The 44802-nt window shown below is 69.5% G+C and carries 45 protein-coding genes; 21 read left to right on the forward strand and 24 right to left on the reverse strand.

The annotated features are described in order from the left end of the window. Positions 1 to 35: 35 nt before the first annotated feature. Entirely contained in the window at positions 36 to 764 is a 729-nt protein-coding gene (locus tag GBZ48_RS28890; protein ID WP_174474175.1) for a ChrR family anti-sigma-E factor, read from the reverse strand. Next, complete coding sequence (locus GBZ48_RS28895; RefSeq protein WP_174474176.1) at positions 761 to 1411, reverse strand: sigma-70 family RNA polymerase sigma factor; 651 nt, start codon at positions 1409 to 1411, stop codon at positions 761 to 763. Before GBZ48_RS28895 ends, GBZ48_RS28890 begins: the two co-directional genes overlap by 4 nt. 222 nt (positions 1412 to 1633) lie before the next feature. Here GBZ48_RS28895 and GBZ48_RS28900 point away from each other — a divergent pair, with 222 nt between their 5' ends. Genes GBZ48_RS28900 through GBZ48_RS28915 form a run of 4 tightly spaced genes read left to right on the forward strand, consistent with a single transcriptional unit; the run spans position 1634 to position 5677 of the window. Then, positions 1634 to 3040: an NAD(P)/FAD-dependent oxidoreductase gene (locus GBZ48_RS28900; RefSeq protein WP_174474177.1), complete on the forward strand. Its 1407-nt coding sequence runs from the start codon at positions 1634 to 1636 to the stop codon at positions 3038 to 3040. Further along, entirely contained in the window at positions 3040 to 3873 is an 834-nt protein-coding gene (locus GBZ48_RS28905; RefSeq protein ID WP_174474178.1) for a DUF1365 domain-containing protein, read from the forward strand. The genes GBZ48_RS28900 and GBZ48_RS28905 overlap by 1 nt, the downstream gene beginning before the upstream one ends. Further along, on the forward strand, positions 3870 to 5132 hold the full coding sequence (locus GBZ48_RS28910; RefSeq protein ID WP_174474179.1) for an SAM-dependent methyltransferase: 1263 nt from the start codon (positions 3870 to 3872) through the stop codon (positions 5130 to 5132). The genes GBZ48_RS28905 and GBZ48_RS28910 overlap by 4 nt, the downstream gene beginning before the upstream one ends. Positions 5133 to 5149: 17 nt before the next feature. Further along, positions 5150 to 5677 (forward strand): DUF3833 domain-containing protein, encoded by a 528-nt coding sequence (locus GBZ48_RS28915; RefSeq protein WP_174474180.1) that lies wholly within the window; start codon positions 5150 to 5152, stop codon positions 5675 to 5677. Here the strand turns inward: GBZ48_RS28915 and GBZ48_RS28920 are convergent. The 3 genes from GBZ48_RS28920 to GBZ48_RS28930 form a co-directional block, all read right to left on the reverse strand. Beyond that, a complete protein-coding gene (locus GBZ48_RS28920; RefSeq protein ID WP_174474181.1) occupies positions 5640 to 6086 on the reverse strand; it encodes a nuclear transport factor 2 family protein in 447 nt (148 codons plus the stop codon). The genes GBZ48_RS28915 and GBZ48_RS28920 overlap by 38 nt on opposite strands. Further along, positions 6083 to 6868, reverse strand: coding sequence for an SDR family NAD(P)-dependent oxidoreductase (locus tag GBZ48_RS28925; RefSeq protein WP_174474182.1), 786 nt, complete (start codon positions 6866 to 6868; stop codon positions 6083 to 6085). The genes GBZ48_RS28920 and GBZ48_RS28925 overlap by 4 nt, the downstream gene beginning before the upstream one ends. Before the next feature lie 76 nt (positions 6869 to 6944). Next, complete coding sequence (locus GBZ48_RS28930) at positions 6945 to 7199, reverse strand: hypothetical protein (RefSeq protein ID WP_174474183.1); 255 nt, start codon at positions 7197 to 7199, stop codon at positions 6945 to 6947. A 366-nt stretch (positions 7200 to 7565) separates the two neighbouring features. On the opposite strand from GBZ48_RS28930, the gene exbB reads away from it, so the two are divergent. The 4 genes from exbB to GBZ48_RS28950 are packed head-to-tail and all read left to right on the forward strand — an operon-like array spanning position 7566 to position 11109. After that, positions 7566 to 8498 (forward strand): tonB-system energizer ExbB, encoded by a 933-nt coding sequence (gene exbB, locus GBZ48_RS28935; RefSeq protein ID WP_246307535.1) that lies wholly within the window; start codon positions 7566 to 7568, stop codon positions 8496 to 8498. A gap of 5 nt (positions 8499 to 8503) precedes the next feature. Then, positions 8504 to 8932 carry a TonB system transport protein ExbD gene (gene exbD, locus GBZ48_RS28940; RefSeq protein ID WP_098735982.1) on the forward strand — a complete coding sequence of 143 codons (429 nt, stop codon included), beginning with the start codon at positions 8504 to 8506 and terminating at the stop codon, positions 8930 to 8932. Further along, the gene (locus GBZ48_RS28945) at positions 8929 to 9783 is read left to right on the forward strand and encodes an energy transducer TonB (protein ID WP_174474184.1); all 855 of its coding nucleotides are present in this window, start codon (positions 8929 to 8931) and stop codon (positions 9781 to 9783) included. Before exbD ends, GBZ48_RS28945 begins: the two co-directional genes overlap by 4 nt. Before the next feature lie 42 nt (positions 9784 to 9825). Then, on the forward strand, positions 9826 to 11109 hold the full coding sequence (locus GBZ48_RS28950) for a PepSY-associated TM helix domain-containing protein (RefSeq protein WP_174474185.1): 1284 nt from the start codon (positions 9826 to 9828) through the stop codon (positions 11107 to 11109). 63 nt (positions 11110 to 11172) lie between these two features. Here GBZ48_RS28950 and GBZ48_RS28955 read toward each other — a convergent pair whose 3' ends face one another. The 4 genes from GBZ48_RS28955 to GBZ48_RS28970 all read right to left on the reverse strand — a co-directional run bounded on the left by GBZ48_RS28955 (position 11173) and on the right by GBZ48_RS28970 (position 14499). Then, positions 11173 to 11676, reverse strand: a complete 504-nt coding sequence (locus tag GBZ48_RS28955; RefSeq protein WP_174474186.1) for a hypothetical protein — start codon at positions 11674 to 11676, stop codon at positions 11173 to 11175. Positions 11677 to 11771: 95 nt separating this feature from the next. Next, a complete protein-coding gene (locus tag GBZ48_RS28960) occupies positions 11772 to 12524 on the reverse strand; it encodes a phosphatase PAP2 family protein (protein WP_343049712.1) in 753 nt (250 codons plus the stop codon). A gap of 25 nt (positions 12525 to 12549) precedes the next feature. After that, complete coding sequence (locus tag GBZ48_RS28965) at positions 12550 to 13503, reverse strand: D-2-hydroxyacid dehydrogenase family protein (protein WP_174474187.1); 954 nt, start codon at positions 13501 to 13503, stop codon at positions 12550 to 12552. A 15-nt stretch (positions 13504 to 13518) separates the two neighbouring features. Continuing rightward, positions 13519 to 14499: a phosphoribosylaminoimidazolesuccinocarboxamide synthase gene (locus GBZ48_RS28970; protein ID WP_174474188.1), complete on the reverse strand. Its 981-nt coding sequence runs from the start codon at positions 14497 to 14499 to the stop codon at positions 13519 to 13521. A 103-nt stretch (positions 14500 to 14602) separates the two neighbouring features. On the opposite strand from GBZ48_RS28970, the gene GBZ48_RS28975 reads away from it, so the two are divergent. Further along, positions 14603 to 15379, forward strand: a complete 777-nt coding sequence (locus tag GBZ48_RS28975) for a 4'-phosphopantetheinyl transferase family protein (protein ID WP_246307536.1) — start codon at positions 14603 to 14605, stop codon at positions 15377 to 15379. Between the two features lie 161 nt (positions 15380 to 15540). Here GBZ48_RS28975 and GBZ48_RS28980 read toward each other — a convergent pair whose 3' ends face one another. The 6 genes from GBZ48_RS28980 to GBZ48_RS29005 form a co-directional block, all read right to left on the reverse strand. Beyond that, on the reverse strand, positions 15541 to 16968 hold the full coding sequence (locus GBZ48_RS28980; protein WP_174474189.1) for a S41 family peptidase: 1428 nt from the start codon (positions 16966 to 16968) through the stop codon (positions 15541 to 15543). 295 nt (positions 16969 to 17263) lie between these two features. Beyond that, positions 17264 to 18031 (reverse strand): sugar transferase, encoded by a 768-nt coding sequence (locus tag GBZ48_RS28985; protein WP_425486023.1) that lies wholly within the window; start codon positions 18029 to 18031, stop codon positions 17264 to 17266. A gap of 87 nt (positions 18032 to 18118) precedes the next feature. After that, positions 18119 to 19165, reverse strand: a complete 1047-nt coding sequence (gene hypE / locus GBZ48_RS28990; protein WP_174474190.1) for a hydrogenase expression/formation protein HypE — start codon at positions 19163 to 19165, stop codon at positions 18119 to 18121. A 47-nt stretch (positions 19166 to 19212) separates the two neighbouring features. Beyond that, on the reverse strand, positions 19213 to 19443 hold the full coding sequence (locus tag GBZ48_RS28995) for a HypC/HybG/HupF family hydrogenase formation chaperone (protein WP_174474191.1): 231 nt from the start codon (positions 19441 to 19443) through the stop codon (positions 19213 to 19215). A gap of 16 nt (positions 19444 to 19459) precedes the next feature. Next, positions 19460 to 20500, reverse strand: a complete 1041-nt coding sequence (gene hypB / locus GBZ48_RS29000; RefSeq protein ID WP_174474192.1) for a hydrogenase nickel incorporation protein HypB — start codon at positions 20498 to 20500, stop codon at positions 19460 to 19462. Positions 20501 to 20575: 75 nt separating this feature from the next. Beyond that, positions 20576 to 21772 (reverse strand): nickel-dependent hydrogenase large subunit, encoded by a 1197-nt coding sequence (locus tag GBZ48_RS29005; RefSeq protein WP_246307538.1) that lies wholly within the window; start codon positions 21770 to 21772, stop codon positions 20576 to 20578. Positions 21773 to 22027: 255 nt separating this feature from the next. Between GBZ48_RS29005 and GBZ48_RS29010 the strand changes: the two genes are divergently transcribed. From GBZ48_RS29010 to GBZ48_RS29040, 7 genes are all read left to right on the forward strand, one after another. Further along, positions 22028 to 22627 carry a HupE/UreJ family protein gene (locus GBZ48_RS29010; protein WP_174474194.1) on the forward strand — a complete coding sequence of 200 codons (600 nt, stop codon included), beginning with the start codon at positions 22028 to 22030 and terminating at the stop codon, positions 22625 to 22627. A 199-nt stretch (positions 22628 to 22826) separates the two neighbouring features. After that, on the forward strand, positions 22827 to 23486 hold the full coding sequence (locus GBZ48_RS29015; RefSeq protein ID WP_174474195.1) for a YjbE family putative metal transport protein: 660 nt from the start codon (positions 22827 to 22829) through the stop codon (positions 23484 to 23486). A gap of 97 nt (positions 23487 to 23583) precedes the next feature. After that, the gene (locus GBZ48_RS29020; RefSeq protein ID WP_174474196.1) at positions 23584 to 24411 is read left to right on the forward strand and encodes a DUF3618 domain-containing protein; all 828 of its coding nucleotides are present in this window, start codon (positions 23584 to 23586) and stop codon (positions 24409 to 24411) included. 12 nt (positions 24412 to 24423) lie between these two features. Further along, positions 24424 to 25494, forward strand: coding sequence for a YihY/virulence factor BrkB family protein (locus tag GBZ48_RS29025; RefSeq protein ID WP_174474197.1), 1071 nt, complete (start codon positions 24424 to 24426; stop codon positions 25492 to 25494). Between the two features lie 295 nt (positions 25495 to 25789). Beyond that, entirely contained in the window at positions 25790 to 25966 is a 177-nt protein-coding gene (locus tag GBZ48_RS29030) for a hypothetical protein (RefSeq protein WP_174474198.1), read from the forward strand. Positions 25967 to 26189: 223 nt separating this feature from the next. Beyond that, the gene (locus tag GBZ48_RS29035) at positions 26190 to 26888 is read left to right on the forward strand and encodes a hypothetical protein (protein ID WP_174474199.1); all 699 of its coding nucleotides are present in this window, start codon (positions 26190 to 26192) and stop codon (positions 26886 to 26888) included. Positions 26889 to 26946: 58 nt separating this feature from the next. Then, on the forward strand, positions 26947 to 27546 hold the full coding sequence (locus GBZ48_RS29040; RefSeq protein ID WP_174474200.1) for a HutD/Ves family protein: 600 nt from the start codon (positions 26947 to 26949) through the stop codon (positions 27544 to 27546). Here the strand turns inward: GBZ48_RS29040 and GBZ48_RS29045 are convergent. Both GBZ48_RS29045 and GBZ48_RS29050 read right to left on the reverse strand, forming a co-directional pair. Further along, a complete protein-coding gene (locus GBZ48_RS29045) occupies positions 27543 to 28889 on the reverse strand; it encodes a GH1 family beta-glucosidase (RefSeq protein ID WP_174474201.1) in 1347 nt (448 codons plus the stop codon). The genes GBZ48_RS29040 and GBZ48_RS29045 overlap by 4 nt on opposite strands. A gap of 2 nt (positions 28890 to 28891) precedes the next feature. Beyond that, positions 28892 to 29230, reverse strand: a complete 339-nt coding sequence (locus tag GBZ48_RS29050) for an acyl carrier protein (RefSeq protein WP_098736002.1) — start codon at positions 29228 to 29230, stop codon at positions 28892 to 28894. 270 nt (positions 29231 to 29500) lie between these two features. On the opposite strand from GBZ48_RS29050, the gene GBZ48_RS29055 reads away from it, so the two are divergent. Next, on the forward strand, positions 29501 to 30865 hold the full coding sequence (locus GBZ48_RS29055) for a nucleobase:cation symporter-2 family protein (protein WP_174474202.1): 1365 nt from the start codon (positions 29501 to 29503) through the stop codon (positions 30863 to 30865). On the opposite strand, the gene yddG is transcribed toward GBZ48_RS29055, so the two are convergent. From yddG to GBZ48_RS29075, 4 genes are all read right to left on the reverse strand, one after another. Further along, positions 30862 to 31794: an aromatic amino acid exporter YddG gene (yddG, locus tag GBZ48_RS29060; RefSeq protein WP_174474203.1), complete on the reverse strand. Its 933-nt coding sequence runs from the start codon at positions 31792 to 31794 to the stop codon at positions 30862 to 30864. The two genes, GBZ48_RS29055 and yddG, sit on opposite strands and share 4 nt — an antisense overlap. 101 nt (positions 31795 to 31895) lie before the next feature. Continuing rightward, complete coding sequence (locus GBZ48_RS29065) at positions 31896 to 33974, reverse strand: putative bifunctional diguanylate cyclase/phosphodiesterase (protein WP_174474204.1); 2079 nt, start codon at positions 33972 to 33974, stop codon at positions 31896 to 31898. Between the two features lie 351 nt (positions 33975 to 34325). Continuing rightward, complete coding sequence (locus GBZ48_RS29070; RefSeq protein ID WP_174474205.1) at positions 34326 to 34961, reverse strand: LysE family translocator; 636 nt, start codon at positions 34959 to 34961, stop codon at positions 34326 to 34328. A gap of 138 nt (positions 34962 to 35099) precedes the next feature. Further along, positions 35100 to 37112 (reverse strand): hypothetical protein, encoded by a 2013-nt coding sequence (locus tag GBZ48_RS29075; protein ID WP_246307539.1) that lies wholly within the window; start codon positions 37110 to 37112, stop codon positions 35100 to 35102. Positions 37113 to 37633: 521 nt separating this feature from the next. Here GBZ48_RS29075 and GBZ48_RS29080 point away from each other — a divergent pair. Further along, positions 37634 to 38308: a DUF1194 domain-containing protein gene (locus tag GBZ48_RS29080; RefSeq protein WP_343049713.1), complete on the forward strand. Its 675-nt coding sequence runs from the start codon at positions 37634 to 37636 to the stop codon at positions 38306 to 38308. A 31-nt stretch (positions 38309 to 38339) separates the two neighbouring features. Here the strand turns inward: GBZ48_RS29080 and GBZ48_RS29085 are convergent, their stop codons facing one another. After that, a complete protein-coding gene (locus GBZ48_RS29085) occupies positions 38340 to 38528 on the reverse strand; it encodes a hypothetical protein (protein WP_246307540.1) in 189 nt (62 codons plus the stop codon). A gap of 260 nt (positions 38529 to 38788) precedes the next feature. On the opposite strand from GBZ48_RS29085, the gene GBZ48_RS29090 reads away from it, so the two are divergent. The 3 genes from GBZ48_RS29090 (at position 38789) to eat (ending at position 42418) form a co-directional block, all read left to right on the forward strand. After that, positions 38789 to 40180, forward strand: coding sequence for an ethanolamine ammonia-lyase subunit EutB (locus tag GBZ48_RS29090; RefSeq protein ID WP_174474209.1), 1392 nt, complete (start codon positions 38789 to 38791; stop codon positions 40178 to 40180). Beyond that, positions 40180 to 40944 carry an ethanolamine ammonia-lyase subunit EutC gene (eutC, locus tag GBZ48_RS29095; RefSeq protein WP_174474210.1) on the forward strand — a complete coding sequence of 255 codons (765 nt, stop codon included), beginning with the start codon at positions 40180 to 40182 and terminating at the stop codon, positions 40942 to 40944. The genes GBZ48_RS29090 and eutC overlap by 1 nt, the downstream gene beginning before the upstream one ends. Before the next feature lie 88 nt (positions 40945 to 41032). Next, positions 41033 to 42418 (forward strand): ethanolamine permease, encoded by a 1386-nt coding sequence (gene eat, locus GBZ48_RS29100; protein WP_425486025.1) that lies wholly within the window; start codon positions 41033 to 41035, stop codon positions 42416 to 42418. A gap of 72 nt (positions 42419 to 42490) precedes the next feature. Here eat and GBZ48_RS29105 read toward each other — a convergent pair whose 3' ends face one another. Next, the gene (locus GBZ48_RS29105) at positions 42491 to 43717 is read right to left on the reverse strand and encodes a polyhydroxyalkanoate depolymerase (protein WP_174474212.1); all 1227 of its coding nucleotides are present in this window, start codon (positions 43715 to 43717) and stop codon (positions 42491 to 42493) included. 253 nt (positions 43718 to 43970) lie between these two features. After that, the gene (locus GBZ48_RS29110; protein ID WP_246307541.1) at positions 43971 to 44669 is read right to left on the reverse strand and encodes an endonuclease/exonuclease/phosphatase family protein; all 699 of its coding nucleotides are present in this window, start codon (positions 44667 to 44669) and stop codon (positions 43971 to 43973) included. Between the last annotated feature and the right edge of the window lie 133 nt (positions 44670 to 44802).

Below are 44802 nucleotides of genomic sequence, written 5' to 3' on the forward strand. Positions count from 1 at the left end.
CACCGGCCTGATGGGCCGGCTGATGCAGCCCGCCCCTAAAGCCCGATGAAGGGCTGCATCAGCCGGCCCATCAGGCCGGTGAAGCGCAGCGGCGCGTCGGTCGCGATCAGGCAGATGCAGTCGCGGTGGCTGTCGGCGATGGGCTGGTGGTTGGTGTCGCCATCGACCTCCGCCAGATCGCCGGGGCCGTAGCGGCCCAGCTCGTCGGCGAAATGGCCGCTCAGCACCACGGTCAGCTCCAGCCCGCCATGGCCGTGGTGGGGCAGGGCGGTGCCGGGCGCGATGCGCAGAAGCTGCGCCGCGCCGCCGGACGTCGTGCGCGGTAGCAGTTCCACCCGCCGCACGCCGGGGGCCAGACGCTGCCAGGACAGGCCGTCCAGAGCGGGGACATAGGCTCGCAGCGGACGGGGCAAACCCGTCGCCGGTTGCGGCGCGGACGTGGCTTTCGGCTTGCTCCACTGCGGCTTGAGGCGCAGGGCCTTGCAGGGATTGGCCGGGGCCTCCTCCCGGTCCAACCGGTCCAGGGTGGCGGCCAGCGAGAGGCTTTCCAGCGGGGCCGGCGGCAGATCCTCCAGCAGGGCGCCGCCCAGCGCCTCCACCTCTGCCAGGGCGGCGCGGCAGTCGGGGCAATGGGCGAGATGGACCGCCACGGCCAGCGACAGCCCCTCTCCCAGGCTGCCGGCGCCATAGGCCACCAGCAACGCATCGCTGGGATGGTGGTTCGGCAGGAGGGCCAGGGCGGCATCGGGGTGGGGGGCGGTCATCGGTCGTCGTCTCCCAACGCCTTGCGGATCTTGGCCATGGCCAGACGCAGGCGCGATTTCACTGTGCCCAGCGGCACGTCCAGCCGTTCGGCGATGGCCGGATGGGCAAGGTCGGCGAAGAAGGACAGCCGAACCACCTCCGCCTGTTCCGGCGTCAGCGCCGCCAGCGCGCCGCGCAGGCGGCGGGCACGGCGGTCGCCGTCCAGCAGCTCGTCGGCAGGCGGGCGGTCGTCCTCATGCTCCAGCAGCTCGTCGTCGGACACCTCCGGATGCCGTTCACGGCGCAGCGCGTCGATGCGCAGGTTGCGCGCGATGGTGAAGACCCAGGTGGCCGCCTCCGCCTTCGCCGGATCGTAGAGCCGGGCCTTGCGCCACACCGACAGCATGGTGTCCTGCGCCAGATCCTCCGCCCGCTGCGCCGGCATGCCCAGCTTCAGCATGTACGCCTTCACCCGCGGGGCGAAATGGGCGAACAGCCGGGCGAAGGCCTGACGGTCTCCCGCCGCCACCGCGACCAGATCGGCGGACAGCCGGGCTGCCGCCGGATCGTCGCAGCCGCGCGCCGCCAGCCCGGCTTTTGTCCGGCCCGGCTTGGCCCGGTCCGCTCCGGCGGCGTGCGTCAGAAGAGTGGCGAGTGGGGCGATCATGCTGGAGTTACGCCGACGCCTGTGCTTCGGATCACTGCCACCCCTTGTCTTTTTGTCCATTCGGCCGGGGTGGCGGGAAAGCGCGAGCGTGGCGATGATCCAACTGCGATCCGCCTCCGTATCCCGATCACACGCCGAGCCTACCCAATTCGGATAGAGTGCGGCCCCGGACATCATCGAGACCCCCCGATTACCGCCAAGTCCCCCCAAGAGGGCTGCCCCATGCCGCAATCACCGCCCCATTCACCGCCCAAGACCAGCCCGCCGGCCCCGCTCGACATCGCCGTCATCGGCGCCGGCATCGCCGGACTGTCGGCGGCGTGGCTGCTGTCGAAGTCGCACCGCGTCACCCTGTACGAGAAGGAGGACCGGCCGGGCGGCCACGCCAACACGGTGGAGGCGGACGGTGCCGGTCCGGTCGATACCGGCTTCATCGTCTACAACGAGCCCTGCTATCCCAATCTGGTGGCGCTGTTCGACCATCTGGGCGTGGCGACGCGGGCGACGGACATGAGCTTTTCCGCTTCGCTGGACGGCGGGCGGGTGGAATATGCCGGCAGTTCGCTCGCCACCCTGTTCGCGCAGAAGCGCAACCTGCTGCGGCCGCGCTTCTGGCGGATGCTGTCCGACCTGCTGCGCTTCTACCGCGAGGCGCCGGGGCTGCTGGCAGAGTTGCAGCAGGGTTCGGCGGCGGAGACGCTGACGCTGGGCGAGGTGCTGGACCGCGGCGGCTATTCCGACGCCTTCGTCCGCGACCATCTGCTCCCCATGGCCGCCGCGATCTGGTCGACCCCGGCCGCTGCGATGCGCGACCATCCCGCCGCCGCCTTCATCCGCTTCTGCGACAATCACGGCCTGCTGAAGATCAAGGGCCGGCCCGTCTGGCGCACGGTGGAGGGCGGCAGCCGCAGCTATGTCGAGCGCATCCTGGCCGACATGCCCGGCGCCCTGCGCCTGAACTGTGCGGTGGAGGGCATCGTCCGCGAGGGGGGCCGTGTCCTGGTGCGCGACCGCCGCGGTGCGGTGCGCGCCCACGACCATGCGGTGATCGCCACCCATGCCGATCAGGCGCTGGCCCTGCTGGAGGATGCCGGCGAGGAGGAACGCCGGCTGCTGGGTGCCTTCGGCTATGAGCGCAACCTTGCCATCCTGCACAGCGACGCTTCCCTGATGCCGAAGCGCCGGGCGGTGTGGTCGAGCTGGAATTATCTGGCCGAGCAGCGCGACGACGGTCGGGGGACGGGGCAGGACGCCGTGTGCGTCAGCTACTGGATGAACCGCCTGCAAGGCTTCCTGCCCCGGGAGCGCGACCTGTTCGTCACGCTGAACCCGGTGCGGCCGCCGCGCGAGGGCAGCATCCTGCGCAGCGTCCTTTACGACCATCCCATCTTCGGGATGGAGGCGCTGGCGGCGCAGAAACAGCTGTGGAGCCTGCAAGGGCAGCGGCGGACCTGGTTCGCCGGCTCCTATTTCGGCGCCGGCTTCCACGAGGACGGCGCGCAGGCCGGGCTTGCGGTGGCGGAGGCTCTGGGCGGCCTGCTCCGGCCCTGGACGGTGGCGAACCAGTCCGGCCGCATCCATGTGGGACCGGCGCCGGGCGCCCGTGCCGCCGTGCCGGAGGCGGTGTGATGGAGGTGCGGCCCTTCACCTCCGGCCTCTATGTCGGCAGCGTGATGCACCACCGGGTGAAGCCGGTGCGGCACCGGCTGTCCTACCGGGTGTTCAGCCTGCTGGCCGATCTGGACGAGCTTCCCCGGCTTGACCGCGACCTGCGGCTGTTCGCCCACAATCGCTTCGGACTGCTCGGCTTCCGGGATCGGGATTTCGGGCCGCTGGGCGGGATAGGCATGGACCTCAAGGGCTGGGCCGAAGGCCAGCTTGCCGCCGCCGGGATCGAGGGGGGAGGGCCGGTCCGGCTGCTCTGTTTCCCGCGGGTGCTGGGCTTCGTCTTCAACCCGCTCTGCGTCTGGTTCTGCCACCGCCGCGACGGGACGCTCGCCGCCGTCATCCACGAGGTGTCCAACACGTTCGGGCAGCGCCACGCCTATCTGATCCCGGCCGCGGCCGGACCGGACGGGCTGGTGCGCCAGCGCTGCGACAAGGGCTTCTACGTCTCGCCCTTCATGGACATGGAGACCGCCTATCACTTCCGCATCCGTCCGCCCGGCGGGCTGGCCGGGGAGCCGCTGGCGGTGTCGATCCGCCAGACCGATGCCGAGGGGCCGGTGCTGCACGCCGCGCTGACCGCCCGACGGGTGGAGCTGACCGACGGCGCCATCCTGCGCGCCTGGGCCCGCCATCCGCTGATGACCGCCAAGGTGGTGGCCGGCATCCATTGGGAGGCGCTGCATCTGTGGCGCAAGGGGTTGGCGATCCGCCCGCGCCCGCCGGCCCCGGCCGATCCCGTCACCATCGTCAACAGCGCCACCCTGACCGTTTCCGAGAAGGCTTTCCGTCCATGACCGACATGGCTACCGACATCGCTGCAAGCACGCTCCGACGGCAGCCCCGATGGCTGCGGCTGGTGACCGGAGGGGATTTGTGGACCGCCGCCCTGGCGAGGATGGCCGGCCGCATCCGCCGGGGCGAGCTGACCCTGCGCCTGCCCGACGGGCGGGCGATGTGCGTCGGCGATCCAGCCCAGGGGCCGCGCGCCGACCTGACCCTGCTGGACGGGGCGGCTGCGCGGCGTCTGCTGCTGGGCGGCGGCATCGGCATGGCGGAGGCCTATGGCGACGGGCTGTGGCGCAGCAGCGACCTGCCGGCGCTGATCGAGCTGGCGATCCGCAACGAGGGGGAACTCGGCGGCGCTTCGAAAAGAAATGTGCTGAAGGGCACCCTGGCGGCGGCGCTCGCCAACCGGCTCTTCCACCGCAGCCATGCCAATTCCCGCCGCGGCAGCCGCCGCAACATCGCGTTCCATTACGATTTGGGCAACGACTTCTACCGCCTGTGGCTCGACCCCGGCATGACCTATTCCTCCGCCCTCTACGGGCGGGAGGGCCAGAGCCTGGAGGATGCGCAGGACGCCAAGATCGCCCGCGTCGCCGAACTGCTGCACCTGCGTCCCGGCGACCGGGTGCTGGAGATCGGCTGCGGCTGGGGCGGCATGGCGGAGCATCTGGCCGGGCGCCTCGGCGCCTCGGTCACCGGCCTGACCCTGTCGGCGGAGCAGCTCGCCTTCGCCCGCGGCCGCGTGGAGGGCGCCGGGCTGGTTGACCGGGTCGATCTGCGGCTGATGGACTACCGGGATGCCGGCGGCCGTTTCGACCGCATCGTCTCCATCGAGATGATCGAGGCGGTGGGGGAGGAGCATTGGCCGCGCTACTTCGCCACCCTGCGCGACCGGCTGGTGTCCGGCGGGGCGGCGGTGGTGCAGGCGATCACCATCGACGACGCGCGTTTCCCGTCGTACCGCCGCAACTGCGATTTCATCCAGCGCCACATCTTCCCCGGCGGCCTGCTGCCCTGCCCGTCGGCCCTGCGCTTCGAGGCGGAGCGGGCCGGGCTGGTGGTGGAGCATGTCGAGACCTTCGGGGACTCCTATGCCCGGACCTGCGCGGAGTGGCGGCGGCGCTTCCTGGAGGCCGGGCAGCAGGTGGCGGCGCTGGGCTTCGACGAGCGGTTCCGCCGGCTGTGGGATTACTACCTCGCCTATTGCGAGGCCGGGTTCCGCGCCGGGACCATCGATGTCGGGCTCTGGCGTTTCCGCAAGCCGTGAGCGGGGGGACCCTTGCGATGAAGATCGAGGATTTCGCCGCCAACACGCCCGAACTGCGGATCGAGCGGTATTTCGCCGGGCGAACCCATGCCTGGGGGGTGTTCGAGGACCGTTTCGGCACGCTGCGCCGCAGCTTCACCGTTGCCATCGACGGGCGGTGGGACGGGCGGGAACTGGTGCTGGACGAACGCTTCCTCTATGCCGACGGCGAGACCGAGCGCCGGGTCTGGCGCATCGCCAGGACGGCGGAAGGCCGGTATGAGGGGCTGGCCGACGACGTGATCGGCACGGCGGTGGGGCGGTCGGCCGGCAATGCGCTGAACTGGACCTACGAGATGGCGCTGAAGGTGGGCAACGACCGCTGGCACGTGCGCTTCGACGACTGGATGTGGCTGCAGCCGGGCGATGCGCTGATCAACCGCGCCAACGTCTATCGCTGGGGCCTGTGGATCGGCACGGTCAGCCTGTTCTTCCTGCCCGAGGGCCGGTTGGCGCGGCCCGATGCCGTCAACGCGGCGGAGACACGCCCAGCCGCCGCCGAATGAGGCGCAGCGGCGCGCCCAGCAGCGGCAGGCGCAGATAGACTTGCTCGCCGGAATCCCAATGGTCGATGTGTTCGGCCACCCGCCCGTCGGCGGCCTGCCGCACCTCGCTGGTGCCGATGACGTCCATGCGGCCGATGCCGGTCACCGTCGCCTCGAACCGCCAGCGCAGGATCGCCAGATCGGGGGCGAACAGCCGGTGCGTGACGGTGAAGCGCAGGCCGCGGCAGCCGTTCAGCGTGTGGAGCAGCACAGCGCGCACCGCATCGCGCCCGCGGGCGTCGTTGAAGGGATCGCGGAACCGCACCTCCGGCACCGTCAGCGCGGGAAGCCGGTCGAGCGTGTCGACGCTCAGATGCTCAAAAAAGTCGGCCCAGGCGTCCAGCCCCTGGCGTCTGGCGTCGTCCGTCATGCTCCCGTCGCCTTGCGCACCAGGGGGAAGTAAAGCCGATAGGGCAGGCAGCGCGCCAGCTTCAGCTTGCGGGTGAAGCGCCGGGGAAAGGCGATCTCGAACCGGTCGCCGTCCAGCCCGCGATCCAGCCCGTCGGCCAGTTCGCGGGCCGCATCCTCCACCGGCATCAGGTCCGGCATGCGGAAGCTGTTGCGGGCGGTCAGCGGCGTGTCGACGAAGCCGGGACAGACCAGCTGAAGCCTGATCCCGGCGCGGTCGCAGTCGGGCTTCAGCGATTCGCACAGGTTGATCAGCGCCGCCTTGGTCGGGCCGTAGGCCGCCGCCGTCGGCAGGCCGCGGTAGCCGGCGACCGAGGCCACCACCGCCAGCTGTCCGCGCCCGCGCGCCCGCATCCGCGGCAGCAGCGCCTCCAGCCCATGGACGACGCCCATATAGTTGACTTCCATCAGCCGGCGGGCGGTGTCGGCGGAGAAATCCTCCAGCGACATCGGGCTGTGGGTGCCGGCGTTCAGAACCGCCCGGTCGATGGGCCCCAGCCCGCTTTCGATAGCGGCGACGGTGGCCGCGGTCGCCTTGCGGTCGGTCACGTCGAGCGGGAACATGCGCATCCGGCCGGGCACGATCTGAACGGCGGCGGTCAGATCCTCGACGGTGCGGGCGGACAGCGCCACCCGCGCCCCGGCATTGGCGAGATGGATCGCCAGCGCCCGGCCGATGCCGCTGCCGGCCCCGGTGATCCAAGTGACGACGCCCTGCGGACCGCCGTCCGAGCCCTTGCTCATGTCACCGCCCGTACCGTCCATGGCGCACGCCCCGCACAATCAAACCGTTGCGGTACGCAGCCAAGGCTCCGCCGGATCACCAGATACGGCGGGCCAGCCGGTCGCCACGCTCCGACAGGTCGCGCATCAGGGCGCGGGCCTCGTCCTCTCCGGTCCAATGGGCGACCGACGCCACGCCGTCGGGAGTGTCCGCGGCACCGTCGCGGCCGCCGCCGGAATCGTCCGGCATGCCGAACACCTGTCCCGCCCGCGCCTCCACCACCGCGAAGCGGCCGTCGCTGGCCACCAGACGGAAGCTGCCTTTTTCCTCCACCACCGAAAGCTGGGTCATCGGCCGTCTCCCTGGCATTGTTTCATGGGCGGTTCAACCGGCGGAAGCGCCTGAAGGTTGCGGTGCGTCGAGATTCTGCGCGACAGCAGGCCGAAACGATGGTAGTGAGACTTATTCGCACTTGGCGAAGTGGCGGTTTCTCGATCTTCGATTGTTCGTGACGCCAACAAAGTAGCGATCTGACAGCGTCGAATTCCCACAAAAAACGAATGATTCCGCACTGGGTGCGGTCGATTTTCAGTGCGAGTGCGACTCATTCGCATTATAACCGCGGTGGGGTATCTGCTTCGGCGCATTGCTCCGGAGCACCATCGGGTTTTTTGCAGTGCGCGTGCGGGGCACGCGCCGAGGGGGAGTTGGACCGCCATGCCGACATCGTTTCGCCACCGTCCTGTCCTGGCCGCCGCCCTTGCCGGCGCCGGGGCGCTGATGGCCGGCGCCGTCCAGGCGCAGGAGGCTGCCGCGCCCGCCGCCGCGCCGGCGGCGGGGTCGGCTCAGGGTGTGGTGCAAGGGGCGGCGCAGGGCGCGGCACAGGGCGTGCCGGACGCTGCGGCGGCACTGGCGTCGCTGCCGCATGACCTGTCGCCGTGGGGCATGTTCGTGACGGCCAGCCCGGTGGTGCAGGCGGTGATGGTCGGTCTGGCCCTCGCCTCGGTCGTCACCTGGACCATCGCCATCGCCAAGACCGCGGAAGTTACCTCGGCCAAGCGCAAGGCGCGGGCGGCGCTGGCGATGCTGGAGGAGGCGCGGTCGCTGTCGCAGGCGGCGGAGCGGGTCGGCTTCAGCCAGGGTACGGCCGGCGCGCTGGTCCGCGCGGTGCTGGCGGAGACCCACATGTCGGCCGATGCGCCGTCGCGCGACGGGCTGATGGACCGCGCCGCCTCGCGGTTGGAGCGGATCGAGGCGGCGGCCGGCCGGCGCATGGCGCGCGGCACCGGCATCCTCGCCACCATCGGCTCCACCGGTCCCTTCATCGGCCTGTTCGGCACGGTGTGGGGCATCATGACCAGCTTCATCGGCATCTCCAAGGCGCAGACCACCAACCTCGCCGTCGTCGCGCCGGGCATCGCCGAGGCGCTGCTGGCGACCGCCATCGGCCTCGTCGCCGCCATCCCGGCGGTGGTGGTCTACAACGCCTGCAGCCGCGCCATCGGCGGGCACAAGGCGCAGCTGACCGACGCGTCGGCCGCCGTGTTGCGCCTGCTGAGCCGCGACATTGACCGCCATGCCCTGCCGCGGCCCCATGCCGTGCCGGGACATGCCGTTCAGGGCCACGGCAATTCCCGTGCGGCGGAGTAACGGCGATGGGTGCGCGCCTCGGCTCCGGCAACGAAGACGATCTGACCGAAACCCATGAGATCAACGTCACGCCCTTCATCGACGTCGTCCTCGTCCTGCTGATCATCTTCATGGTCGCAGCACCGCTGGCGACGGTCGATGTGCCGGTCGATCTGCCGGCCTCCACCGCGACGCCGACGCCGCGGCCGGACAAGCCGCTGTTCCTGACCATCCAGGCCGACAAGACGCTGTCGCTGGGCGAAACCGCGACGACGAAGGAAGCGCTGGGTGCGGCGCTGGACGCCGCCACCAACGGCGACAAGACGCAGCGCGTCTTCCTGCGTGCCGACAAGACCGTCGATTACGGCGCCCTGACCGAGGTGATGAACAGCCTGCGCGGTGCCGGTTATTTGAAGATCGGCCTCGTCGGGCTGGAATCGGCGCCCGCCCCATGAGTGCCGCCTTCGACCATGGTTCTGTCGACTGGTCCGCTGGCGATGAGGACCGGCCGGCGCGGGGAGCCTTCCGCTGGGGCGGCAGCCTGATGGTGGCGCTGGGCGTCCATGCCGCGGCCGGTGTCGCGATGGTCGCCTGGCATGTGCCGATCATGCCGTCCGACGCCGAACCGCCGGCCGTTCTGCTGGAACTCGCCCCGCTGCCGGTGGCTCCGCCGGAACCGACGCCGGCCATCGACATCCCCCTGCCGGAACCGATGCCGGAGCCGGTGATCGAACCGCCGCCGCCGGAACCCGAGCCGGAGCCGGTCGTCGAGGAACCGCCCCCACCGCCCGAGCCGCCCCCCGTGGTCGAGCCGGAGGTCGTGCTGCCCAAGCCGCCGCCCGAACCGCCGAAGCCCAAGCCCGAGGTGAAGAAAGAGGCGCCGAAACCCAAACCGGAGAAGCCGAAGCCGCCGCGTCCGGTCGCCCAGCCGGCACAGCCCGCCCCGGTGGCGGCACCGCCTGCACCGACCCAGGCTCCCGCCCCGGCGGCACCGGCGCCGTCGGCCGCGCCCAGCCGGGCGGTGCCGAGCTGGCAGGGCCGGCTGCTGAGCCATCTGGAACGGCACAAGCGCTACCCGCGCGCCGCCCAGGCCCGCCGGCAGGAAGGTGTTGCCCAGGTCCGCTTCACCATCGACCGCGAGGGCAACGTCCTGTCGGTCCAGCTCGACCGCAGTTCCGGCGTCAGTTCGCTGGACGAGGAGACGGTGGAGATGGTCCGCCGCGCCTCCCCCCTGCCGGCCCCGCCGGAGGAGATGGCGAAGGACCGCATCGAGCTGGTGGTTCCGGTCCAGTTCTTCATCCGCTGACCCGCAGCCCGTCCAACCGTCTATTCCGTCAGAGCCCATCCCATGGCCAACGCCAGCAAGCCGCGCAGCCAGCGCCTGTGGTATCGCACGCTTCAGAACATCCATCTGTGGGTCGGCCTGGTCCTCTGCCTGCCTCTGGTCGTCCTCGGCATCACCGGGTCCATCCTGGTGGTGGACGAGGAGCTGCGCAGCCTGACCGGCGACGCGCCTGTCCGGGAAGTGTCTGGGACGCCGGCCGAGGGTCCGATGCAACCGGTGTCCGCCATCCTGGCCGCCGCCCGCGCCGCCGCCCCGGCCGGGACGCAGCCGGGCTTCCTGGTCCTGCCCGAAGAACCGGGCCGTCCGGCCACCGTGCGCCTCGTCGCCGCGCGCGGTAGTGAAAGGGGTGGCGAACGGGGCGGGGAGCGGCCGCAGGGTGCTCCGCAAAGCGCTCCCCAGGGCGCTCCCCAAGGTGCTCCGGCGCCGCAAGGGGGACCGGTCGGCATGCTCAGCATCGATCCGGTGTCGCTGGCGGTGACCGGCGGCGCCAACCCGGCGCAGGCGTCCGGCACCTTCCTGCGCACGGTCCACATGCTGCACGGCAACCTGTTGATCCGTGACCGCAGCGGGCGTGAACTGGTCGGCTGGCTGGGGGTGGCGATGCTGGTGCTGGGCGTCAGCGGCCTCGTTCTGTGGTGGCCGCGGCCGGGCCGCTGGAAGGCCGCCTTCACCGTCAAGGCCGGCGCCCGCGGCATCCGCCTGCACCGCGACCTGCACGGCGCGGTCGGCATCTGGTCGCTGCTGGTCTTTCTGATCGTCAGTTTCTCCGGCGTCTATCTCGCCTTCCCGCAGACGCTGGGGGCCGGCGTGTCGTCGGTTCTGCCGGCCCGCGACCTGCGCGCCGCGGTGACGGTCCAGCCGGTGAAGGGCGCCACCCCCATCGATGTCGACCGCGCCGTCGCCCTGGCGCAGGACGCGATGCCGGGAGCGGCCCTGCGCTCCGTCTCGCCGCCGGCGCGGCCGGATCAGGCGTACCGGATCGGCCTCGCCCCGGCCGGGCAGGCGCATGGCGCCCCCATCGCCACCGTGTTCGTCGATCCCTGGACAGCGCAGGTGGCCGAGGTCCGCGACCCGGCAGGCTACAGTGCCGGCGAAACGCTGATCGCGTGGCAGCGCCCGCTGCATGCCGGCGAGGGGCTGGGGTCGCTCTGGAAATGGGCGGTCTTCCTGTCCGGCATCCTGCCGCCGCTGTTCGCCGTCACCGGCACGCTGATGTGGTGGCTGAAGCGCAAGGCCCGCCGGGCCAAGACCGCGGAGCGCGCGGCAGCGCTGGCGGCTGCGGAGTGAGAGTGGCGGGGGGCGTCGTCGGCTGAAGACGTCTCCTCGATCCCGCCCCTCAATCCCCCTGCCTCAATCGAGAGTCGGTTCCATCCGCTTGCCCACCCGCCGCTGGGAGTCGACGGCGGCGCGCAGACGGTCGCGGGCGGCACCGCGGCTGCCGGCGGTGGCGGCCGGACGCAGGCCGTTCAGGGCCGCCAGGAAATTGGTGCCGGCGCGGCCCTTCGGTTCGGCACCGCGCCGGGTCGGGATTGCCGGGATCTCCTGTGTCACCACATCGCGGCTGGCGTCGGGGCCTGCCGTCTCCGCCATCTCCGCCGTCTTCGCCTGGGCGCGGGCCTGCTGCGCCTCCACCCGGGCGCGGGCGACGATGCGGTCGCGCAGCTCGGCGTCGAGCGTGCGGAACACGCGCGACGCCTCGGTCAATTCATTTTCCCGGCCGCTGTCCAGCGTCCGCTTCAGGGCGTTGGCGAGCAGGCGGCATTCCAGGACGCCGGGCACCCGCTCGCGCTCCACCGCGCGGGCGAGGACGCCGACGGCTTCGAGGGTTTCGCGGTCGAGGGTGCCCTGGGGCATGGTGCTGCCGATCCAAAAGGGTTAGGGCCGACACTATCGGTCGGCAAGCGAGCTTATTCAACCCGCTTGTTAACCTTTTGTGCGATGCACCCGGATCAGCGTCCGGCGGTGGTTTCCGGCCGGTCCTGCTCCACGGCACCCCGGCGCTGGAGCCATTCGGCGATCATCCAGCAGAAGGCCGCCCAGGCGGCGCCGACGCTCCAGCCCGCCAGCACGTCGGTCGGCCAGTGGACGCCGAGATAGACACGGCTCGACCCGATGATGAGGGTCAGCACCATCGCCCAGGTCAGCAAATAGGCCTTGGTGCGGCGGCCCTCGACGAACTGGGTCAGCAGGGCGCCCAGCGTCAGGTAGACGACGGCCGACTGCATGGCGTGGCCGCTGGGAAAGCTGGCGGAGATCACCTCGTCGCCATGCGGCACCAGATCGGGGCGGGCGCGGTCGAACAGCATCTTCAGCACGGTGCTGAGCATCCCCCCACCGCCGACCGACACCAGCACCAGCAGGGCCGCCGCCCGCTTGTGCAGGAGCAGCAGGAAGCCCAGCGTGGCGACGGTCAGGATGGCGAGGATGGTGGTGCTGCCGAGCGAGGTGATGTCGCGCGCCACCCGCGCCAGCCACCAGGGTCCGCCGGGCTGGTCGGGGTTCAGCGGATCGCGGAGCGCCAGCAGGATGCGCTTGTCGAAGGCGGTGGTCTCGCCCTCCATCACCTCGCCGGCCAGTTCGACGAAGCCGAACAGCAGGCCGGCGATCACCGAGAGGCTGACGAGCATGCCCAGCCGGTGCCGGCTCAGCTTCGCCCAGAACCCGTTTCTACCGCTGCCTGCGACCGCTTCGTTCCGGCTCACCCGCACCCTCCATCCCTGTTGCCGTTCAGGCGGGAGAGAGAAGCCGCACCGGTGAGCCCGCCGTCCAGGCCAGGATGTCCTCCAGGGCGTCGCGGTAGAACACCGCGTAATTCTCCCGCGTCACGTAGCCGAGATGGGGCGTCAGTACGGTGTTGGGAAGGTCAAGCCAAAGGCTGTCTTTCGGCAGAGGCTCGATGGGGAAGACGTCGATTCCGGCGCCGCCGATATGGCCGTGGCTTAGCGCATGAACGAGCGCCGCCTCGTCCACCAGCCCGGCACGCGAGGTGTTGACGAAGAGGGCGGTCGGCTTCATCGCGCCGATCTCGTCGGCTCCGACCACGCCGCGGGTGCGCTCGCTCAGCACCAGATGGACGCTGACCACGTCGGAGGTCGCGAACAGCTCGCGCTTCTCCACACGGGTCACACCGGCATCAGCCGCGCGCTCGTCGGTCAGGTTGGGGCTCCAGGCCACCACCTCCATGCCGAAGGCCTGGCCGACCCTGGCGACCTTGCTGCCGAGCTTGCCCAGGCCCACCAGACCCAACCGCTTGCCGCCGAGATCGCCGGTCAGGCCGGTCTGCCAGCGGCCCTCGCGCAGCGCCCGCTCTTCGGTCGGGATGCGCTTGGCCAGCGCCAGGATCAGGCCCCAGGTCAGCTCCGCCGTCGGCGCCCCGACCATGCGGGTGCCGCAGACCGGGATGCCGCGGGCGGCGCAGGCCTTCAGGTCGATGGCGTTGTTGCGGGCGCCGGTGGTGATCAGCAGCTTGAGGTTCGGCAGCCGCCCGATCAGGGAGGCCGGGAACGGCGTGCGTTCCCGCATGATCACCAGCACGTCGAAGGGCTCCAGTGCCGCCGCCACCGCGTCCTCATCGCCGAGCGGCTTTTCGAACACCGTCAGGCTGCTTCCCGCCGGAAGCCGCGACCAGTCGGCGAGGTCGCTGGCGACCCCCTGATAGTCGTCGAGGATGGCGATGCGCATGGAGCCCGTCCCCCTTTACTTGGTGAAGTAGGGCGCCAGATTGGCGCGGATGCGGTCCAGCACCGGGACGGCGGTCGCCGGCACCTCGAACGGGCGGCCGGTGATGGTCTCGCCGGCTTCGATGTAGACGCGGGCGGCTTCCAGGACCACGTCGGCGGGGATTTCCGGAACATCCTGGGTGTAGGGATCGCAGCGGGCGACGACCCAGTTGCGGACGAAATCCTTGTCGAAGCTCTCGGGCTTTTCGCCGGCCTCGAACCGCTCCTGATAGCTGCCGGCGAACCAGTAGCGCGAGCTGTCGGGGGTGTGGATCTCGTCGGCCAGAAGGATGTTGCCGTCCGCGTCGAAACCGAACTCGTACTTGGTGTCGACCAGGATCAGGCCACGCTCGGCCGCCATCTTCTGGCCGCGGGCGAACAGGGACAGCGCCTTGTCCGACACCTCGTCCCACTGGGCGCGGGTCAGCAGGTTGCGCTCCACGATCTCGGTGGCCGTCAGCTCCTCGTCATGGCCGGCGTCGAAGGCCTTGGTGGTCGGCGTGATGATCGGGGTGCCGAGCTTCTGGTTCTGGCGCAGCCCGTCGGGGAAGATGTGGCCGTACATCTCGCGCCGGCCCTGCTTGTACATCGACCAGATCGAGGTGCCGGTGGTGCCGGCCATATAGTCGCGGACCACGACCTCGACCGGCATGATGGTCAGCCGCTTCGCCACCACCACGTTGGGATCCGGATATTCCAGCACATGGTTGGCGCAGATGTCCTTCGTCGCCTCGAACCAGAAGCGGGCGGTCTGGGTCAGCACCTGCCCCTTGAAGGGGATGGCGGTCAGGGCGCGGTCGAAGGCCGACAGCCGGTCGGTTGTGATGAGGATGCGCCTGCCGTCCGGAAGGTCGTAGTTTTCACGCACCTTGCCGCGGTAATGATTGGGCAGCTCCGGGATGAAGGCGTCGCGAAGAACGTTGGTCAGATGCGGGGCGAGCAGGGCGGTGTCAACCATGGGATCCTGGTCCGGATGCAGGGGCGGATGCGAGAGGCGCGCATGATACCCGAAACCCCTGCCGGAGCCAGGACGCTAATTTAGGAGGGAGGATCGCTGTCCGATGCATGACGGGACCATCGAAATGCCGGGCGCCGGGGGCGCAACCGGGCTCGCCGGCGATTATGTCCTGGCCCCCGGAGTCGTCCGCGTCTGGTTCGCAGATCTCACCGCGCTGTCCGGACAGAAGGCGGCGATGCGCGCCCTGCTGTCCGGCGACGAGGTGGAGCGCGCCGACCGTTTTCTTATGGAGAGGCTGACCGACCGCTTCATCCTGCGCCGCGGGCTGCTGCGGCTGCTGCTGGGGCGCTGCACCGGCCGCGATCCGGCGGGGCTGGTCTTCGACTATGGGACGCACGGCAAGCCGTCCCTGCCCGGCGGCCCGGCCTTCAACCTCAGCGACAGCGAGGACAGCCTCGCCATCGCCGTGGCGGCGGAGGGGCGGATCGGCGTCGACATCGAACGGCTTCGTTCCATCGAAAGCGCCGACGGCATCGCCGACCGCTTCTTCCACGCCACCGAGCGCGCCGCCCTGCAGGGGCTGGGGCCGGAGCGGCGGGACGAGGGCTTCCTGCTGGCTTGGACGCGGAAGGAGGCCTTCATCAAGGCGGCCGGCGTCGGGCTGTCGATGCCGCTCGACCAGTTCGCGGTCGAGGTGAAGCCCGACGCACCCCCGGCCCTGCTGGACGTCGACACGCGGTTGCGCGGCGACGTCGGCGTGCCGGCCGACTGGAGCCTGTTCGACCGCCGGGTGCTCCCCGGCACCATCGCCGCCATCGCGGCGCACGGGACCGGCTGGATGGTGGAGACTAGGGTGATCGATGCGGGGTTCGTGGGGTAGGAGGCGTTGCGGCACTTGATTGTGCCGGCGCTTCTTTAGCCGTCATCCCCGCGAAGGCGGGGATCCAGCAGCCTTGCGGATCAGTGGTCGAGCCGGATGGATTCCTGCCTTCGCGGGAATGACGGTCGATATGGAAAGGTATCGGCTTCGACCGGTCTTCCTCACTCCCCGCCGGCCAGCGTCCCGGTCAGGCGGTTGCGGATGGCGGAGACGGCGCATTCCAGCGGGCGGTCGTCGTCGGGCTTGGGGGCCTTGTCCATCACGTCGGGGCACATGTCCTGTGCCATCCACACCTGCGGCTTCGGCGGGACCGGGGCGTTGGGGTCGCAGGTCGCCGGGTCGGGGTGGGTTTCCTCGGTGCTGCCGTGGGTCGGCTTGACCTCCAGGTTCGGCGAGACGCCGAAGCAGTCCACCAGCGCGCCCGACGGGCGGTAGTAGCGGGCGGTGGTCAGCCGGATGCCGGTGTCGACGCTGAGCGAGGAAATCGTCTGCACCGACCCCTTGCCGTAGGAGCGGGAGCCGAACAGCAGCGCCCGGTGATGGTCCTGCAGGGCGCCGGCCACGATCTCGGACGCGGACGCCGAGCCGCTGTTGATCAGCACCACCACCGGCAGCCCGGCCATCAGGTCGCCCGCGGTGCCGCGGTAGGTGCGGGACTCCTCCGGATCGCGGCCGCGGACCGACACGATGTCCACATTCTCCAGGAAGCGATCGGCCACCTGCACCGCCTGCTCCAGCAGGCCGCCGGGGTTGTTGCGCAGGTCGATGACGGCGCCGGTCAGCCGGCCCTTCGACTGGCGGCGCATGTCCTCGATGGCCGAGTCCAGCGCCGAGGAGGTCGACTGGTTGAAAGTGGCGATGCGGACGTAGGCGACGTTGCCCTCCAGCCGGTAGCGCACCGGCTGGATCTTCACGATGGCGCGGGTCAGCGAGACGCGGGTGTTGGCGTCGGTCGCCGGCGGGCGCCGGATCGACAGGGCGACCGAGCTGCCGACCGGGCCGCGCATGCGGGCGACGGCGTCGTGCAGGTTCAGCCCCTTCACCGCCACGTCGTCGATGCGGGCGATCAGGTCGCCGCTGCGCAGGCCGGCGCGGGCGGCGGGCGAGCCGTCGATGGGGGAGACGACCTTGATCAGGCCGCTTTCCTCATCCATCGTCACTTCGATGCCCAGCCCGCCGAACTCGCCCTGCGTCTGTTCGCGCAGATAGCGGTAGCGCTCGGCGTCGAGGAAACTGGAATAGGGATCGAGCCCCCCCAGCATGCTGTCCAGCGCCGCTTCGGTCAGCAGCCGGTCGCTGGCCTTCGGGTTCTCCGCCTTCTTCTTCTTCAGCCCGTCTTCCGCCTTGTCGATCAGCACCTGCGGATCGAAGGGCTTCACATGCTCCGTCAGGACACGGCGCATGGCATCGGAGAAGAGGACATAATTTCGGTCGGCGGTGGACAGCGACCCGTAGCCGCGGATTTTCGCGAAGTCCGTACGGTAGCGGTCGAGCGCCGCGACGGTGTCGGCACGGCTGGTGGGCGCCACGGCGCAGGCGGGCCCGATCGCCACCATCATCAGCAGCAGGGCAGCCAGCAGCTTCGCCATCCTTGGACCCTCTTGACTGGCCGATCCGGCCGGCGGTCTTGCACGCATCGTTCACTATACCAGGGTTTAGCCGGTTGCCCCGACCCTAGCACGTCGTCCGCCCATTCTCAAAGTCCACCCCGATTTCGGCAAGAGGGCATGCCGGGGGTGGAACGGCCGAACCGCACAATGGAGCGGAGTCCTGACATAGGATGCACAAACAGCGATGTCGCGCGCCCCGATGGGACGCACGACCGGCGCGAACGGATGAGTGCTTTCGGAGGGTGTGGACGCCGCAGGACCCGAGGAGAGGCGCTCAGTAGGCGCCGCTGCCCTTCACCACGACGCGCACGGTGCGCAGCATGATGCCGATGTCGGCCCAGAAGTTCCAGCCGACGACATAGGCGGTGTCGAGCTGGACGCGGCGCACGTAATCGACGTCGCTGCGGCCGCTGACCTGCCACAGCCCGGTCAGGCCGGGGCGGCAGCGGGTGTAGAAGGGGAAGCAGGCGTGATAGTAGGACACCTCGTCGTCGATGATCGGACGCGGGCCGACCAGGCTCATGTCGCCGCGCAGCACGTTGACCAGCTGCGGCAGCTCGTCCAGGCTCGATTTGCGCAGGAAACGGCCGACCGGGGTGATGCGCGGGTCGTTGCGCAGCTTGCGCGTCGCCAGCCATTCGGCGCGCGCCTCCCCGTCGGTGGCGAGCAGCCGTTCCAGCACCTCGGCGGAATTGACCACCATGGAGCGGAACTTCAGGCAGGTGAAGGAACGCCCGTCGGCGCCGATGCGCCGGTGGCCGAACACCGCCGGGCCGCCGTCGCGCGCCACCATCCAGGCCAGCACCACCATCAACGGTCCGAAAACGGCGAGCAGTCCCAGCGCGCCGACGATGTCGAAGGCGCGTTTGACGCGGTGCCTGTGCAGAGGGGGGCAACCGGGAAGCCGGTCCATCGCCTGCATCGCCGACCGGGTCCCGGCCATCCGGCCGGGGTCCAGACGGGGAGCGCCCAAAAGAGCGATGTTGGACAACGCCATTGTATCTCTCGTCGCTGATCGTCTCTGGTCAGAGCATAGGACCATCCGAGAGAGGCAACGGCCAGCGCGCGAAAGGGGTCCCGCCAATGGGGCCGATTGTTTGGAAACAGCGGGTTAGCCCGCCGGTACGTATCAGCAGATACGGGGAAGCTGTTCTCCGGTCAGCCAATCCACGATCCGGCGGCCGCCGAAGCGGGTCTCCATCTGAACGAAGCGGTGGGAGTCCTCCACCACCCGTCCGATGCAGGCGGCATCCCGTCCCAGCGGGTGATCGCGCATGGCGGAGAGCAGGCGGTCGCACTCCTCCTCGGCGCAGATCGCGATCAGCTTACCTTCGTTGGCGGCGTAAAGCGGGTCGAGCCCCAACAATTCGCAGGCCGCCGTCACCTGCGCCCGCACCGGGATGTCGGCCTCGCGCAGCCGCATGCCGACGCCGGACTGGTGGGCGATCTCGTTGAGCGTCGTCGCCAGCCCGCCGCGGGTCGGGTCGCGCAGCACATGCACGTCCGGCACCGCCGCCACCATCGCCGCGACCAGCCCGTTCAGCGCGGCGCTGTCGGACAGGATCGCCGTTTCGAAGCCCAGATTGTCGCGGGTCGACATGATGGCGACGCCATGGTCGCCCATGGTGCCGCTGACCAGGATCACGTCGCCGGGCCGCGCCCGGTCGCCCGACGGGGCGACGCCGGGCGGCACCATGCCGATGCCGGTGGTGGTGATGAAGAGGCCGTCGCCCTTGCCGCGCTCCACCACCTTGGTGTCGCCCGACACGATGGCGACCCCGGCCTCCCGCGCTGCGGTGGCCATGCTGTCGACCACCCGTTTCAGGTCGGCGAGCGGGAAGCCCTCTTCGATGATGAAGCCGGCGGTCAGGTGCAGCGGCACGGCACCGGCCATGGCGACGTCGTTCACCGTGCCATGGATGGCCAGCGACCCGATGTCGCCGCCGGGAAAGAACAGCGGCGAGACGACGAAGCCGTCGGTCGTCATCACCATGCGCCCGCCCGGCACGTCGAAGGCGGCCTGATCGTTGCCCTGATCGAGATACGGGTTGGCGAAGGCGGCGGCGAACAGCTCGCGCACCAGCTGCGCCATCGCCTTGCCGCCCGACCCATGGGTCATGTCCACCGCCCCGCGGGCGATGTCGAGCTTGCGGGTGAAGAGGCGGCGGTCGGTCATGGCGGGGAGTCCGGATGGTCGGCGGGCGTATGAAAGGGGAGGGGGCGTCAGGCCGCGGCGTCGGATTCTGCGACTTCGGCCAGGAGTGCGAGCGTTCGCTCGGCTTCCTCCGCATCCAGGCGGGACAGGGCGTAGCCGACATGGACGATCACGTAGTCGCCGACGGCGACGCCTTCCACCAGCTCCAGCGAGCAGGTGGAGGTGACGCCGCCCAGGCTGACGGTGGCGCGGTCGTCGGGCAGCAGGGCGGTGACCAAGGCGGGGACGGCAAGGCACATGGCGGCGGTCCTCCGGTCAGACGGCTGCGGTGGCGGCGTGAGACGCGCGGGCCTCGGCCAGCCCGTCGGCGATCCAGTCGTACCACTCCTCCAGCCCCTGGCCGGTGGTGGCCGACAGCTGGATCACCGCCAGTGACGGGTTCAGGCGCTGGGCGTAGCCGATCATCCGCTCCACATCGAAGGTCAGATGGGGCAGCAGGTCGATCTTGTTGACGACCAGCAGGTCGGCACGGACGAACATGTCCGGGTATTTCAGCGGCTTGTCCTCGCCCTCCGTCACCGACAGCACGACGACGCGGTGGGTCTCGCCGAGGTCGAAGCCGGCGGGGCAGACCAGATTGCCGACATTCTCGACGAACAGCACGCCGTCCCCGGCGAACTGGCCGTCGGCCGCCAACTTGTCGGCGGCCTGCGCCACCATCGAGGCGTCGAGATGGCAGCCCTTGCCGGTGTTGACCTGCACCGCCGGGGTGCCGGTGGCGCGGATGCGGTCGGCGTCGAAGCTGGTCTGCTGGTCGCCCTCGATCACCGCGACGGGGAAGCGGCCCTTCAGATCGGTCAGGCTGCGGGTCAGCAGGGTCGTCTTGCCCGAACCGGGGCTGGACATCAGGTTCAGCACGAATACGCCGCGGTCGGCGAAGCGACGGCGGTTGACGGCGGCCAGCCCGTCGTTCTTCGCCAGGATGTCGCGCTCGATGGTGACCAGCCGCGGCTGGTTCAGCGCGGCACCGCCGTCGATGGCGTCCGGCCGGTCGGGGCGGTGGTGGTCGTGGGCGGCGTGATGATGGTGGCCGTGGTCATGGCTGTGATCGTGCCCATGATCATGATTCTCGTGGTCGCCGTGGACATGATCGTTATGGCTGTGGCGGAACACCGTGCCGTCGGGGGCGACATGCTCATGGGTGTCGTCATGGTGATGGTGGGCGTGGTGATGGTGCGCTTCGCCGTGGCGGTGGCGGTAGACCTTCCCGTCGGGGCCGATGTGCTCATGCCCGGCATCGGTGGCCTTGCCGTCAATTCGGGTCTCGCCTTCGCCGCATCCGCAAACCGTGCACATCACGCGCTCTCCCACTCTTCCATCCGCAAGACGCCCGCCATCATCGACTTGCCCGCGGGCTTCGGCAAGCGCTCGTCATTCGTGTACGTCTATGCCGCAGGCGACGCAGGGATCCAGCATCGCGACCAGCAGCCGCACCCGCTCCACCGCATCGTCGCGGTCGCGCACCGCCGCTCCGGCGAGGCCACGCGCCAGCGGGCCATCGGCGGCGAAATTCCAGTCGGTCGGCGCCACCATCCGGGCATCGGCCAGCCGGCCGTCCCCGTCCAGCCGCAGCCAGTGGGCCAGCCGTCCGCGCGCCGTCTCCGCCACGCCGCAGCCCTCGCCGGGACCGGACGAACCAGAGGCGACCGGGTCGGCCGGTCGAAGAGCGGCGATGGCCGCCTCCATCCGCCGCGGCAACTCCGCCAGATCGGCGAGCCGCGCCGCGAACAGCCGGGCCAGCCCGTCGCCGAAGCGCTCCGTCACCGAGACGACCAGCGGGTGGTCCACCTGCCGCTCCAGCGGGCCGGTCAAGGCCGGGACACCGTTGCGGCGGGGGGCGGTGGCGAAGGCCGGATCGCCGGCCAGCGCCGTCGCGAACCAGCCGGGCGACCGTTCCCCGAGCAGCGGCACGCCGCACGCCCCCCAGCCGGCCAGACTCCAGCCCGCTGGAGCGGGCGACAGCAGCCGGGCGGCCAGCAGCGCCGCGTCCGTGCCGCCGCGCGCCGCCCAGCCGGCCAGTTCGTCAGCATCCCGCGGCGGCGGGCCGGCGAAGACCGTCGCCCCCAGCCAGCCGGCCATCCGGTCCAGCGCGCTGCGCAGAGCCGCGAAGTCCGGCCGCAGGACGCCGCCGCCGGGGCGCAGCCCATCCTTGGCCGGATAGAGCGCCGGCAGGACGGCGGACACCGCGCTCCGAAGCTCGCGCAGGGCCGCCGGCCGCGGCGGAGCGCCCAGGCGCACCGGCCATTCGACCACCGCCTGCCAGCCATGGCTGTCCAGCGCCTCCGCATCGGTCAGCAGGCTGCGCGCCGCGTCATGGGCGCCCACGTCGAGTCCCAATGCCGCCTCGCAGGCGCGGGCGACGGCCAGTCCCTGGGCGCTGCCGCACAGGCTGAACAGCAGGGGCGCCAGCCGCGCCGCCTCATCCGCCCTGCGGCCGACCAGGGCGGCGACGGCGCGCGGGCGGCGGGCGGCGACCTCGGCCCGGCGGATGGCCATGCCCTCCGGACCGCCGTCCAGCCACAGCCGGACGGACACCGAACCCTCTCCGGGAAGCATGACGGTGGACATTGGAGGTTCCTGGGGCGGCATTTCCTGGGAGTTAACGGATTGCATCCTGACGGATCGGGGGTGCAACTCATTGACCTGCGTCAAAATACGTAGATCCGGTGGGGGTGTAGCGCTGTCTCGGCCATGGCCGGGCCGGCTCTTTCTGCTACACTTCGCCCCAACCGCGCCACACCGTCCGGTTTCCCCTGCGTCGGGCGGGAAAGCCGGGACGGCACAATCCGATGGGCGCGACACGACATCAGAGGATGCTGGTCAATGAAACGTTTCCCTCTCGCCTCGGCCGTCCTGCTGGCCGGGCTGGTGCTGCCCGCGGTCGCCGACGCCCACACCTTCGGCGCCCATGACGCCGGTTTCGCCCACGGCTTCCTGCATCCGATCGGCGGCTGGGACCATCTGCTGGCGATGGTGGCGGTCGGGCTGTGGGCGGCGCAGCGCGGCGGTGCCGCCCTGTGGGCGCTGCCGGCGGCCTTCGTCACCGCCATGATCGGCGGCGGCCTGCTGGGCATGACCGGCATCGAGCTGCCGGCGGTGGAGCTGGGGATCGCCGGGTCGGTGATCGTGCTGGGCGCCCTGATCGCCGCGCAGTCGCGCCTGTCGCTGCCGGTGTCGCTGGTCGTGGTCTCGGCCTTCGCCCTGTTCCACGGCCATGCCCATGGCGCCGAGATGCCGGAGGCGGCACAGCCGCTGCTCTACGGCCTGGGCTTCGCGCTCGCCACCGCGCTCCTGCATGGCGCCGGCGTCGGCGCCGCCCTGTCGCTGCGCGGCGTCGTCCGCGGCGGCAAGGGCGCGCTGGCCCTGCGCGGGCTGGGTGCGGCCATCGGCCTCGGCGGCGTGGCCCTGGTGGCGCTGGCCTGAGCGCCGCCGCCGATTCGCCCATGACGGCTGGTCGATGATGGAAGGGCCGGGCGGGAAACCGTCCGGCCCTTCGGCGTTCTGGGCTCCGCGACATTTTCTACCGCGGCCGGGTGGCGATGTTGCGCCACCGCGCGTTCACGCGCTATAGGGCGGATCTTCCCCGCCCGCCTCCCTTCCACCGACAATCGACGGACCGCCCGTGGACTCGCTGATTCCCGAACTGATCGCGCTTGGCCAAGTGGTCTTCATCGACCTCGTGCTTGCCGGTGACAACGCCATCGTCGTCGGCATGGCCGCTGCCGGAGTGGCGCGGGAAAAGCGGGCCCGCGTGATCTTCTGGGGCATCGCCGCCGCGGTGGTGCTGCGCATCGGCTTCGCGCTGGCGGCGACGAAGGTGATGGACATCATCGGCCTGACGCTGGCCGGCGGTCTCCTGCTGCTATGGGTGTGCTGGAAGCTGTTCCGCGAACTGCGCAGCCAGCGCGAGGAAGCCCAGGCCGCGGCGCTGGTCGCCGATGGGGACGGGGATGAGGCCGGCGATGGCGGGGCTTCGGCCCCGGCCGGCGGCGGCAAGTCGGTGCGCACCGCCATCTGGGAGGTGATCGTCGCCGATGTCTCTATGTCGCTCGACAATGTGCTGGCGGTGGCCGGTGCGGCGCGCGAGCATCTCTGGGTACTGGCCATCGGGCTTCTGCTGTCGGTGGCGCTGATGGGGGCGGCGGCCAGCGTGATCGCGCGGCTGCTGAACCGCTTCCACTGGATCGCCTATCTGGGATTGCTGGTCATCGTCTATGTCGCCATCCGCATGATCTGGCAGGGCAGCATCGAGGTGATGGCCTTCGCCCAGATCATCGGCTGACCTTATGGGATGACCGCCGGGGTCGAAGCGGGAGGAGCCGGAACAATCGGCTTTTGATTGTGTTGCAAGCCGGCAGCCCCCACAGGAGACGCCCGGCATGACCCATCAGAACGACGCCATTCCGTCCGACGCTCCTCCCAACACGACAGCCACCCAGGGCCGCCGCCCGGAGGAGATCGAGCACGAAATCCAGTCGATCCGCGCCCGCATGGATTCGGTGATCGACGAGATCGAGTTCCGCCTGTCGCCCGGCCAGATGTCCGGCGGGGTGGTGCAGGTGGTGCGCGACGTGATCCAAGGCGGCGGCGACGGACTGTCGGGCCGCATCGCCCGCGCCGTGCGCGCGAACCCCATTCCCGTGGCGCTGATGGGCGTCGGCGCCCTCTGGCTCGCCGTGGCGGTCGCCCGCACGCCGGAGTCCGCCACCGAATTCGACGATTATGCCCCCGGCGGGCGGCAGCTCGACCCGCGCAGCCGACATCTGCTGACCGACCTGACCGGCGCCTGCCGCGACGGGGCCGAGGCCTTCCGCCGCGCCGACATGACCATCGCCGATCCGTCGCTGTCCGGCCGCCTGCAGGAGCTGGCCGACCAGCTCGACCGCAGCGCCGTGGCGCTCGACGACGAACTGCGCCAGGGCGGCGGCTGGATCGAGACCGCCGGCGACGGTGCGCGCGTCTGGTCGCCGATGCACGGGCTGGCGCAGGCCAGCGCCCGCAGCGTGATGGCCGGAGCCGGCGGGCCGGGTGCCCGCGGCGACCTGCTGGCCCGGCTGGAAAGCGGGCTGGACGGCACGCTGGCGCTGTTCCGCGACGCCCTGCGCGATGCGCCGGACGACCATCTCCAGGTCGCCATCGGTGCCCAGTTCCACGCGCTGGAAACGGCGCGGCACCGCGTCGGCGCGCTCCGCGAAGCCGTGGCCTGAGGAGGACGGGGGATGCTGGGGCTGAGCCGCCGACATTATTACGAGCACCGCAACCGTTTGAACCGGCAGCACGGCGCGCAGCATGGCGGCGGGCACGGTGCCAATGACGGGGTCAATGGCGGCGACAGCCGGGGCCGGTCGGCGGACAGCCCGTCGGAGATCCCCAAGAAGGGCTGGAAGGACATCCTGCTGCGGGTGTGGGACGAGCAGAGCAAGGACAATGTGTCGATGCTGGCCGCCGGCGTCGCCTATTATGCCCTGCTCGCCATCTTCCCGGCCATCGCGGCGCTGGTGTCGATCTACGGCCTCGTCGCCGACCCGTCGACGATCGAGAGCCAGCTGAACCAGCTGGGCAGCCTGCTGCCGCCGGACGCCCTCAGCATCGTCAGCGACCAGGCGCGCAAGGTGGCGACCGCCCCGTCGCAGGGGCTGGGCTTCGGCCTGATCTTCGGCCTGCTGCTGACGCTGTGGAGCGCCTCGCGCGGGACCAATTCGCTGGTGTCGGCACTGAACATCGCCTATGGCGAGAAGGAGACGCGCGGCTTCCTCACGCTGGCGGCGCTGTCGATGGGGCTGACGGTAGCCGGGCTGCTGTTCGTCATCCTCGCCATGGCGCTGATCGTCGCCGTCCCGGCCGCCATCAACATCATCGGGCTGAAGGACACGCCGATCGGCTGGATCGCCAGCCTTGCGCGCTGGCCGATCCTGGCGGTGACCATCATGCTGGCACTGGCCGTCTTCTACCGCTACGCCCCGGACCGGCGGGAACCGCAATGGCGCTGGGTCACCTGGGGCTCGGCGATGGCGACCATCGTCTGGCTGCTGGGCTCGCTCGGCTTCTCCGTCTATGTGTCGAACTTCGGCAGCTACAACGAGACCTACGGGTCGGTCGGCGCCGTCGTGGTTCTGTTGCTGTGGTTCAACCTGACCTCCTACGTCGTGCTGCTGGGGGCGGAGCTGAACGCGGAGATCGAACACCAGACCGCCCGCGACACCACGGACCGCGACGGCCGTCCGGCCCGGCCGCTGGGCCAGCGCGACGCCTATGTCGCCGACACGGTGGGAGAGCGGAAGGCGAGCTAGCCGCGAAGGCATTGTTTTGCCCAAATGCCTCTTGGCAAGCCGGTGGCCGCGCGCTATGGTCGCCCCCATGCAACAGATGCTCACCATCGCGTCCTGCGGACGCTCCCGATATTTTGGCCGCTGGTTTCGTTCGGCGGCCTAGGAACGCGCATCTGTCGCTCACTCCCGAAGCCGCCCGGACCGACCCGCGGCGGCTTTCGTGTTTGTGATCCCCGGCCCTTCATGGGCTGCACATCCTGAAAAATCCGAACACGGGCGACCCGGGCGGCTTCATCACAAGCCGAGAGAGGTTGTCATGTTCGATTTCGATGTCGTCACCGGCCCCACCCAGCCGCCCCACTGCCATCTCGCCGACGAAGCCGTGAGCCCGGCCGGTTCCGAGTCGGTCCTCCAGCCGCCCAGCCTCGCCGCTGCTGCTGCCCGCGCCCTGGCCGAGCCGCATACGGCGAAAGGAGAAAAGCCGCGATCCTGATGCGGATCGGGCCGCCGACGGTGGCGTGCAGGGACCGCATCCCAGCTTTCGACCAAAAAAATCACGAATCCTACCTATGTTCGGCCGGCTGTTGTCGTATACTCCCTTTGGGCAGACGTGTCCGGGTGGCGGCTCAGCCGGCCGCACTCTTGTTGGCAAGTTCCTCGGCGGCGTCCGGGTTGGGTCGGGCGTGATGGTCGGATCGGAAGAAGGATGACGAATCATGGCGGATGATGCTCTCTCAAGCGTCAACTCTATGGTCTCCAGCCTCAACGCGTCGATCAACAGCGCGGTCGAGGCCATCAAGAAGTCGCAGAGCAATCAGGCTGTCGGCGACGTCAAGGAATATTCCAAGACGGTCAAGAAGTCGGCGCTGACCACCACGGCGGGCGCCACCGACATCGGCGTGCTTGCCAAGAACACCACCCGCCTGAACGTCGCCAGCACGCTGGCGGCGAACGACAAGGTCGATTTCTACAAATTCAAGGTCACCCAAAAGGGCGAGATGACCATGGGTCAGGTCGGCGACGACGGCCTGCGCGTCCAGTTGATGAACAAGCTCGGCCGCGTGGTGGCCGACAGCGACCCGAAGGCCGGCGACGACTACAAGGCCTTCAAGCAGTTGCAGGCCGGCAACCTGACGGTCGACAAAGGCGATTACACCCTGCGCGTGACCCGCGACAAGGGCCAGTCGGACAAAGACCCGAAGAACTACGCCATGCAGCTGGTCATGGGGAACTACAGCCAGGATTTCGACACCGTCGCCAAGCAGCCGGCCAAGGGCGACACCGGCATGGCGCTCACCACCGGCCAGCAGGCGACGCTCGACGGCCTGAACCAGGCAATCGGCAGCATGAACTCCATCCCCACCGGACAGACCGGCACACAGAAACTGATGGGCAGCTTCAGCCTGTTCGTGTGAAGCCATGCTCACTGCTGTGCTATGACGGAGCGGAGCCGATCCGTTCCGGAGCAAGATTTTGCAGTCCATCACGCGCCTGAGCCCCGCCGACCATCGCCGCGTTCCCTGGAAGAACGGCGGTGGCGTTACCACCGAACTGGCGGTGGAACCGGCCGCCGATGGCCGCCCCGATGGCCGTTTCGTCTGGCGCGTCAGCATCGCCGACGTGGTGGAGCCCGGCCCCTTTTCCGCCTTTCCTGGCTATGACCGGCTGATCGCCGTGGTGGAGGGCGACGGCATGCGCCTGTCGGTCGATGGCGCCCCGCCGGTGGAGCGCCGCCGCCTGGACCCCGCCTTTGCCTTTCCTGGCGAGGTCCCGGTGTGGTGCGAGCCGACCGCCGGCCCGATCCGTGATGTCAATTTGATGCTCGACCGGGCATCTGCGGCCGGCATGCTGGCCCTGCTGGCCGGTTCCGCTGCGCACCGGGCCAATGTGCATCAGGCGTCAGGCGACGTGCTGCTGGTCCATGCCCTTGCCGGCATGCTGACGGTTACCCCCGAGGACGGCGAGGCGCTGACGGTTCCCGCCGGGCACAGCCTGCTCCTGCACGACGCGGCGGCGCTGGTGGAGGCGCCGGCCGGGGCGGAGGGTGTCTGTGCCGAGGTCTGGCGGCGTTAGGGTTTCGCCGCCCGGATCAGATCCGTGTACCAGCGTGCCGAATCCTTCGGCGTGCGGACCAGGGTCTGGAAATCGACGTGGACGATGCCGAAGCGCTGGCCATAGCCGCTGCCCCATTCGAAATTGTCCAGCAGCGACCAGACGAAATAGCCGCGCACGTCGGCACCCTGGGCCATCGCGTCGCGCATCGCCGCGTTGTAGATGGTCAGGTAATTGATGCGGTGGGGGTCGTGGACCCTGCCGTCCGGGCTGACGGCGTCGCTGCCGCCGCAACCGTTCTCCGTCACCACGATGGGCAGGCGGTAGCGGCGCTGGATGGTCAGCAGCTCGTCCCGGAAGGCATCGGGGAAGATCGCCCAGCCGACGCCGTGGGTCGGCGAATCGGCCGGCGCGTCACCCCAGCCATAGCCCCAGCTCCGGGCCGGATCGGCCTTGGCGAAGATCGGGCCGTAATGGTTCAGCCCGAACCAGTCCACCGGCCGGGCAATGCGCGCCATGTCGCCGGACTGGACATAGGGCTCGATGGCGGCGGCGGTCTGCGGCGGGTAATGGCCCAGGATCTGCGGGTCGCAGAAGACCAGATTCCAATGCTCGTCCAGCAGGGCGGCGGCGGCGCGGTTCTCCGGCGTGTCGGTCTCCGGGATCACGACCTGACGGTTGTGGATGGCGCCGATGGAGGCGCCCGGCACCATGTCGCGCAGCACGTCCACCCCGGTGCCATGGGCGAGGTTGACATGGTGGATGGCGCGCAGATGCTGCGCCCGGTCGACGATTCCCGGCGCCGCCCAGGGAATTGCATAGCCGAACAGGGTGAAGACCGAGAATTCGTTGAAGGTGATCCAGCGCTTCACCCGGTCGCCGTAGCGCCGGGCGCAGAGTGCCGCATAGTCGGCGTACCAGCCGGCGCAGTCGCGCGACGACCAGCCGCCCAGATCCTGCAAGGCCTGCGGCAAATCCCAATGGTAGAGGCACAGCCAGGGCTCGATGCCCGCCTCCAGAAGCCGGTCGATCAGCCGGTCGTAGAAATCCAGCCCCGCCTCGTTCACCGCCCCCTTGCCGTGCGGCATCACCCTGGGCCAGGAGATGGAGAAGCGGTAGGCGTCGACGCCCAGCCCCTTCATCAGGGCCACATCCTCCGGCATGCGGTGGTAGTGGTCGCAGGCGACGTCGCCGGTGTCGCCGTTCACCACTCCGCCCTGGGTGCGGCAGCGCACGTCCCAGATGCTGGCACCGCGCCCGTCCTCGGCCGCCGCCCCTTCGATCTGATAGGCGGAGGTGGAAACGCCCCAGACGAAGCCCGGCGGGTACGGGGTGGACGGATTTCGGGAGGTCCGGTCGTTCATCGTCAGGCTGCGATCTGGTTGATGCTGCGGCAGCGGGCCTCGAAGGCGTCGGAGATGAATTCGGGGCGCTTGTAATAGCCCTTGATCCAGCTCGCCAGCAGGCAGAGTTCCTCCAGCTTCACCAACTCGTCCAGCGTCCCGTCGGGAAAGCGGATGGCGAAGCTCTCGGCGATATATTCCAGCACCTGCTCGACCTGGTCGATGGACAGCTGGATGTCGGTTTCCAGCGTCGCATTGCGGGTCAGCAGAGCCTCATCGACCCCATACTCGTCGCGGATCAGCTTCACGATCCAACGGAACATGTGCATCCAGTTGGATACACCCTCGATCGACTTGCTCATCGCGACGCTCGGCTTCGGTTGCGCGAAAGGGGTATGCGGCAGCGACTGTACGCACGGATCGTTAAAGAATAACGCAGCCCCCGTCGGGGTCTCCAGCCGGGCGCGGCAATAAACCGCGCGGCTTTTGCCACCTGTGCGGGCAGCGGCGCCGTGGATTTGCCCAAGCCTTGTGCATCGGCAGGCGGCAGGGCGGCCGGAAACCGCCATTCGTCAGCACGGCACGCCCCATGCAGAAAAGAAACCGACCGATTGAAATGCGAGGCTTCCGCCATGAAAAGCGCCGCCACCCCCGATGTCCATCCCGTCGACGAGGTTCTGGCGCCCTGGCGGCTGTTGGCGCTGGGGTTGCAGCATGTCCTGGTGATGTATGCCGGGGCCATTGCGGTGCCGCTGATCGTCGGCGGCGCCTTGAAGCTGCCGAAGGACCAGATCGCCATGCTGATCAACGCCGACCTGTTCGCCTGCGGCGTGGTCACGCTGATCCAGGCGGTGGGGGTCTGGCGATTCGGCATCCGGCTGCCGGTGATGATGGGCGTCACCTTCGCCGCAGTCGGCCCGATGGTGGCGATGGCGACCAACCCGTCGCTGGGGCTGCTGGGGATTTATGGCGCGGTGATCGGGGCGGGCGTCTTCGCCATCCTGGCCGCACCGCTGGTCGGCCGGCTGCTGCCGCTGTTCCCGCCGGTGGTGACCGGCAGCGTCATCGCCATCATCGGCGTCTCGCTGATGCGGGTGGGGGTGGGCTGGGCCGGCGGCGGTGTCGGCAACCCGCGGTTCGGCGACCCGGCCTTCCTGGGCGTGGCCGCCTTCGTGCTGCTGACGATCCTGGCGCTGATGAAGCATGGCCGCGGCTTCGTCCGCAACGTCGCGGTGCTGCTGGGGCTGGTGGCCGGCATGGTGCTGGCGATGGTTCTGGGCATGGTCGATTTCAAAGGGCTGGGTGAGGCGCCGTGGGTCGTGCTGGTCCAGCCCTTCCAGTTCGGCATGCCGGTGTTCGATCCGGTCGCCATCCTGACCATGTCGCTGGTGATGATCGTGGTGATGATCGAGTCGACCGGCATGTTCCTGGCCGTCGGCGACATGGTCGGCCGTCCGGTGAGCCGGGAGGATCTGGTCCGCGGCCTGCGCACCGACGGGCTGGGCACGCTGATCGGCGGCGTCTTCAACACCTTCCCCTACACCTCCTTCTCGCAGAATGTCGGGCTGGTCGGGGTGACGGGCGTGCGCAGCCGCTGGGTTTGCGCTGCGGGCGGGCTGATCCTGCTGCTGCTCGGGCTGCTGCCGAAGCTGGCCCATGTGGTGGCGTCGGTGCCGGCCTTCGTGCTGGGCGGGGCCGGGCTGGTGATGTTCGGCATGGTGGCGGCGACCGGCGTGAAGATCCTTACGCAGGTCGATTTCGCCGGCCGGCGCGAGAACCTGATCGTCGTGGCGGTCAGCATCGGCGTCGGGCTGATCCCGCTGGTGTCGGACAGGTTCTTCTCGCAGATGCCGGCTTTCCTGTCGCCGCTTCTGCACAGCGGCATCCTGCTCGGCACCCTGACGGCGGTGGCGCTGAACTGGTACTTCAACGGGCTGGCGAGCGCCGACCGAGCCCGCCACGACGTCGCGGCCGCCGCGCAGGGGGCGGAGGCTTAGGCCTTCCGCCGCAGCAGGTCCTTGCTGGCGAGCAGCGACCCGCCGGCGATCAGGGCGCAGGACACCCAGATGATGCCCGAATTGGGGGCGAGGCCGAACAGGACCAGCAGCAGGGTCGACAGCAGGGGCGCCAGATAGGACAGCGCCCCCAGCGCCCGGATATCGCCGTGGCGCACACCGTAATCCCAGACGAAGAAGGCCGCACCCACCGGTCCCAGCCCGAGCAGAAGCATCGCTCCCCAGCCGGCGGCGCTGTCCGGCCACACCGTGCGCTCCAGCGCCAGATGGCAGAGCAGCGACAGCAGCGCGGTGACGAGGCAGAAGGCGCTGACCGCATCGGTCGGCGCCTCGCCGATCTGGCCCAGCCGGCGGCGCAGCACCGAATAGCCGGCCCAGGTGACGGCGCTGCCGAGTGCCGCGGCATAGCCCGGCAGATGCGCCGGATCGATGGAAAATCCACCCACCGAGTCGCTGGTGCCACCGCGCGCGATCAGCAGGGCGGTGCCCGCCAGCCCGGCGACGGCGCCGCCGACATGCCACGCCCGCAGCCGCTCCCCCGGCAGCAGGGCGGAGAACAGCACGATCAGCAGCGGCCACAGATAGTTGATCAGGTTGGCCTCCACCGGCGGAGCTGCCTGCAAGGCCATGAAATAGAGAAAGTGGAAGCCGAACAGCCCGCCGACGCCCAGTGTCCAGGCCGCGACCGGCTGGCGGAAATAGCGCAGCGGGTTGTCGCCGCGGGACGCGGTCCAGCCGCTGCCGACCAGGAAGGCCAGCAGGAAGGAGGTCGCCACCAGCTGGAACGGCGGCACCATGGCGGCCAGCGTCGCCAGCGGGGCCAGGGTCGCCCACAGCAGGATGGCGATGAAGCCGACCAGCGTGGCGCGGTTGGATGAGCGGCGGTCGGGCAGGGTCGATGAGACGGTCATGGGGGCGTATCGGTCGGTTGGCGCTGAGGTGGCGACCATAGCCGGCATGTTGAGGGCTGTCTTGACCGGACCTCCGCCGCGCATTGACCGAAACTCCGGCCTCATGCCGTCATCGGCAGCGGCTCGGTCCGGGCGAAGGCGGTCATCACCATGGCTTCGGCCGCTTCGGCCGCCAGCGGGCGCGAGATCAGATAGCCTTGCAGGCAGTCGCAGCCGGCCTCCGCCAGCCAATGGCGCTGCTCGGCGGTCTCCACCCCCTCCGCCACGGTGGACAGCAGAAGCCGCTGGGCGAGCGCGATGACGGTGGAGGCGATGTCGGGGGCATGCGGCAGGTCGTTGACGAAGCTGCGGTCGATCTTCAGCACATCGACCGGCAACTGGCGCAGATAGGCCAGCGAGGAATAGCCGGTGCCGAAATCGTCGATGGCGATGCGCACCCCGAGATCCCGCAGCCGGTTCAGCGTCGGCAGATGGTGGCGCACGTCCTTCATGATGACGGTCTCGGTGATCTCCAGCTCCAGCAGGTTGGGCGGCGTGCCGTGGCGCTGCAACACCTGTTCGACCAGCCGGGCGAAGCCGGGATCGGCAAGCTGGCGGGCCGAGACGTTGACCGCCACCGGCACCGGGCCATGGTCGAGCGCCCAGCGGGTCGCGGTGCGGCAGGCCTCCTCCAGCACCCAGCGGCCGATCTCGATGATCAGGCCGGTGTCCTCGGCGACCGGAATGAAATCCGCGGGCGAGACCGCCGCCCCCTCGTGCCGCCAGCGGATCAGCGCCTCGAAGCCGGTCAGCCGGCCGCCCGCCGCCTCGATCTTCGGCTGGTAGACCAGCTCGAAGGCGCGCGCCGCCACCGCCTCGCGCAGGCCGGACTCCAGCCGCAGGCGGGTCTCCGCCCGGTCGGTCATCTCGCGGGTATAGAAGACGAAGCGGTCGCCGCCCGCCGCCTTGGCCGCCTGCATCGCCGAATCTGCCATCCGCATCAGGCCGGTGGCGTCCGGCGCTTCTCCATTCCCCGCTTCCGGATGGACGGCGATGCCGATGCTGGCGGTGAGATGGACGCGGTGTTCCCCCACCTCGCGCAGCGAGGACAGGCCGTCGAGCAGCCGTTGCGCGACCATCGCCGCCTCGTCCCGGTCGGCGACGCGCTCCAGCACCACCAGGAACTCGTCGCCGCCCAGCCGGCCGACGGTGTCGCAGCGGCGCACGCTGGCGCCCAGCCGCTCCGCCACCCGGCAGAGCAGCAGGTCGCCGATGCCGTGTCCCAGGCTGTCGTTCACCCGCTTGAAGCGGTCGAGGTCGACAGACAGCACCGCCAGCCGGCCGGCATCCGGTTCGCGCGCGCGATTCGCCAGCTCGATGGCGTGATCCAGCCGGTCGAGCAGCAGAGCGCGGTTCGCCAGCCCGGTCAGCGGGCAGCGCGTCGCCAGCCGCCGCAGCTCGTCATGTTCGTGCTCCAGCAGGGTGAGGGTCTGGTTGAAGCGGGCAATGACGAAGCCGAGCTCGTCGTCGGCATGGCCGCGCGGCACGGCCAGCGGCTGGCCATAGGGCTTTTCCGGGTCGATCCGCGCCACCGCGCGGCCGATCTGCAGCAGCGGGCGGGTCAGCAGCCGGTGGAACACCGCCGCCATCGCCAGCCCGATCAGCAGGTTGCGCAGAGTCCCCGCCACCAGCGCCGCGGAAACATAGGTGAGGAAGCCGGAGGCCGCCCGTCCGGTGTCGATGCCGACAACCAGTTGTCCGATCCGCGAGCTGTCGGCGGCCCGTGGTCCGCTCGCCACTCCGTTCGGCGGGGTCATCAACTCGTGCGTCACCACCGGCCGGTCGACGAACAGCAGGGCGGTCGCCCCGCGTTCAAGGAGGCTGGCCGGCTTGGGCGGGCGTTCGCGGCGCGCCAGCAGGGTGCCGTCGCTGAGACGGATTTCCGCCCAGGCGGCGTTGGCGCGGACCATGCCTTGCAACACCTGTCCGGCCAGCTCCGCGTCGATCAGCCAGGCGGCGCTGGCGGCCGGCCCCTCGACCAGCGCGACCACATCCTTGACCTGCGCCAGCGCCGCCGCCCGCTCGCGCGTGGCGGTCCAGGCGAATTCGGCCGCGGTGATGGTCAGGCCGATGACGAAGGCGGCGAGGACCGCGTGAATCGCCTGCTTCAGCGTCAGGCTGCGCAGGACTGGGATCGCCATCGCACCGTTCCTAAGGCCGGGTGTTTCGCATCGCTGCCCCTGCCTGGGGTTAAACCTTTCGGCAGGGACGGCGAACCGCAGCATTAGTGGTGCGGGCGATGACCGGGACGCGGCGGAGCTGTGAAATTTTTGTAACCGGGGCTGTGCTCTATTGCTGACAATGCATATTGCTGCATAGGGCTATTCCCGTGGCGCATGGCTACCATTCAGCATTGGTAATACCAGTTCGTGTGCGCCGCAGCATATTCTGCCCTTGCCCATTCTCGGGGCGTTTCCTCCCTAAACTATAGGGCCGCGCGATTGCGCGGCCCTTTTCTTTTTCGGGGTCTTTTCCGGGAAAAGCCGGGTGGGTCAGACCCGGCGGGCGAGCGCCAGCAGGCCACCGGCGCCGATCATCAGCCCCCCGGTCAGGCGGTTCAGCGATCTGGCCGCCGACACCGTGGTCAGCTTCGCCGCCAGACGGTCGCCGCCGGTGGCATAGGCCATGATCCAGCCGAACTCGATCACCACCATGGTGGCGACCAGCGCCACCAGCTGTGGCGCCAGCGGAGCGGCGGCGTCGATGAATTGTGGGAACAGCGCGCCCATGAAAACCAGCGCCTTCGGGTTGCTGAAGGCGACCAGCGCGCCGCGGAGGAACAGGCGGACGGGCGTCCCTTCTCCCGATGTGGCCGCAGCGGCATCGCGCTCGCCCGGCTGTTCGACCGGCGCCCGCCACGCAGCGATCCCAAGCCAGGTCAGATAGGCGACACCGGCCCAGCGCACGATCTCGAAGGCGAGGACGGAGGTGGAGAGCAGGGCGCCCAGCCCGAAGGCCGACAGCGCCGCCATCACTGCCAGCGCCGCGCACATGCCGGCACCGCCCCAGGCGGCCCGGCGTGCGCCGAACCGCAGGCCGAGGCTCATCGCCAGCAGCATGTTCGGGCCCGGCGTCATGGAGATCACGAAGGCGGTGGCGAAGAAAAAGGCGAGCGTCTGCCACGTCATGGCGGGGAACCTCGATACCAGAGGGATGCCGGGGGGAGAGCGACAATCGGCCACATCACAGCAACATGCGTCCGGTTCCGCCGCAAGCGGCGGCGGCGAAACACAGCCATGCTTCCGGAACCGGCTTTCTGATGCGGCTCAGTGCGACGCCGTCCGGACCTGCCAGGCACGGAATGCGAGGTTCGCCGAATCCTGGTCGGGCCGCTTGTAGGAGGCGAAGCGGCGGTCGCGGATGCGGCCGCGCGCCTCCTTCCACACCGCGTTCCAGTCGATGGCGCCGTCGGCCAGCAGCCGCTCCTCCATGATGCCCAGCAGGGCCTCGTTGACCGTCGACACGCCGATGTTCTGGGTCGCCAGAACCAACGCGTCCGGCGCGCGTTCCAAGGTCGAGCGCAGGCGCGTGTGTCCGCCGCAGGAGCCCCAGAAGACCAGCGCCGTGGCCGGCGCGATCTCCGTCATGGTGGCGTCCTCGTGATAGCTGTGGCCGCGATGGATGACGATGGACGGGGCCAGCCCCTCGCGCGCCATCCAGTCCCAGGCGGCGGCGCGCCCGGCATCTCCGGCGCCGGGGATGTCGGCGACGATGACGATGCGGCGCCCATTGCGTTCCGGGCTGATGGCGACGGCGAAGCCGGACTGGCCGTGCAGCGCCCAGCCCTTCGCGCGGTGCTGGCGCAGGAAGCCGCGGAAGGATGCCCGGCCGTCCGGATCGTCGTAGAAGGTCATCCGCTGCACATTGATGCCGTTGCGGAACAGGCGCTGTCCGCTCAGGACCGGCAAGGCGGCCAGCGGATGGTTCTGGGAGAAGCGTTCCGCCTCGAAGGCCGGGGTGGCCGCCCGGCCGGACAGCCGTGCCGCGTGCAGGCTGCCCGCCAACCCGATCATGCTCCGGGCCGGCGTGTCGCCGGTCCCGCTGCTCCGGGCCGGCGTGTCGCCGGTCCCGTTCCGGATGGAAACTTCCTGAAGGCCGGTCTTTGCCGGCGGTTCGCCAGCGGCGCGGTAGCGGGCGGCCAGTTCGTCCTCGAGTGCGGCGCGGATGGGAGGGCTGTCGAGATCCATGGCGTCGGCCAGGGCGCCGATCACGACCGCGGTGTCGATTGCCGGCGGCTTCCCGTCAGCCGGCAGCAGAGCCCGCAGGCTTTCGCGCATCAGCTCGCGCGCGATGGCCGGGTTGGTGCCGAACAGGCTCGCCGCCCGTCCGCCGCCGACCGTCGCGACGAAGAACTCCGCCCACAATGGCCGCGTCCGTTCCTCGCGAGCGAGGTCAAGGAAACTGCGCTTCTCCAGCTTCACCTGGATCCGCAGGATGTTGACCAGCCCGTCGAGCGAGGAGGTGTAGAGCTGCGGCCCGATCCGAGCGATCAGCCCGAGCAGATCCTCCGACGACATCGCCATCGTGATGCGGAAGCGGTCGGCCGGCGGATCGTCGACCATGTCGTCGAGCAGCGCGCCGATCTTCGGCGCCATTCCCGCCGGATCGCGCGCCAGCGAGGCCGCCAATGCCTTGGCCGCATGGATTTCCAGCGCCCGGAGATCCGTCTTCGGCAGGCGTTTGCGCAGCTCGTGCCGTGTCTCGTAGAAGGGCATCCCCCCCTCCAGCGAGCGGGTCAGCAGCCCGAGGTCGAGCGCGCGGGCGATGATCTCCTCCCCGCCGGGACGGGTGCTCAACTGGTCGGCGGCTCCGACCGCATCGAAGGGCGCCTGCGGAACGGCGTCGCGCAGGGCGGCCAGCGCCGCGTCGCCGGGGAACAGGCTGGAGCAGCGGAACGCCTCGGCCGGCGACCGGCGGGCCAGTTCGGCGAAGGCCGCATCCCCGCCGAACAGGGCGTCGAGAACCGGCTGGCTCGCCGGCTCATGGTCGGCGCAGGCGGTCTGCCCGTCCGCCGGCCGGCTGTCGGAGGCCCGGCTGCTCATGATCCGCTCGTCGGCGGCCCTGGCTTCAGCCGCTTTGGCGGCTCTCGCCGCTTTCGCGGCGGCGGTTCTCGCCTCTGCGGTCTGTGGATCGACGTTCAGCGCATTGGAAGGCGTGGCAGGCGGCTTGGTGGCGACGGGCTGGGTCCGGCCCTGCGGTCTGGGCCGCTCGGGCGCCATCAGTTCCGCCGCATGGATGGGCTTGGGCGGCAACTCCGTCACCGGCTGTGCTATGCCCAAAGCCGGAAATCCGGTTGCGAGGACGGTGCAGACGGACAGCAGCAGCCGGCTGGTCCATCGCGACGGTGAAGCCGCAGCGGGAGCGGGGAGCGAACGACCAGGGAGCACGTCGATGGCTGCTTCGGAGATTGAGCGGGGAGGGCGGGCGCGCGGGATAGCACCAGTCTGACGGCGTACCCCGATAGGATTAGCCTATGCAGGCAATATCGGTTTTGTCACCCGTTACCCGCACTCCGCCTGCATATTCTTGTAATTCCGGCGGTGGAGTACCCCGCACTGGCCGTCCGACGGGATCGGAATAGCCCAGTGAAGCATGGACAGGGGCCGTTCGCGTACCAATCCTCAATCCTTCGTCCGGCGCCCAGGCCGGACCGGTGGCTGGATGGAGGGTGCGTATGCGTGCATACCGTCTCTTGGCCCACTCCTTGACGCGCGTCTTCTCTCCAACCTTCGCCCGAATACCGCTCTTCGCTTTGTTATGCCTGCTTGCATTCGTTGTACCGTCTGCCGCGCAGACGCCGGTGGACGTGGAACTGGTCTTTGCGGTCGACGTCTCCGGCAGCGTCGATCCGGACGAGGCGAAGCTTCAGCGCAACGGTTATGTCCAGGCCCTGCTGAACCCGAAGGTGCAGGCGGCGATCCGTGGCGGGCCCTTCGGCCGGATCAGCGCCACCTATGTGGAATGGGCAGGGGAAAGCCACCAGCACACCGTCGTCGGCTGGACCGAACTGAGCGATCCGGCCAGCATCGAACGCTTCGCCGCCAGCGTGGCGGAGGCGCCGATGATGACGGAGCAGTGGACCTCGATCAGCGCGGTCATCGACTACGCCGTCCCGTTGTTCGGCCACAACGGGTTCGAGGGGACGCGGCGTGTCATCGACATTTCGGGCGACGGCGAGAACAACCGTGGCCGTCCGGTGGAGGAGGCGCGCGACGCCGCGGTCGCCCGCGGCATCACCATCAACGGGCTGCCGATCCTGAACGACCGCCCCAACCCCTGGGGCGGGGCGGCGCCGAACGATCTCGAAGCCTATTACCGCGAGCATGTCATCGGCGGTCCTGGCGCCTTCCTGGTGCCCGCCCGCGACTTCGACGCCTTCGCCGACGCCATCCTCAGCAAACTGCTGCTGGAGGTGTCGGGCGTGCCGCCGACCGGGCGGGGGCAAGGGCGGGAGCGGGACTTCGCCGCCCGCTGAATAGGCGGTGACTCAGCTCACCGTCCGCCCGTCAGTTCACTGTCCGGTCGATGGCGCGGCCGGCCTTTTCCGCCGGACCCGGCGGGTCGATGGCGTCCTTGACGCTCTGGCCGGCATTGTCGAGAGACTTGCCGGCCCGCTCGGCCGGGCCTTCGTTGTGGCAGGCGGCCACGGCGACCAGCGGCAGGACCAGGGCGGCGGCGCGCAACAGCGTCAGCATCGGATTCTCCTTCACGTATGGCGCGCGGCGTCCGGTGAGGGGCGGCGCGCTGCAGTGCGGAAGGAACGCCATGGCCGGGCTTCGGGTTCGCCGGCCTAGCCGATTTCTCCGCCGACGGCCACGCCTGGGCCGGAATGCCGCCGTTCAAGCTACTCCCCCTGATCGCGCCTCCCGGTCGGCATTTTGTGTTCTACGGTCAACTGCCCGCCGCCGCACCCGTGCCACTCTTCCCTCTGTGATGAGACGGGCGGGAGGCCGGCATGGCTGGTTACCAGTGCGACCTGGGGCGGCAGCGCCACCGGTTCGACGATCTGAAGGCGGTGATGGCCTGCGCCTCGCCGCGGCGGTCGGGCGACGAACTGGCGGGCATCGCCGCCGACACCGACGAACGGCGGGTGGCGGCGCGCATGGTGCTGGCCGACCTGCCGCTGAAGATTTTCCTGAACGAGGTGCTGGTCCCGTACGAGACCGACGAGGTGACCCGCCTGATCATCGACCGCCACGACGCCGACGCCTTCCGTCCTGTGGCGCACATGACGGTCGGGCAGTTCCGCGACTGGCTGCTGTCCTATCAGGCCGACAGCGCGGCGCTGGCGGCTCTCGCCCCCGGCCTGACGCCGGAGATGGTGGCGGCGGTGTCGAAGCTGATGCGCAACCACGATCTGGTCTGCGTCGCCGCCAAATGCTCGGTCGTTACCCGTTTCCGCACCACGGTCGGGCTGCCGGGGCGGCTGTCGAGCCGCTTGCAGCCCAACCATCCGACCGACGATCCGACCGGCATCGCCGCCTCCACGCTCGACGGGCTGCTCTACGGCATCGGCGATGCGGTGATCGGCATCAACCCGGCGACCGACAATGTGCCGGCCTGCATCGCGCTGCTGGAGATGCTCGACGCCGTGCGCACCCGCTTCGACATCCCGGTTCAGTCCTGCGTGCTGGCCCACGTCACCACGACGATGCAGGCGATGGAACGCGGGGCGCCGGTCGATCTGGTGTTCCAGTCCATCGCCGGAACCGAGAAGGCCAACCGCGGCTTCGGCGTCACCCTGTCGCTGCTGGCCGAGGCGCAGGAGGCGGCCAAGTCGCTGAAGCGCGGCACCATCGGCGACAACGTCATGTATTTCGAAACGGGGCAGGGGTCCGCCCTGTCGGCGGATGCCCATTTCGGCGTCGACCAGCAGACGGTGGAAACCCGCGCCTATGCGGTCGCCCGCGCCTTCGACCCGCTGCTGGTCAACACGGTGGTCGGCTTCATCGGCCCCGAATATCTGTACGACGCCAAGCAGATCACGCGGGCCGGGCTGGAAGACCATTTCTGCGCCAAGCTGCTGGGCGTGCCGATGGGCTGCGACGTCTGCTACACCAACCATGCCGAGGCCGACCAGGACGACATGGACGTCCTGATGACGATGCTGGCGACCGCCGGCGTCAATTTCGTCATCGCGGTGCCCGGCGCCGACGACATCATGCTGAATTACCAGAGCCTGTCCTACCACGACGTGCTCGGCCTGCGGCATCTGCTGAAACGCCCGCCGGCCCCGGAGTTCGAGGCGTGGCTGGACAAGGCCGGCTGGCTCGACGAGCAGCGCCGCCTGCCGCCCTGGCCCGACCAGAGCCTCGTCGTCGCCGCCCTGCTGGGGAGTGCGGCCTGATGAGCGAGACTCCGAAAGATCCCTGGGCGCGCTTCCGTACCGCCACCCGCGCCCGCATTGCGCTCGGCCGCAGCGGCGACGCCCTGCCGACCAAGGCTCTCCTGGAGTTCCAGCTGGCCCATGCCCGCGCCCGCGACGCCGTCCATAGCGCGGTCGATTTCGACCGGCTGGCCGCCGAGCTGTCGCCGCTGGAGACCATCCGCGTCCACAGCGCCGCACCCGACCGCCCGACCTATCTGCGCCGTCCGGACCTCGGCCGCCGGCTCGACCCGGCAAGCGCCGCCGCGCTGCCGGCGGGGGAGTGGGACGTGCTGTTCGTGATCGCCGACGGGCTGTCGGCCGCCGCGGTGCAGGTCAACGCCGCTCCGCTGGTCCGGGCCTGCACGGCGCGGCTGGGGCATCTGCGCATCGGGCCGGTGGTGCTGGCGGAGCAGGCGCGGGTCGCGCTGGGCGACGAGGTGGCGTCCGCCATGGGCGCCCGGCTGGTGGCGCTGCTGGTGGGCGAGCGGCCCGGCCTGTCGGCCGCGGAATCGCTGGGGGTCTATCTGACCTGGGACCCGAAGCCCGGCCGCGCCGATTCCGAACGGAACTGCATTTCCAACATCCATTCCGACGGCCTGTCGATCCAGACGGCCGCCGACAAGCTGTGCTGGCTCGCCACCGAGGCGGCGCGGCTGAAACTGACGGGGGTCGCCCTGAAGGAGGACGCCCCGTCGCTCGCCGGTCCGGACAACGAGAAAAACCAACTGACCGACCGGTCGTGAGAGAGCGCCGCCAACGGCATCAACGCCACTGAATCCAAAGCCTTGAACAGGGGCAGGAGGCAACATGTCTGGGAACACGAAACCTGAATTGAGCAAAAGCCTGAGCGGGCTCCATCTGTGGGGCATCGCCGTCGGGCTGGTGATCTCCGGCGAATATTTCGGCTGGAGCTACGGCTGGGCGGCAGCGGGGACGCTGGGCTTCCTCGTCACCACGATCCTGATCGCGGCGATGTACACCACCTTCATCTTCAGCTTCACCGAGCTGACCACCGCGATCCCGCATGCCGGCGGTCCCTTCGCCTACAGCTACCGCGCCTTCGGGCCCAAGGGCGGCTTCATCGCCGGCTTCGCCACGCTGATCGAGTTCGTCTTCGCCCCGCCGGCCATTGCACTCGCCATCGGCGCCTACCTGAACGTGCAGTTTCCCGGGCTCGACCCGAAGACCGCGGCGGTCGGTGCCTACATCCTGTTCATGGGGCTGAACATCGCCGGCGTGTCCATCGCCGCCACCTTCGAGCTGTTCGTCACCATCCTGGCGATCATCGAGCTGGTGGTGTTCATGGGCGTCGTCTATCCCGGCTTCTCCTGGGCCAACTTCACCGCCAACGGCTGGGCGGGGTCGCCGAGCTTCAGCAAGGACGCGCTGGGCGGCATCTTCGCCGCGATCCCCTTCGCCATCTGGTTCTTCCTGGCGATCGAGGGGGCGGCGATGGCCGCCGAGGAGACCAAGGATCCCAAGCGCACCGTGCCGCGCGCCTATATCGGCGGCATCCTGACGCTGGTGGTGCTGGCCTTCGGCACGATGATCTTCGCCGGCGGCGTCGGCGACTGGAACGCCCTGTCCAACATCAACGACCCGCTGCCGCAGGCGATGAAGGCGGTGGTCGGTGAATCGAGCGGCTGGCTGCACATGCTGGTGTGGATCGGCCTGTTCGGCCTGATCGCCTCCTTCCACGGCATCATCATGGGCTATTCGCGCCAGATCTTCGCGCTGTCCCGCGCCGGCTTCCTGCCGCCGGTGCTGGCCCGCCTGCACCCGACGCGCAAGACCCCGCACTGGGCGATCCTGGCCGGCGGCGTGATCGGCATCGCCGCCATCTATTCCGACGAGCTGATCCAGATCGGCGGCCAGCCGCTGACTGCCAACATCGTCACCATGTCGGTCTTCGGCGCCATCGTCATGTACATCATGAGCATGGCCGCGCTGTTCCGCCTGCGCACCACCGAACCGGCGCTGGAGCGTCCGTTCCGCGCCCCCTTCTATCCGGTGTTCCCGGCGATCTCGCTGGTGCTGGCGGTGCTGGCCCTGGTGACGATGGTCTACTACAACACCCTGGTCTTCGGGCTGTTCGTGGCGCTGTTCGCTCTCGGCTACCTGTTCCACCTCGCCACCGCCGGCATGCGGGTCAAGGCGGGCGGCGCCGGGCTGGGGCACATGGATGCCTTCACCGAGGCGCGGAGCATGGTTGACTGAGGCGGTGGATTGAGAATTTCGACTGGTTGACGTCAGGGAAGGGGGCGCCGGTGTTCGGCGCCCCTTTCGCTTTCATTCGCCATCGTGGCTTTGGATGAAGCTGCGGATTTCCGGCAGGATGGCTTCGCGCCAGCGGCGGCCGTTGAAGATGCCGTAATGGCCGACGCCCTTCTGGAAATGCGTCTTGCGCATGTCGTCCGGCAGCGACGAGCACAGGCGCTGAGCCGCGATGGTCTGGCCGGGGGCGGAGATGTCGTCCAACTCGCCTTCCACCGTCATCACGGCGGTCTTGCGGATCGCCGACGGCTCCACCTTGCGGCCGCGCGACACCATGGTGCCTTCGGGCAGGGCGTGTTTCTGGAACACCGTCTCGATGGTCTGCAGGTAGAAGTCCGCCGACAGGTCCATCACCGACAGATATTCGTCGTAGAAGCGGCGATGCTGCTCGGCCGAATCGCCGTCGCCGCGGACGAGGTGGCGGAACAGCCCGACATGCTCGTTGATGTGGCGGTCGAGGTTCATCGACATGAAGCCCGACAGCTGGATGAAGCCCGGATAGACGCGGCGGAAGGCGCCCGGATAATAGACCGGGACCGTGGTGATCACGCTGCGCTCGAACCACTTCAGCGGGCGTTCCATCGCCAGCTTGACCGGCACCGTCGGGTTGGCCATCGGGTCGATGGGGCCGCCCATCAGTGTCATGCTGCGCGCCTGCACCGGCTCGTCCGCCGCCGCCATCAGCGACACCGCCGCCATCACCGGAACCGCCGGCTGGCACACGGCGATGACGTGGGTGTTGGGGCCCAGGAAGCGGATCAGCTCCGCCACCGTGTCGATGTAGTCGTCCAGATCGAAGCTCCCGGCCGACATCGGCACCAGCCGCGCGTCGATCCAGTCGGTGATGTAGACGTCATGGTCGCGCATCAGCGCTTCCACCGTGCCGCGCAGCAGCGTGGCGTGATGGCCCGACATCGGGGCGACCAGCAGCACCTTCGGCTGGTGCGGCGTGCCTTCCGGCTTGGCGAAGTTCAGCAGCTTGCAGAAGGGCGACTGCCAGACGAACCGTTCGGTGACCGGAATGGTCTGTCCGTCGACCACGGTCTCCGGCAGCCCGAAGGCGGGCTTGCCGAAGCGGCGGGTCGTCCGCTCCACCAGTTCGGCCCCGGCGGCGACCGCCCGGCCCAGCTTGGTGTAGGACAGGGGCATCAGCGGGTTCTGGAAGGTCTGCTGGGCGGCTTCGGCCCAGAAACGCATCGGCCGCATGGCAGCGTGTTGCATGTCGTACAGGTGATACAGCAAATCAGATCCTCACGTCACGGCTACCCCCGGGCGGCCAGGGTCGGTTAATTCCTTCGACCAGATATTGATCGTATTACCAACCATATCCTTCGTCGGGGGTCGCGTATAGGTCAAGAGCCTCTTCGCATTTGCAAAGCTCTGTTGTTGAAAGAACATTGCGGTGCACAAAAAATTATCAACCGCAACAATCCCGCTATGACCTCAGTGCGTGACTCCGTTGGTCATACTGACGTTCTGGAACGTCCATCGACGATCAGGGGACGGCGAGCACCGCACGGACCGGCAGATGGTCCGATGCCCGACGGGTGAGGACGGTGCGGATCACCTCGAAAGCGGGGATTTGCAAGCCTCCCGTCACATAGATGCGGTCGAGCCGCAGGGTCGGCATGCGGGCGTGGAAACTGCGCGGATTGGCGACGTCGACGAAGGAGGACGCCAGCTGCCGCAGCCGGGGGGAACTGGGCGTCCATTCGTTGAGATCACCCATGAACAGGGTCGGAAGCTCCGGCTGGCTCTCCACCCGCGACACTATGTCGCCGACCTGCTTGGCCCGTTCCCAAGGGTCGAGGCCGAGATGCGCGACGATCACCCGCACGGGGCGGCCCTGCACCTCCACCACCGCGTCGATGCCGCCCCGCGGCTCGCGCTTGCCGACGGACAGGTCCATCGTCTCCACCGACCGCACCGGCAGGCGGGTCAGCAGGCAGTTGCCGTAATGCGCGCGCTCGCTGTGCTTGGTCGGGCCGGCATAGGCTTTCAGCCCGGTGTTGCGTTCCAGGAAGGCGAACTGGTCCATCCCCGATTCGCCGCGGTGGTGCCAGCCGACCTCCTGCAGGCCGATCAGGTCGACGTCGAGGTCGCGGATCACCTGGGCGATGCGGTCGGGGGCGAAACGGGCATCCAGCCCGACGCAGCTGTGGATGTTCCAGGTGGCGACGCTGAGTGCGGCCATGCCGTCGGGAACGGGGAGGCTGCGGCGGTCGGCACGGCGGGGGCGAACTGGTGGAGCGGACGACCCGCCGCTTCGGCAAGCCCGCCTTCGGGCTGCCGGAGACCGTGGTCGACGGACAGACCATTCCGGTCAC

Source organism: Azospirillum melinis, assembly GCF_013340935.1.
Classification (GTDB): Bacteria; Pseudomonadota; Alphaproteobacteria; order Azospirillales; family Azospirillaceae; genus Azospirillum; species Azospirillum melinis.

Coding starts and splice junctions, on each gene's coding strand:
- GBZ48_RS28970 (WP_174474188.1), bottom strand. CDS start 14,499: ATGGTTGACACCGCCCTGCTCGCCCCGCATCTGACCAACGTTCTTCGC.
- GBZ48_RS29025 (WP_174474197.1), top strand. CDS start 24,424: ATGCTGGGGCTGAGCCGCCGACATTATTACGAGCACCGCAACCGTTTG.
- GBZ48_RS28915 (WP_174474180.1), top strand. CDS start 5,150: ATGAAGATCGAGGATTTCGCCGCCAACACGCCCGAACTGCGGATCGAG.
- GBZ48_RS28895 (WP_174474176.1), bottom strand. CDS start 1,411: ATGATCGCCCCACTCGCCACTCTTCTGACGCACGCCGCCGGAGCGGAC.
- GBZ48_RS29065 (WP_174474204.1), bottom strand. CDS start 33,974: ATGGCGATCCCAGTCCTGCGCAGCCTGACGCTGAAGCAGGCGATTCAC.
- GBZ48_RS29090 (WP_174474209.1), top strand. CDS start 38,789: ATGGCTGGTTACCAGTGCGACCTGGGGCGGCAGCGCCACCGGTTCGAC.
- hypB (WP_174474192.1), bottom strand. CDS start 20,500: ATGTGCACGGTTTGCGGATGCGGCGAAGGCGAGACCCGAATTGACGGC.
- GBZ48_RS29010 (WP_174474194.1), top strand. CDS start 22,028: ATGAAACGTTTCCCTCTCGCCTCGGCCGTCCTGCTGGCCGGGCTGGTG.
- GBZ48_RS28955 (WP_174474186.1), bottom strand. CDS start 11,676: ATGCCCCAGGGCACCCTCGACCGCGAAACCCTCGAAGCCGTCGGCGTC.
- exbD (WP_098735982.1), top strand. CDS start 8,504: ATGGGTGCGCGCCTCGGCTCCGGCAACGAAGACGATCTGACCGAAACC.
- GBZ48_RS29055 (WP_174474202.1), top strand. CDS start 29,501: ATGAAAAGCGCCGCCACCCCCGATGTCCATCCCGTCGACGAGGTTCTG.
- GBZ48_RS29030 (WP_174474198.1), top strand. CDS start 25,790: ATGTTCGATTTCGATGTCGTCACCGGCCCCACCCAGCCGCCCCACTGC.
- GBZ48_RS28905 (WP_174474178.1), top strand. CDS start 3,040: ATGGAGGTGCGGCCCTTCACCTCCGGCCTCTATGTCGGCAGCGTGATG.
- eutC (WP_174474210.1), top strand. CDS start 40,180: ATGAGCGAGACTCCGAAAGATCCCTGGGCGCGCTTCCGTACCGCCACC.
- GBZ48_RS28975 (WP_246307536.1), top strand. CDS start 14,603: ATGCATGACGGGACCATCGAAATGCCGGGCGCCGGGGGCGCAACCGGG.
- GBZ48_RS28890 (WP_174474175.1), bottom strand. CDS start 764: ATGACCGCCCCCCACCCCGATGCCGCCCTGGCCCTCCTGCCGAACCAC.
- GBZ48_RS29085 (WP_246307540.1), bottom strand. CDS start 38,528: ATGCTGACGCTGTTGCGCGCCGCCGCCCTGGTCCTGCCGCTGGTCGCC.
- GBZ48_RS28995 (WP_174474191.1), bottom strand. CDS start 19,443: ATGTGCCTTGCCGTCCCCGCCTTGGTCACCGCCCTGCTGCCCGACGAC.
- GBZ48_RS28925 (WP_174474182.1), bottom strand. CDS start 6,868: ATGAGCAAGGGCTCGGACGGCGGTCCGCAGGGCGTCGTCACTTGGATC.
- GBZ48_RS28950 (WP_174474185.1), top strand. CDS start 9,826: ATGGCCAACGCCAGCAAGCCGCGCAGCCAGCGCCTGTGGTATCGCACG.
- GBZ48_RS28900 (WP_174474177.1), top strand. CDS start 1,634: ATGCCGCAATCACCGCCCCATTCACCGCCCAAGACCAGCCCGCCGGCC.
- GBZ48_RS29050 (WP_098736002.1), bottom strand. CDS start 29,230: ATGAGCAAGTCGATCGAGGGTGTATCCAACTGGATGCACATGTTCCGT.
- GBZ48_RS29110 (WP_246307541.1), bottom strand. CDS start 44,669: ATGGCCGCACTCAGCGTCGCCACCTGGAACATCCACAGCTGCGTCGGG.
- GBZ48_RS28965 (WP_174474187.1), bottom strand. CDS start 13,503: ATGCGCATCGCCATCCTCGACGACTATCAGGGGGTCGCCAGCGACCTC.
- GBZ48_RS29035 (WP_174474199.1), top strand. CDS start 26,190: ATGGCGGATGATGCTCTCTCAAGCGTCAACTCTATGGTCTCCAGCCTC.
- GBZ48_RS28985 (WP_425486023.1), bottom strand. CDS start 18,031: ATGGTCCTATGCTCTGACCAGAGACGATCAGCGACGAGAGATACAATG.
- GBZ48_RS29045 (WP_174474201.1), bottom strand. CDS start 28,889: ATGAACGACCGGACCTCCCGAAATCCGTCCACCCCGTACCCGCCGGGC.
- GBZ48_RS29020 (WP_174474196.1), top strand. CDS start 23,584: ATGACCCATCAGAACGACGCCATTCCGTCCGACGCTCCTCCCAACACG.
- GBZ48_RS29005 (WP_246307538.1), bottom strand. CDS start 21,772: ATGTCCACCGTCATGCTTCCCGGAGAGGGTTCGGTGTCCGTCCGGCTG.
- GBZ48_RS28945 (WP_174474184.1), top strand. CDS start 8,929: ATGAGTGCCGCCTTCGACCATGGTTCTGTCGACTGGTCCGCTGGCGAT.
- GBZ48_RS28930 (WP_174474183.1), bottom strand. CDS start 7,199: ATGACCCAGCTTTCGGTGGTGGAGGAAAAAGGCAGCTTCCGTCTGGTG.
- GBZ48_RS28920 (WP_174474181.1), bottom strand. CDS start 6,086: ATGACGGACGACGCCAGACGCCAGGGGCTGGACGCCTGGGCCGACTTT.
- GBZ48_RS28980 (WP_174474189.1), bottom strand. CDS start 16,968: ATGGCGAAGCTGCTGGCTGCCCTGCTGCTGATGATGGTGGCGATCGGG.
- GBZ48_RS28910 (WP_174474179.1), top strand. CDS start 3,870: ATGACCGACATGGCTACCGACATCGCTGCAAGCACGCTCCGACGGCAG.
- yddG (WP_174474203.1), bottom strand. CDS start 31,794: ATGACCGTCTCATCGACCCTGCCCGACCGCCGCTCATCCAACCGCGCC.
- GBZ48_RS29070 (WP_174474205.1), bottom strand. CDS start 34,961: ATGACGTGGCAGACGCTCGCCTTTTTCTTCGCCACCGCCTTCGTGATC.
- hypE (WP_174474190.1), bottom strand. CDS start 19,165: ATGACCGACCGCCGCCTCTTCACCCGCAAGCTCGACATCGCCCGCGGG.
- exbB (WP_246307535.1), top strand. CDS start 7,566: ATGCCGACATCGTTTCGCCACCGTCCTGTCCTGGCCGCCGCCCTTGCC.